Genomic DNA, 53,564 nt, shown 5'->3' on the forward strand with positions numbered 1-53,564 from the left:
TGCCGAACACAGAAGTTAAGCTCTTTAGCGCCGATGGTAGTTGGGGGTTTCCCCCTGCGAGAGTAGGACGTTGCTAGGCACACCGAAGTACTGACAGAAGTCAGTACTTTTTTTATGCTTTAAAATGGCATATGAAGTGAATTTTCATGCTAAGTTACTTACAATAGAAGTAAGAGAGTAGGTGCAGAATATGAAAAAAACGACTTTTGTAAAATTAGTTGCTGCAACGACTGTAGCTACGATTACTTTATTAACAAAACCTAAAAAAGCAAAATAGTATTTATTGATTGAAAGAGGTAAGAGTTCAATGGGAAAAACAGTGTTTATTACATTTGAAGGTCCAGAAGGTGCAGGTAAGACAACTGTGTTAAAAAAAATTGAGGAACGTCTAGCTGAGCGTGGTGTAGATGTTGTTGCAACACGTGAACCAGGTGGTAGTGTGATTGCCGAAAAAATTCGTCATATTATTTTAGATAAAAATCATACTGAAATGGATCCTCGTACAGAAGCTTTATTATATGCGGCTGCACGTAGTCAACATTTTGCAGAAACTGTAGAACCAGCACTAAAAGAGGGTAAAGTAGTATTGTGTGACCGCTTTATTGACTCTTCATTAACGTACCAAGGTGTTGGTCGTAATTTAGGAATCGATGCAGTGAAAGCGATTAATGAATTTGCAATTGGCGACAGAATGCCGGATGTGACGGTGTTATTTGATTTAGAACCAGAAGTAGGTTTAGCACGTATCAATGCGAATGCGGGTCGTGAAGTGAATCGTTTGGATAAAGAAGATTTAGCTTTTCACCAATCTGTACATGAGGCGTATTTACATTTAGCAGAACGTTTCCCAGAGCGCATTCAAGTAATTGATGCGAGCAAATCTTTAGAAGAAGTAGTAGAATCAGCATGGCAATGTATTGCACCACTTGTTTAGCCATGATGAAAAATTTGACTTTATGATATAATAGTTGAAAAGAATCAGGAGTGAATGCCGATGAAATTAGTAGTTGCAGTAGTACAAGATCAGGATAGTAACCGTCTTTCAAATGCTTTAACGAAAAATAATTTTCGAGCAACGAAATTAGCCAGTACAGGTGGTTTCTTAAAATCAGGAAATACCACTTTCTTAATTGGTACGGAGGATTCACTCGTTCCTAAAGCGCTAGATGTCATTCGTGACAACTGCCGTTCACGTGAACAAATGGTAGCGCCAATTTCACCTATGGGAGGCAATGCGGACTCATATATTCCTTATCCTGTAGAAGTAGAAGTAGGCGGCGCAACGGTATTTGTATTACCAATTGAACAATTCCATCATTTCTAGAGTGGAGGCGACCGTATAAATGAAAATTAACCAAGACATACACGTTGGGAGAAACCAGGCACAGACTCGACAAGTGCAGCAACAGGCGACGAATAATTTTGGTAGTCTTGTTGTAAAACAGGGCCAAAAAATGCAGACGGAACAGCTAACACGTTTGTTAGGTGATATTTCGACTGCGGGTGAACGTATTACGAAGTCGCGTAATTTACGTGATCTTGCAAAATTTAAAATGTTGATTAAACGCTTTTTGAAAGAGTCTGTATCGTTTGGTATGGAGTTGAAACAGTCTCATACGTGGAATCGTTTTGGTGAGGGCCGTCGTTTAAAGATTGTTGATACAATTGATGAAAAGCTAATTGAATTAACGGAAGATATTTTGAATGAGGAAAAGGACTCTGTAGATCTTCTAGCGAAAATCGGAGAGATTAAAGGGTTACTCATTAATCTGTACACATAACGGAGCTGTGGCATTAGGGAAAACATCTGATGATGAACATTCGTGCTTAGGCATGAAGCGCATCGGTTGTACTTGTGTCACAGCTTCATTTTTTAAAGGTGATGGAAATGGAAAAAACAACAGAACAACTGAAACAATTGCAACCGGTCGTTATGAAGCAGTTACAAATCATTGAACGTAAAAATCGAATCGGTCAAGCCTACATATTTGAAGGTAAAAAAGGGACGGCAACGGAAGAAGTCGCACATTTTTTTGTGAAGTTATTATTATGTGAGCAACCAATCGATGGCGAGCCATGTAACATATGTCGTAGCTGTCAGCGCCTTGAAACGGGGAACCATATTAATTTTCATCAAGTGTATCCAGATGGGCAATTTATTAAAGTAGCGGCAATTGAGGAGCTACTGATAGAAATGAGTAAGCGTGGTATGGAAGCAGGACGCAAGGTATATATTGTACATGATGCGGAACGCTTAAATGCAAAATCTGCGAATAAATTGCTAAAATTCTTAGAAGAACCGATTGGTGAAGTAACGGCGATTTTCACAACACAAAATATTAATGCGATTTTGCCGACGATTCGGTCACGCTGTCAGCATATTGCGTTTCAACCAATTCCAAAGCATTTATTATTAGATGAACTGCGTAATCAAGGCATTAGTGCATCTCTTGCGGCGACGGTTAGTATGGTAACGAGCGACGTAGATGAAGCAATTGCTTTAACAAAAGATGACGAGTTTGCACAGGCGAGAAAAACAGTGTTAAAATTAATAGAAGCGACGCTATCGAAAAATGTGCATAAGGCATTATTAATTGTGCATGAGGATTGGTTGCCAACTTTTAAAGAAAGAGACCAAATGGAGTTAGCATTGGATTTACTGCTATATGCGTATCGCGATATTGTAGCAGTAAAGGCAAATCCAACAGCAGCGTTAACGTATCCTGACATGAAGGACTTCTTTGTGACCACAGGATTACGTTTAACATACGAGCAACTTTCAAAAATGTTGCAAGCAGTATTACATGCACGAAAAACATTGCATAGTAATATGAATCGTACATTGCTGATGGAACAATTAATGCTAAACCTGCAGGAGGGAAAGTCCTTTGTATAAAGTAGTAGGAGTCCGTTTTAAGAAAGCGGGTAAAATATATTATTTTGATCCTAATGAAAATGCACTTGAAAATGGCGAATATGTCATTGTCGAAACCGCACGTGGGATTGAATATGGTAAAGTAGTTGTTCCGCCAAAAGAAGTGGAAGATGATGATGTCATCTTGCCATTAAAGCAAGTTGTTCGCCAAGCAAATGAGCACGATAGTATTCAAGTATCTGAAAATCTTGAAGACTCGAAGCGTGCATTTGAGCTTGCTACTGAAAAAATTTCAACGCATAAGCTAGAGATGAAATTAGTAGATGTCGAATATACCTTTGATCGCAATAAAATTATCTTTTATTTTACCGCAGAAGGTCGTGTTGACTTCCGTGAGCTAGTAAAGGATTTAGCTTCTGTATTCCGTACACGAATTGAATTACGTCAAATTGGCGTACGTGATGAAGCAAAAATGTTAGGTGGCATTGGCCCATGTGGTCGTATGTTATGTTGTTCAACGTTTTTAGGTGATTTTGAGCCCGTGTCAATTAAAATGGCGAAGGACCAAAATCTATCGTTAAATCCATCAAAAATTTCAGGTTTATGTGGCCGCTTAATGTGCTGCTTAAAATATGAAAATGATGAATATGAAGACGCTCGTTCAAAAATGCCAGACATCGGTCGCACAATTTCAACGCCTGACGGTAAAGGGAAGGTCGTTGGTTTGAATATTTTAGAACGTTTATTGCAAGTAGAACTGTTTGAAGAGAATCGTGTGTTAGAATATACATTAGATGAAATTGTAGAATTTGAAAAAAGTTCAGTACAATAGGGGAATATGAGGTGGCTTGCGTGAAGGACCATAATTTCTTAGACACTGTTATGGAATTCGAACAACAGCTTGAGTCGATGCAAACTCAATTTGAGGCATTAAAAAAGTTTGTAGCTTTAATGATGGAGGAACATCAGACACTACAAATGGAAAATCATCATTTGCGTACGCGTTTGGAAGAAGTACTATCACAACAACCAGAGCAGTTGCCTGAGATTGCGGTAGAAAAACGTGATGTGCTAGATGTTGGTGAAGGATACGATAATTTAGCACGTCTTTACCACGAGGGCTACCATGTATGTAATGTACATTTTGGCTCATCGCGTAAAGGTGAAGATTGCTTGTTCTGTCTTTCATTTTTAAATAAACAAAATGACTAAAAAGGGGCTTCTTCTATAAGCCTCTTTTAGTTTGTTGGAGGGTAAGTTCATGGAACAATGGTTAAAGGATGATGAACGATTGGACTATTTGCTAGCGGAGGAGCTACGCATTATACAAAGTCCATCGGTATTTTCATTTTCTCTTGATGCCGTATTATTGTCTCGCTTCGTAAATGTTCCACATCATAAAGGACAAATTGTTGATTTATGTGCAGGGAATGGAGCGATTCCGTTATTTTTAAGCGCGCGTACAAAAGCGCATATTACAGCGATAGAATTACAGGATCGTCTTGTTGATATGGCGAGCCGTAGCGTAAAATACAATGAGCTTGAAGAACAAATTACAATCATGCAAGGAGATGTGCGTACGGTTTCGACAGATTTAGGTATTGAAAAATACGATGTCGTGACATGCAATCCTCCTTATTTCTTGGCACATGAGGCGAGCGATAAAAACTTGAAAGAGCATGTGAAAATCGCGCGTCATGAAATTTATTTGAAGCTTGATGAAATGATTTATACGTCAGGACGCTTATTAAAGCAAGGTGGGAAAGCAGCGTATGTACATCGCCCAGAGCGTCTGCTCGACATCGTCATGGCAATGCGTGCAAATCGTATTGAACCAAAACGAATTCAGCTTGTGTACCCAAAAATGGGCAAAGAGGCAAATGCGTTGTTGATTGAAGGTATTAAGGACGGGAAGCCAGGCTTAAAAGTTTTGCCACCACTTTATGTGTACGGAGATGACAATGAATATACAGACGAAGTGCGTGGGATGCTTTATGGCGACGCCGAATAAAGAAGTCATGTATGTCGTTAGTTGTAGCGACGGGACTTTATATACTGGGTATACGAATAACCTAGAGAAGCGACTTGCGACACATAACGCCGGGAAGGGTGCCAAGTATACGCGCGCACGTCTACCGGTAAGCTGTATTTATTATGAAGAGTTTGAAACGAAGCATGAGGCGATGAGCGCTGAATATCATTTCAAGCGCTTGACGCGTCAACAAAAGTTAAATTATATAGAAGAAAGAGGTCGTACGGATGATTCAATCACAAATGAGCGCTGAGCACGAACGCGGTGCTTTGTATTTAGTCCCGACGCCGATTGGCAATTTAGAAGATATGACAATGCGCGCCTTGCGTATTTTAAAGGAAGCGGATGTGATTGCGGCAGAAGATACGCGCAACACAAAACGCTTATGTAACTATTTTGAAATTGAAACGCCACTAACAAGCTATCATGACTTCAATCAGGAGCAGGGCGGCGAGAAGTTGCTGCATATGCTACGTGAGGGAAAAACAGTGGCACTTGTAAGTGATGCGGGAATGCCTTGTATTTCAGATCCAGGGAAAGATATTTCAATGAAGGCGATGGCAGAGGGTTTTGCTGTTGTGCCATTACCAGGAGCCAATGCGGCATTAACGGCATTAGTCGGCTCTGGGTTACCCGCACAGCCATTTTTATTTTACGGTTTTTTAAGTCGTCAAAAGAAAGAGCGTAAAGAATCGCTTGAAGGCTTAGCAAAACGTCATGAAACGATTATCTTTTATGAGGCACCGCATCGTATGAAGGATACATTAAAAGATATGCATGCCATCTTAGGTGACCGTAAAATCGTTTTAGCGCGGGAATTAACGAAGAAATTTGAAGAGTTTTTACGTGGTACGATTGAAGAGGCACTTGAATGGGCAAACAGCAGCGAAATTCGAGGGGAATTTGTTGTCATTGTTGAAGGTGCAGATGAAAGTGTCATTGAAGAAGAGGTAACATGGTGGTCAGCGCTTAGTGTTGTGGAACATATTGAAAAACTTATTGAAAATGGCCAAAGCTCGAAAGAAGCCATCAAGGAAGTGTCTAAAGAACGTAAATTACCAAAACGTGACGTCTACCAAGCATATCATGTAGAAGACTAAAAAAGAGCCGCAATCATTAGTTGATTGTGGCTCTTTTTTTATAACTAAGGCGGTATAAAACCTGAAAAGTCTATTCCCATATATTATAGAAGAAACTCCAAATAAAAACGTAGCCCCGATGAATCGGCGAAAATTCATCGGGGCCTCTATTTATATAATTTTCACATACAAAAACAAGGGTTTAACTATTTTAAGGGATTGAAAAATGGGATGTTACACTACTAAATTATTTGTTTAATTTAGATTGGATTTCTTTTACTAAGATTTGTGCGCCTTCTGGGCTTAAGATTAAGTTACCACCAGCAAGACGGAAGTTATCGTCTGATACTTCACCTGTTACAGCACAAGTCATGTTAGGCATATATTTTTTTAAGATGATTTTATCGTCATCCACATAAATTTCTAAAGCGTCTTTCTCTGCAATGCTTAATGTGCGGCGTAATTCGATAGGAATAACCACGCGACCTAATTCGTCAACTTTACGTACAATACCTGTAGATTTCATGATGAATCTCCTCCTAATTAATTGTTTGATCTATTTTTTGTTTCGTCAAAATTCGACATCATTTCTTTGTCTGGAACTAATCATACCAACTAATACCATAATAGTCAATTATTTTTTCTCCTAGTTTCGAAACTTTTTTTCAAATATATGGTTTATATGGAGGTAGGATTGCGTAAAAAAACGATTTAATTAGCCAAAAACTGCTTTTTCGACGATTTTCACGCTTATAATAGTGTTTTTAATTCGAGATATTAATTCGACAAATTTCTACACAAAATCGACAAAATAAACTATCGTTGCTTCAATTTGTCTACTTAGATAGAATAGTAGGTATACTGTATAACACTGGAGGAAGCTTTCGTGAACAAAGAAAAAGAAACATTTTATATCACAACACCGATTTATTATCCAAGCGGCAAGTTCCATATTGGCACGGCCTACACAACAGTAGCTGCTGATACGATGGCACGCTACAAACGCTTACGAGGATTTGACGTACGATTCCAAACAGGGATGGATGAACACGGTCAAAAAATTCAAGAGAAATCAGAAGAAGCGGGCAAGGCTCCTAAAGTCTATGTCGATGAAATTGCAGATGCTGCGAAAAAATTATGGGCTCAAATGGATATTTCATATGATGACTTTATCCAAACAACAGAAGAACGTCACACAAAAGCTGTACAAAAAATCTTCAAACGCTTCCTAGACAATGGTGATATTTACAAAGGTGAATATGAAGGCTGGTACTGTACACCATGTGAGTCATTCTTTACAGAAACACAATTAGTAGATGGCAATTGTCCTGACTGCGGTCGTCCTGTGCATAAAGTAAAAGAAGAGTCTTACTTCTTTAATATGAAGAAATACGCGGATCGTTTACTTCAATATTATGAAGAAAACCCAGGTTTCATCGAGCCAGAGTCTCGTAAAAATGAAATGGTGAATAACTTCATTAAACCAGGTCTTGAAGATTTATCTGTATCTCGTACATCATTTGATTGGGGTATCCGCGTCCCTGGCGACGAGAAGCATGTTATTTACGTATGGGTAGATGCTTTAACAAACTATTTAACAACATTAGGCTATGATACAGACAATGATGTAGACTTCAAAAAATATTGGCCTGCAAATGTTCATGTAGTAGGGAAGGATATCGTACGTTTCCATACAATCTACTGGCCAATCTTCTTAATGGCATTAGATTTACCATTACCGAAGAAAGTATTCGCACATGGCTTCATTATGATGAAAGACGGCAAAATGTCGAAATCAAAAGGCAATGTTGTGTATCCGGAAATGCTAATCGAGCGCTACGGCCTTGATGCAACACGTTACTTCCTATTACGTGAACTACCATTTGGTTCAGATGGTGTATTCTCACCAGAATCATTCGTTGAACGTACAAACTTTGATCTTGCCAATGACCTTGGTAACTTATTAAACCGTACTGTTTCAATGATGAATAAATACTTTGGTGGTGTCATTCCAACTGAAGGCTTAGAAAACACAGATTTTGATGCAGCGCTTGAAGCAACTGCAAAAGAATCATTAACAAAATTCGAGAATAATATGGAGAAAATGCAATTTAGCGTTGCGTTAGCTGATATTTGGACATTAGTGTCTCGTACAAACAAATATATCGATGAAACTGAACCATGGGTACTAGCGAAAGACGAAGCATTAAAACCGAAGCTAGGTACAGTTATGTATAACTTAGCTGAAAATCTTCGCCGTGTAGCGGTTATGATTCAACCATTTATGACAAAATCGCCAAAAGAGATTTTACGTCAATTAGGGCTATCAGAAGAGTTATTAGCATGGGATACATTAACGGCTACAAACGTGATTCCAACTGGTACAACGGTTATCTCAAAAGGTGAACCTATCTTCCCTCGTTTAGACAATGAAGTAGAAGTAGCGTACATCCGTGAGCAAATGCGTGGTTCTGTAAAAACAGTTCAGGAAGAACCTAAAAAAGAAGAAGCGGTAGCGGAAGATATCGAACACGAAGAAGAAATTACAATTGATGATTTCATGAAAGTAGAGCTTCGTGTCGGTACAGTATTAGCTGCTGAAAAAATGAAAAAAGCAGACAAGTTATTAAAAATTCAAGTGGACCTTGGTTATGAAAAACGTCAGGTTGTATCAGGGATTGCTGCTTACTACACACCAGAAGAATTAGTCGGTCAAAAAGTAATCGTTGTGGCGAACTTAAAACCAGTAAAACTTCGCGGCGAATTATCTCAAGGGATGATTTTAGCTGGCGGTGTAGGAGATACATTAAAACTTGCACAAGTGGATTCAACACTAGAAAACGGCGCTCGCGTACGTTAATTATTGGATGATTTTAACAAAAGGATCGTGCTGTTAGCGCGGTCCTTTTCTGTTACGTTTGCCAAAAAATAGTAAAAATATGTTTAGAATTAATAATTATATAGTATAAATAAGTGACTTTATATGTCAAATTACACTTTCTTTTTACGTAAAAAGGTGAAGATTTTTTAGCTATTTATAATATTTGTAATATAAATGTAATATAGAAGTTATTTATGAAATGGTTTTAATGAGTACAATAAATCTCAGAAAAGGAGCATGTCATATGTTTATCGATACGCATGTCCATTTAAACAACGAGCAATACAACGAAGATTTAGATCAGGTGATTGAGCGCGCCTTTGAAAACAACGTCAAAGAGATGGTTGTGATTGGTTTTGACCGACCAACGATTGAGCGAGCGCTTGAACTTGCTGAGCAATACGATTTTATTTACGCAGCGATCGGCTGGCATCCAGTTGATGCAATCGATTGTACAGACGAAGATCTAGCATGGGTTGAAAAATTAGCAACTGAACATAACAAAGTCGTCGCCATTGGAGAAACAGGATTGGATTATCATTGGGATAAGTCACCCAAAGATGTGCAAGAAGAAATCTTCCGCAAACAAATTCAGCTTGCGAAACGCGTAAAACTCCCAATTATTATTCATAATCGCGAGGCAACTGGTGATTGTGTACGCATGTTAATGGAAGAACATGCGGAAGAGGTGGGGGGCGTCATGCACTCCTTCAGCGCAAGCGTCGAAATCGCAGAAGTGATTATCGAAAAGTTAAATTTCTACGTCGGATTAGGTGGACCTGTAACATTCAAAAATGCAAAAACACCTAAAAAAGTCGCCGCAGAAATACCGCTTGAACGAATTATTTTAGAAACGGACGCACCTTTCCTTGCGCCACATCCAAATCGGGGTAAAAGGAACGAGCCGTCATACATCCCTCTAATCGCCGCAGAAATCGCGCAACTACGCGGAATAGAGGTCGAAGAGGTAGAGCGTGTGACGACCGAAAATGCACATCGTTTCTATAACATAAAATGAAACTTTGGAACTAATTCCTCCAAACTCACGAAAACGTTGGTACAATAAGGTTTTCCTTTTTATGTAAAATTCATCCGCTGTTGACAGGGACTAAAGACACTCTATATAATCCAACGAGTGAATAAGGAGGTATTTTTCATGTCAAACAATTCCATGAAAAAACTGTTCCCGGAATCATTAAAAAACTCTAAAACCGTAATGCTGTTAACAGCACTTACACTTATGATTGCGTTTGTAGTAGCTACAGTATTTAGTACTGCAACTAATGAACAGGCAACAAAAGAAGTTAAAACAACAGAACAACAAGATAAAGCAGCAACAGATTACGCGAATCGCTTCGCTGGTGAAAAAATTTCAACTGTCGCAAATAAAACAGTGAAAACAACAGCATACTTAAATGCTCGTGCTGGTGCAGGTGTAAGCTACCGCATTAAGTACAAAATTCCAAAAGGTAAAAAAGTTACATACGTTGGTGGCCGTAAAGGAAACTGGGTAAAAGTTTCTTACAAAGGCAAAAAAGGTTATGTAAACTCTAAATATTTATCAGGTATTACGAAAACGGGTTCTAGCGCTCGTACATTTACCGTGTCATCAACAGCATACACTGCATACTGTGCAGGCTGTTCAGGACGCACAGCAACAGGTATCAACTTACATGCGAATCCAAACAAAAAAGTAATCGCAGTTGATCCTCGTGTCATCCCATTAGGCTCTAAAGTGTACGTTGAAGGTTACGGCTTAGCTGTAGCAGGCGATACAGGTGGCGCAATTAAAGGGAATAAAATTGATGTATTTATGTCATCAAAATCAAAAGCTTTAAACTGGGGCCGTCGTTCAGTAACGGTAACTGTTTATAAATAATCGTAGGCAGCTTCACAAAAGTGAGGCTGCTTTTTTTATGCCAAAAACGCGACACTTTTTATTTTGCGTCGAACATATTATAATAAGCATATTGTTTATTTTTAGAACGTAGTAATTAACGAAAAGAGGATTCACACAAGTGGACATAAAAGAAATTATTGTTGTTGAGGGTAAGGATGATACGACAGCGATTAAGCGTTCGGTAAATGCCGATACGATTGAAACGAATGGTTCAGCGATTTCTGCAGAGTGCTTACAACGCATTCAGCATGCACAAGATGTGAGAGGGGTCATCGTCTTTACGGACCCTGATTATCCTGGCCGCCGCATTCGTGCAATTATTGAGGAGCATGTGAAGGGAATCAAGCATGCGTTTTTACCGAAGAAGAAAACCATTGCTAAAAATGGCAAGAGCTTAGGTATTGAACATGCGAAGTCAGAAGATATTCGCTATGCCCTTGAAAATGTCTATACCGTACAAGAGGATGCTCCGGCGTGTACGATTACGCGAGAAGATATATTAATGGCTCATCTAATTGGTCACCCGTCTGCAAAAAAACGTCGTGATCGTCTAGGGGAAATTTTAAATATTGGTTCTACAAACGGCAAACAGCTCGTAAAACGTTTGGAAATGTTCCAAATTACCGAGCAACAATTTGGCGCAGCAATTGCGCAAATTAATCAGGAGGAAGAGAATGCATAAAGATATCGCAACACCGATTCGTACGCAGGAAATTTTAAAGAAATATGGTTTTTCATTTAAAAAGAGCTTAGGTCAAAACTTTTTAATCGACCCAAATATTTTACGTAATATTGTAGGTCACGCAGATTTAACAAAGGATAGTGCAGCAATCGAAGTAGGGCCTGGTATTGGCGCTTTAACAGAGCATTTAGCACGCGAAGCAGGCAAGGTCATGTCATTTGAGATTGACCAACGTCTATTACCAGTATTAGAAGATACATTAAGTCCGTATGATAACGTTAAAATCGTTCATTCAGACGTTTTAAAGGCGGATGTGAAGGGTTTAATCGATTCAGAGCTTGCGGGCTTTAAAGACATCATGGTGGTCGCAAACTTACCGTATTACGTGACGACACCGATTTTAATGAAATTATTAACAGAAAATCTGCCGTTACGTGGCTTTGTTGTGATGATGCAAAAAGAAGTAGCAGATCGTATTTCAGCGAAACCAGGAACGAAAGCATATGGTTCACTATCAATTGCGGTTCAATATTACTGTACAGCGGAAGTGGCAATGATTGTGCCAAAAACGGTATTTATGCCACAACCAAATGTTGATTCAGCTGTTTTAAAATTAATCCGTCATGAAGAGCCACCAGTTACTGTAATCGATGAGGAGTTCTTCTTTAGCGTAACGCGTGCAGCCTTTGCACAACGTCGCAAAACGTTACTAAACAATCTTCAATCACAGCTACCAAATGGTAAAGCGAAGAAAGAAGATATTTTACGTGCGCTTAAGCAAGCTGGCGTAGAGCCATCACGCCGCGGTGAAACATTATCAATCGCAGAATTTGGCGCATTAGCGGATGCATTGCACCCATATTTTAACTAATAGCGTCTATGCAAAAAAATCATAGAAAAAATGCTATAAAATAATTGACATAGAAAATGTAGATTGATAAAATAAAAATTTGTGCTTGACTTTTAAAGGGTACCTTGTTATACTAGGTTATAGTGAGGTGTAAGCATAATGCCAAAAACATTAGCCGACATTAAAAAGTCGTTAGACAGTCATTTAGGCCAACGCATGCAATTGAAAGCAAATGGTGGCCGTAAGAAAACAATCGAGCGAGCAGGTGTACTTCGCGAAACATATCGTGCAGTATTCGTTGTAGACCTTGATCAAGATGAAAACGCATTTGAACGCGTTTCTTACAGTTACACAGATATCTTAACAGAAGCAGTAGAGATTACATTCGAAGGCGAGTCGAAACTGGCTATCGCCGAATAGTAAGCATTTATATTTTTTCGGGCACTTATAAAACATTCCTTCTTGTTTGAAGGGCCGTTTTATAAGTGTTTTATTTTCGGAGCCACGCAGAACTTTTGGCGTGGCTTTTTTCATGTCTGAAACCGTCATGTAAAAGTCTTGATGTGTTAAAATAATACACAGTAACAAAGGGCGATGATGGCCAGATAGGAAAGTGAGGTAAGCATATGCTTTACGTAAAAGCACCTGCGAAAATAAATTTAACATTGGATGTATTACATAAACGTCCAGATGGGTACCATGAAGTAGAGATGATTATGACGACGGTTGATTTAGCAGACCGTGTTGGTTTGGAGTTACGTCAAGACGGCGAAATCTTCATTCATTCAAGTAATAACTTTGTTCCAGATGACCAACGTAATTTGGCGTATCAAGCAGCGAAGCTATTGAAGGATCGCTTCAATGTAAATTCAGGCGTTTCAATTTCAATCGATAAGCAAATTCCAGTAGCAGCTGGACTTGCGGGCGGTAGTAGTGATGCAGCAGCAACTTTAAAAGGTTTAAATGAATTATGGAGCCTTGGGTTATCACTTGATGAGCTAGCTGAATTAGGTGCAGAGATTGGCTCAGACGTATCATTTTGTGTATATGGCGGTACCGCAATTGCGCGCGGACGCGGCGAAAAGATCGAACATATCGCAGCACCACCAAGCAGTTGGGTTATTTTAGCGAAGCCAACAATTGGTGTATCGACTGCGGCAGTTTATGGTGGCTTGAATCTAGATGATGTGAAGCACCCGGATACAGCTCGTATGGTCGAAGCAATTAAGACGAATGATTACGCTAAGATGTGTGGTACACTAGGCAATGTATTAGAGAGCGTTACGCTTGATATGCATCCTGAAGTATCTAGTATTAAAGAACAAATGAAACGCTTTGGTGCGGACGGTGTGCTTATGAGCGGTAGCGGCCCGACAGTGTTTGCGCTCGTGCAGACAGAGGCGCGTACAACTCGTATTGTAAATGGACTCAAAGGTTTTTGTGATGAAGTATATGCAGTGCGCCTACTCGGCGACCGATAGTGCTTGCATAAACACGTATAATTATGGTATTTTTTGTATAAAACATTCGTATTTAGGAGAGGGTTTCATGAAATGGAAGCGTAGTGAGCGTCTTGTAGACATGACGCATTATTTATTGGAGCATCCACAACAATTAATCCCCCTTACATTTTTCGCTGAATCATATCAGTCGGCAAAGTCCTCCATTAGCGAAGACTTATCGATTGTGAAAGATACATTTGAAGAAAGAGGGATTGGCCATTTAATTACAGTCCCAGGTGCGGCTGGTGGTGTAAAATACATCCCTAAAGTTCCTGAAGAATCAGCTAAGAAAGTTATTACAGAGCTAATTAAAGAATTAAGTCATTCCGATCGCCTGCTGCCTGGTGGCTATTTATTTATGACCGACTTACTTGGTAACCCCGAGTTAATCAACAAAGTTGGTAAAGTATTTGCCTCAGCATTTTGTGATCAAGAAATAGATGTTATTATGACCGTAGCAACGAAAGGGATTTCAATTGCACATGCGATTGCACGTCATTTGAATGTTCCGGTTGTGGTTGTACGTCGCGATAATAAAGTGACAGAAGGTTCTACTGTAAGTATTAATTATGTATCAGGCTCTTCACGTCGTATTCAAACGATGGTGCTATCAAAACGTAGTATGAAGAGTGGTCAGCGCGTGCTTATCACCGACGACTTTATGAAAGTTGGCGGTACGATGAACGGGATGAAGAATTTATTAGAAGAGTTCGACTGTACACTAGCGGGCATTGCTGTGCTAGTTGAGGCCGAACATCCCGATGAACGCTTAGTCGATGATTATTATTCATTAGTGAAATTAAGAGAAGTCAATGAGAAGGATCGTACGATTGAGTTAACGGAGGGTAATTATTTTTCGAAGGGTGGAAACTAAGTAATGAAAGTAGTAGCAACAAATAATGCACCTGCGGCAATCGGTCCGTACGTGCAAGGTGTTATTGTGAACAACATGTTCTATAGCTCAGGTCAAATCCCATTAACTGCGGATGGTAGCCTTGTAGAAGGAACAATTACGGAACAAACAAACCAAGTTTTCGAAAATTTAAAAGCGGTATTAGCTGAAGCGGGCTCTTCATTAGACAAAGTCGTGAAAACGATGGTATTCATTTCAGATATGAATGAATTCGGTGAGTTAAATGAAGAATACGCACGTCATTTCGGCGACCACAAACCAGCACGTAGCTGTGTGGAAGTAGCGCGTTTACCTAAAGATGTTAAAGTAGAAATCGAAGTTATCGCACTCGTATAATTTCAATAGAGAGAAGAGAATCTGCATAAGTAGGTTCTCTTTTTTTCTTTTTAAAGTAAGTTGTTTGAAATTTCCAAAAAATATTTTTATGAAAAGAAGGAAAAAAATGTTTTTTTGCCGAATATAATAGTAGGAAAGAGTTAATTTTTGCATCTAAGATGAGAGGTGGTGAAAAGAATGGAAGTAACTGATGTACGATTACGCCGTGTTCAAACGGATGGTCGCATGCGTGCGATCGCTTCCATCACACTAGACAACGAGTTTGTTGTGCATGATATTCGCGTGATTGACGGGAATACAGGACTGTTTGTCGCTATGCCGAGCAAACGTACGCCTGATGGTGAGTTCCGAGATATTGCACATCCGATTAACTCAGATATGCGTACAAAGATTCAACAATCTGTCTTAATCGCGTATGAAAATGCGGAAGAAACGAATGAGGAAGAGAGCATTGTTGAACAAGTATAAAATAAAAGGTCATAAAAAAAGAGGTCTCCTTTTGACGGGAGGCCTCTTTTTTTATTTCGCAAATTGTAACATGCGCTCTAATGCGTGAATTGATTGCGCTGTTGTGTCGGCGTCAACGGTGATGACATTGCCGCGACCGCCTTCTACAATCGTCTCAAGCGCCCATAATAGATGTGGTAAGTCGATGCGATTCATCGTTAGGCAAGGACACATATTCGTATTGAGTGAAATGATGTGTTTATCAGGGTGCTCCGTAATCAGGCGCTTCACGAGATTCATCTCGGTGCCAATCGCCCAGCGAGAACCTGTAGGAGCGCTTTCAATCGTGTCGATAATATACTTTGTCGACCCGTTATCATCGGCCGCCTGTATGACGTCATGACTACATTCAGGATGGACGATAACGCGCATGTCCGGGTCATTTTTACGAATGTCGTCAATATGCCATTTATTAAAACCTTCATGGACCGAACAATGGCCTTTCCATAAAATCACTTGTACGTCTTCAAGCTCACCATCATATTCGAGCTTTTCACGAATCGGGTCCCAGACAGCCATATGTTCAAGTGGCACACCGAGCGCAAATGCGGTATTACGTCCAAGATGCTGGTCTGGTAAAAATAATAGGCGAGACTTTTGCTGAAAGGCCCATTCGACCATCGTTTTTGCATTTGATGACGTGACACATGCCCCGCCGTGACGACCGACAAAAGCTTTGATGCTCGCAGTCGAATTGACGTATGTCAGCGGCACAATCGTATCGCCGAATAACTGCTGAAGTTGTTGCCAAGCGCTTTCTGTTTGCTCGATATTTGCCATATCGGCCATCGAGCAACCAGCACGCATGTCTGGTAGGTAAACTATTTGGTCATCTTTTGTTAGCATATCGGCTGTTTCTGCCATAAAATGCACGCCGCAAAAAACAATATGTTTTGCGCGCGTGTTGCTCGCGCAAATTTGTGCGAGCTGCAGAGAATCACCTGCCGCGTCGGCAAATTGGATGACTTCATCGCGCTGATAGTGATGACCTGGGATGAAAAGCTCCTCACCAAGCTGTTGTTTAATCGCTCGAACGCGCGCCTCCATTTCCGTTGTAGACATCGTTTTATAACGTTCAGGTAATTTTGATAATTGATCGAATAATGTTGGATTCATCATGCGTTTAATGCTCCTTTCAGTTCAACAAGTGCAGAAATATCGAAAGCTTTCACCGAATGTGTCAGGAAGCCAAGTGAAATATAGTGAACGCCACTTTGTGCGTAGCTAGCAATCGTGTCGAGTGTAATACCGCCTGATGCCTCGGTGACAATCGTCTCTGGTACGAGCTGTTGCCACTCACGAATCGTTTCAGGTGTTTGATTATCAAACATAATAATGTCCGCGTGCGCCTCGATCGCTTCTTGAAGTTGCGCGCGCGTTTCGATTTCGACCTCGATTTTGACGGTGTGCCCAATCGCTTGGCGTGCGCGCGTCACTGCTTCAGTAATCGAACCGCAAAACGCGATATGGTTGTCCTTTAACATAATGCAGTCATATAAGCCGCTGCGATGATTGTAGCCACCGCCGATACGTACGGCATACTTTTCGAGCATTCGTAGCCCCGGTGTCGTTTTACGCGTATCGCAAATTTTTGTCGTTGTGCCGGCTGTTTGCGAAGTGGCAGCGTGTGTCATCGTAGCAATTGCACAAAGGCGCTGTACGAGATTTAGTACGACACGTTCGCCTGACAATAAGAGTTGAATCGGCCCTGCAATCGTTGCAAGTTTGTCGCCGTATGCAATGCGCGCACCTTCTGCTACGTGCATTGTGACGCGAATAGATGGATGCAATAGCGCAAAGCCCGTTTCGATAATAGGCGTGCCGCAAAAAATACCGTCTTCTTTTGCATAAAAAGAAAATTGTCCGGCTTCATCTGCTGGGAAAATCGTCGTACTCGATAAATCATTGTCGCCAATATCTTCAATAAAAAATTCTTTCAGCATGTGCTGTAGTTTGAATAAATTCATGCCATGTCCTCCTAACGATGGTGTGCTGTTGTTGTATCAATAAGCGGTTTGATAGCGCGTCATTTTGTTGAGGGTAATCTTCGCGTATATGCGCCCCGCGTGTTTCTTGGCGTGCAAGTGCTCCGCTGACAATCAATCGTGCAGTCACATGTGCAAGTGCGAGCTCGGCCTGGTCCGGCGCAATCTGGTGGATAATCGGGAGCTTATTTTTAAGCTGTTGTAACGTAAGTCCGCTTCGCATAATACCGGCGTGCTGCATCATAAGTTGTTGAAGTTGTTCAAGCGGCAATAGCGCCGTATTTGGTGCGACAGGTGCATGCCGCAAGTGCCAATTTGTTTGTGCTGGCGCTTGTGCTAAATGCTCTGCAAGGCGCATACCAAACGCCAGTCCTTCTAATAATGAATTGCTCGCGAGGCGATTCGCCCCGTGGACGCCACTACATGCCGCTTCGCCGACCGCATATAAGCCTCGCAGTGACGTTTGCCCAACATCATCGGTTAAAATGCCGCCCATTAAAAAGTGGCTACCCGGTGCAATCGGAATACGCTGCGTGGATAGTGGAACGTCTGCGCGCTGACAAATGGCACTAACAGTCGGAAAATGTTGTTCAAAATTTGCAATCGCTGAAATGTCTAAATAGACGTCATGACCGGCTGCACGACGCTCATAGACGGCGCGTGCTGTGATGTGACGAGGTGCAAGGTCTTGTCCATTCATAAAGTAATCGCCGGTATCGTCTACAAAACGTGCACCGGCCCCGCGCACCGCTTCAGATACAAGTCCAAAGCAACGTTCATCTTTATACAATAAGCTTGGGTGAAATTGCATAAATTCCATATCGGCAACAGCTGCCCCGGCGAGTGCGGCCATTGCGATACCATCACCGAAACTTTTAGGTTGATTAGATGTGTACGTGTAGAGCGCGCCAGCCCCGCCCGTTGCGATAATCGTCTGCGCTGCAAAATAACATTGCGTTGTTGTCCGAACACCGATAATGTCACCTGCTGTATTGTGCAATAGCGCATAGGCAAGTTCATGTGTATGGATGTGTACATTGCTAGGAAGCTGGTTGATTAAATGCTCGGTTAAATGTCGCCCGGTCGCATCACCGCCAGCATGAACGATGCGGTGATGACTATGTGCGCCCTCTAAACCAACGTGCGCATCGATAGCAAAGCCTTGCGTGATGAGCGCATCAAGCGCCGTCTTGCCATCCGTAACAAGGTTGTTAACATGTGGCTCGTAATTATGCGCGACACCAGCAGCAAGTGTGTCTGCGATATGGCTCGCAAATGAATCCTTTGGCTGTGTGACAGACGCAATGCCACCTTGCGCAATATAGGAGCTACTCGTGCGCAAATCACCTTTCGTAATAACTAAGACGTGCTTGTGTTTTGGTAGCAGGCGTGCCGTTTGAAGTGCCGCAATGCCGCTACCGAGGATGATAATGTCTACATGCATGTGTACATACCTTCTTTTACAGTTGTCTTGTCACATATATTTACATAAAATATTCAATAAGACAAGAGCTAGAAAAGGGGATTGCGATGGTTTATTTAGATTATGCGGCCACATCACCGATGAGTGAGGCGGCGCTTGAAACGTATGAAAAAATTGCACGACAATATTATGGTAATGCATCTAGCTTGCATGAGGATGGCTGGATGGCAAAGCAAGTACTCGACAATGCACGGGCGATGATTGCGCGTATTGCAGGCGTTGAAGCAAGAGGAATTTATTTTACCGGCAGTGGCACCGAGGCTAATTTAATTGGCATTATGTCGCTCGCACTCGCATCAAAGAAGCGGCACATTATTACGTCAATGGCCGAGCATACGTCGGTACATGCGGCGATGAATGCGCTTGAACGCATGGGCTATCGTGTGACGCGTTTGCCGCTACAGCAAAATGGCTTGATTGATTGTGCATTAGTTGAACGCACGATTGATGACGATACGTGCTTATTAGCATTGCAGCATATTAATCCGGAAATCGGCAGTATTCAGCCAATTGCGCAACTTGCAGAAATCGCGCGGCGTCATGAGGTATTACTACATGTAGATTGTGTACAGTCTTTTGCGAAAGTGCCACTCGATTTTGTTCGGCATATTGATTCTTTTTCTTGTTCGGCTCATAAAATAGGCGGGCCTAAAAGCTGTGGAGCGGTTTATATTAAGCCGGGAAGCAGGATAGTCCCTCTTTTTCCAGGATTAACACATGAGAAGGGCTTACGAGGTGGCACAGTGGATGTGGCTGCAAATGGCGCTTTTGCAGTTGCAGCTGAGGCATGTAGTAACCAAATAAACCATCGACATTTTACAACGCTTCGAAACGTGTTAAAGAAGCGTTTAGCGGGTAATAAATACACGTTACTAGAAGCGTCTGTTCAGTATCCTGGTATTTGTGGCTTACTCGTGCATGGCTATGAGGGGCAATATGTCATGTTACGGCTAAGCGAACGAGGGGTGATGGTCTCGACTGGGAGTGCTTGTGATAGTTCGCATGAAGCGGGAACAAAAGCCATTATGGCGATGGGCGCGTCAGTTGATGAGGCGCGCCAATTTTTCCGTATTTCGTTTGGCGCCCGGACAACGATAAAGGAAATTGAAATTCTTTGTGAAATTTTAAATGATTTTTAAGACGTAAATTGTAGTGACAAGTTGTCAAATCATTCCTTGAAAGATTGATTTCACAAGAGTTTCGAGAGATTTTTGCTTATATAAAAAAACAAAAGGCTTTAATTTTAAGTTGTATGACATCTTTTTGTCAAGTCTTAAAGCCTTGAAAAGTAACGAAATTTGCTATATAGTCATAATAGAAAATCAGCTAATTGGAGGACTTACTGACATGAAAAATATTTATGCCGTTATTTTGGCTGCTGGCCAAGGCACACGTATGAAGTCTAAATTATATAAAGTTCTTCATTCTGTATGTGGAAAACCAATGGTAGAACATGTGGTAGACCATATTCAAACGCTTGATGTAGCACGTACAGTATCAATTGTTGGTCATGGTGCAGAAAAAGTAAAAGAACAACTTGGCGATAAGAGTGAATATGTACTACAAGCCGAACAGCTTGGTACAGGTCACGCCGTTCAACAAGCAGAATCATTACTAGGCGACCTTGAAGGGACAACAATCGTTATTTGTGGTGATACGCCATTGATTCGTCCAGAAACAATGAAAGCGCTTATCGAACATCATGAATCTGAAAACGCAAAAGCAACAATTTTAACTGCAGTAGCGGAGGATCCAACTGGTTACGGTCGTGTCCTACGCGCTGCTGACGGTCAAGTTGAAGCGATTGTCGAACATAAAGATGCAACAGAAGAACAACGTTTAGTAACTGAAATCAATACAGGCACATATTGCTTTGACAACAAAGCATTATTTACTGCATTGAAATCAGTAAACAATGACAACGTTCAAGGTGAGTACTACTTACCGGACGTTATTAGCATTCTAAAAGAGCAAGGTGAAATCGTTGCAGCTTCAATCTGCGATGACTTCTCTGAAACGCTTGGTGTGAATGACCGCTTTGCTTTAGCACAAGCGGAAACACTTATGCGCGCTCGCATCAATGAGAAACATATGCGTAACGGTGTCACAATCATTAATCCAGATAATACGTATATCGGTACCGACGTTGAAATCGGCCGCGATACGATTTTACTGCCAGGCACAATGCTTGAAGGGAAAGTAGTTATCGGGGAAGATTGTGTTATCGGACCGAATACGCACGTTAAAGATAGCCAAATCGGCGATCGTACAAACGTGAAAAATTCGGTTGTAGAAGAAAGTGTTATTGGAGAAGACGTAGCCGTTGGACCTTTCGCACATCTTCGTCCAGCATCGAATGTGGGCAACCACGCAAAAGTTGGGAACTTCGTTGAATTGAAGAAAACAACACTAGGTGAGGGAAGTAAAGCTTCTCACTTAACTTACTTAGGCGATGCTGAGATTGGTGCTGACGTCAACATTGGTTGTGGTACAATTACTGTGAACTATGATGGCGTTAATAAGTTCAAAACAATCATCAAGGACAAAGCGTTCGTTGGTTGTAATGCAAACTTAATGGCACCAGTCACTTTAGGTGAAAAATCGCTAATTGCAGCGGGCACGACGGTCTCAAAAGATGTACCGGACAACGCGCTTGCAATTGGTCGCTCTCGTCAAGAGAACAAAGAAAACTACGTGAAGTAATTAAATTTAAAATAATTTATAATCAAACAGGAGGCCATCATGCCGTATCAATATGCTAACTCAAATTTAAAAATCTTTTCACTAAATTCAAATGAACCCCTTGCTTCTGCAATCGCCGAGGAAATGGGCGTAGAGCTAGGTAAAAGTTCTGTAAAACACTTCAGTGATGGAGAAATTCAAATCAGTATTGAGGAAAGTATTCGTGGTTGTGACGTATTTATCGTGCAGTCAACTTCAGCTCCAGTAAACGAAAACTTAATGGAGTTATTAATCATGGTCGACGCTGTGAAACGTGCTTCTGCACGCACAGTAAACGTAGTAATGCCTTATTACGGCTATGCTCGTCAAGATCGTAAAGCACGTTCACGTGAACCAATTACGGCAAAACTTGTAGCAAACCTTCTAGAAACAGCTGGCGCAACTCGCGTAGTATTACTAGATTTACATGCTCCACAAATCCAAGGTTTCTTCGATATCTTAATCGACCACTTAGTAGGTGTTCCATTATTATCTGATCACTTCAAATCAAAAGGTTTCGAAGGTAATGATTTAGTAATCGTATCACCTGACCACGGTGGCGTAACTCGTGCGCGTAAAATGGCTGAACGTCTTAAAGCACCAATCGCTATCATCGATAAACGTCGTCCAAAACCAAACGTTGCTGAAGTAATGAACATCGTTGGTAATGTTGAAGGCAAAACATGTATCTTAATCGATGACATCATCGATACTGCTGGTACAATCACTATCGGTGCTGCAGCTCTTAAAGAGTCTGGCGCGAAAGAAGTTTACGCTTGCTGTACTCACCCAGTTCTTTCTGGTCCAGCAATCGAACGTATCGAAAACTCTGTAATTAAAGAATTAGTTGTAACTGACTCAATCCAATTATCAGAAGAGAAAAAATCACCAAAGATTCACCAACTTTCTGTTGCAAAATTATTAGCTGATGCGATCGTACGCATTTACGAAAACAAATCAGTAAGTAAATTATTTGATTAATATTTAACGTATTTGATAAGGGAACTCGGTAAAATTATCGAGTTCCCTTTTTTTATATTAAAATGTTGCCAAAGCCTGTTACGATGCATGTTAGGGACTTGTTTTAATCACTCGAAAAGTAGTGCTTTTTACTCGTAAATGTTTTAATTCCATTCAGACTGGGAAGAGATTATATGTGACACAAACAAATATAAATTTTTTCGATAGATGAGAAAGGGGAAATTTTTTTATGAGTACATCAATCAAAGCAAAAGCTCGAGAAGCGCATAAGCGTTCAGTAAAAACAGAATTGCGTAAGACGGGGTACGTGCCAGCAATCGTGTACGGCTTTAAAACAGAGTCTACCCCAATCGCAGTAAACGAAAAAGAATTGGAAAAAACAATTCGTACGGAGGGCCGTAATGCAATCTTATCGTTAGATGTAGATGGCAAAAAGGTGAATGCCGTATTAAAAGAAGTACAAAAAGAGCCACTTAAAGGTAAATTAATTCACTTAGACTTCTTAGCAGTAAGCATGCGTCAAGAACTTGAGGTTGAGGTGCCAGTTGTTGCAACAGGTACATCTGTCGGCGTTAAAGAAGGCGGCGTATTACAACAACCAAATCGTGAGCTGAAATTAACGGTGAAACCATCTGATATTCCTGAAAATATCGAAGTCGATATTACAGAATTAGCAATTGGTGATACGTTAACAGTTGGCGACATCCGCGACAAAGTAGACTTTACAATTGTCGATGAGGATGACGTTGTATTAGTAACAGTATCAGCACCAGTATCTGAGGCTGAGCTTGAGGCAGATCTTGAAACAACTGAACCAGTTGCAGATAACGGTACGGTTGATGAAGAGGCTAAAGAAGAATAAGCTAGAATTGAAAAGCTTATAAATAAAAAAGGCGGGGATTGCGCAGTTGGCGTGATGCCCGCCTTTATTTTTGCGATAGTGAGTCTCCTCGGCTATTTCATACAACATATGTTAAAATAAAGGATGATTAGCAACTGAAAAGGAAGAGGTTTCACATATGAAATTATTTATTGGCCTTGGAAATCCAGGGAAGCAATATGAACATACACATCACAATGTTGGGTTCGATACAATCGATGTATTAGCAGATAAATGGGGCATCGATATGAACCAAACGAAATTTAACGCTGTTTTTGGAATGGCTCACCGCCCAGAAGGTAAGGTTGTGTTAATGAAACCATTAACGTATATGAACTTATCTGGTGAAGCAGTGCGCCCATTAATGGATTATTATGATATCGATATCGAAGACATTGTCGTTATTTACGATGATATGGATATTGATAAAGGCACCCTTCGCTTACGCCAAAAAGGTAGTGCTGGTGGCCATAATGGTATTAAATCATTGATTCAGCATTTAGGTACACAAAACTTCAACCGTGTGCGCATCGGCATTAGTCGTCCGCCACAAGGCATGAAAGTACCAGATTACGTATTATCGCGTTTTTCTAAAGAAGAATGGCCTGATATGGAAAAAGCATTCGACAAGGCGGCGGATGCCTGTGCTTTCTTCACAGAAAAACCATTTGCAGAAGTAATGAACAAGTTTAATCAAAAATAATGGATTCAGCGAATAAGGAATGAGCTTTGGCCGAATGTGAGGTCAAAGCCTTTTATATATAGCAAAAACGGGAGGAACACGAATGGAAGCTTTACGCAAGCTACTTATGCAGGATCAGCATGTTAGCCATTTTATCGAGCAGCTTGAGCAAGGTTTAAGCAATGTGCTCGTAACAGGGTTATCAGGAAGTGCAAGACCTGCCTTTATCGACACAATTTTTAAAGCATTAAATAAACCGATTTATATTATGGCACCAAACTTATTACAAGGACAAAAAATGTATGACGACCTCGCAAAATTATTAGGGGATGACGTTGTGCATTATTATCCTGCGGATGAATTTATCGCTGCAGATATGACCGTAGCGAGTCCGGAGTTACGTGCGGCTCGTATCGAAACACTCGATCATTTAATTCATGATGCACGTGGTGTGTACATTATTCCAATCGCTGGTATGCGTAAGATGATGCAACCTAAAGAGGAATGGAAAAAACTACGTGTGCCATTAGTTGTTGGTGAGGACGTCGATATAAATGCGGTGCTCGAACAGCTCGTTGTGATGGGCTACAGCCGCGGTGAAATGGTGACATCTCCTGGCGAATTTGCGCTGCGTGGTGGCATTTTAGACGTGTATCCTCCGTATATGGAAACGCCAATACGTGTGGAGTTTTTCGATACAGAAATTGATTCGATTCGTACGTTTTCAGCAGATGACCAGCGCTCGATTGATAAGCTAGAACACATGATGATATTACCTGCTACGGAGTTTGTGTTAACAAAAGTACAACGTCAGCAATTGGCAGCACGACTTGAGAAGGCGCTAGCGGATAGCTTGAAGCAGGTGCAGTCGGATGACATTAAAACATTACTCTACGAAAACATTCAAGCGGATATTGATTTATTACAGCAAGCAGAGCTGCCGGATTACACGAATCGTTTTGGCTCATTACTTTATGATAAACCGGCATTTTTAGGTGACTATTTTGCGAAAGATGGCGTTGTCATTTATGACGAGCTTGGTCGCGTGCAAGAAGTAATGGAGGCATGGGAAAATGAGGAGCAGGAATGGTTCTTATCATTAATTGAAGCTGGTAAAATGGTTCACGCGGTAAAGCCATCGTTTAATTTAAAAGAGATTATGGCAAATCTATCGCAACAATCCGTTTACTTTGCGTTATTTGCACGTAGTTTTGCGGGCGTTCGATTCCAACAAACCGAGGCCTTTTCATGTAAACCGATGCAACATTTCCACGGTCAAATGGCGATGTTACAAAATGAAATGGAGCGCTGGTTAAATAGTGCCTTTACGGTGCTATTTATGACTGAAGACGAGGAACGTTTGCCAGTTATTCAATCGATGTTTGATGAATATAATATTCATGTGCAGCTAGGGGCGCCCCAAGGACCTGGTGTTTATGCGATGGCTGGCAATTTATCGGCGGGGTTTGAGCTACCGTTACAGCGTATTGCGGTCGTAACGGAAGAAGAGCTATTTAAGCAGAAGCCGAAGAAAAAAACACGCCCTCAAAAAATGACCAATGCCGAGCGTATTAAAAGTTATAGTGAAATTAAGCCGGGTGACTATATTGTCCACGTGCATCACGGGATTGGTAAATACATCGGTATTGAAACGCTTGAGGTAGGCGGCAAACATAAGGATTATTTGAATATTATGTACCGCGGTGATGATAAATTATTCGTACCGGTTGACCAAATTGATTTAATTCAAAAATATGTGGCTTCAGAGGATAAAACCCCGAAAGTGCATAAATTAGGCGGCGCAGAGTGGCAAAAAACGAAGCGAAAAGTATCTTCTGCGGTGCAGGACATTGCGGATGATTTAATTAAGCTCTATGCCAAACGTGAGGCGGAGCGCGGCTATGCTTTCTCTCCTGATGGCGATGAAATCCGTTCATTCGAAATGAATTTCCCGTATGAGGAAACGGACGATCAACTGCGGACGATTCGTGAAGTGAAGGCGGATATGGAACGTGAACGCCCAATGGACCGACTTGTGTGCGGTGATGTTGGTTACGGTAAAACGGAGGTAGCAATCCGTGCAGCATATAAGGCGATTTTAGATGGCAAGCAAGTGGCCTTCCTTGTGCCAACGACGATTTTAGCACAGCAACATTTTGAGACGCTTCAGGAGCGATTCCAAGAAGAGGCCGTTAATGTCGGTATGCTAAGTCGTTTCCGTACGCGTAAGCAGCAAAATGAAACGATTAAAGGCTTAAAAGACGGCACGATTGATATTGTGGTCGGCACACATCGTTTATTATCGAAGGATGTTATTTACAATGACTTAGGCTTACTGATTGTCGATGAAGAACAGCGCTTTGGTGTGACACATAAGGAAAAAATTAAAACATTACGTGCGAATGTGGATGTGCTGACATTAACGGCGACACCGATTCCACGGACACTGCATATGTCGATGGTTGGGGTACGTGATTTATCGGTTATTGAAACACCGCCCGCAAACCGCTTCCCAGTACAAACATATGTCATGGAATATAACGGAGCGCTTGTGCGCGAGGCAATTGAGCGTGAAATGTCACGTGGTGGTCAGGTATTCTACTTACACAATCGTGTCGAGGATATGGCACGTGAGGTAGAAAAAATCCAGCTGCTTGTACCAGAAGCACGCATTGGGCATGCGCATGGTAAGATGACTGAATCTGAACTTGAATCAATGATTTACGGTTTCCTTGAGGGTGAATATGATGTTCTTGTGACGACAACGATTATTGAAACCGGTGTCGATATGCCAAACGCCAATACGTTAATCGTCAACAATGCTGACCATATGGGCCTCTCACAACTGTATCAGTTGCGTGGACGTGTAGGGCGTTCAAATCGTGTCGCCTATGCGTACTTTATGTACCAACGAGACAAAGTGTTAACCGAAGTATCAGAACAACGTCTACAAGCGATTAAAGAGTTTACAGAGCTTGGCTCAGGCTTTAAAATTGCGATGCGTGATTTATCGATTCGTGGTGCGGGTAACCTACTCGGTGCACAGCAACATGGCTTTATTGATTCTGTCGGCTTCGACTTGTATTCACAAATGCTTGAAGAAGCGGTGAATGAGCGTCGTGCCGCAAAAGGAGAAGATACTAAACCGCGTCTACCAGACCCAGAAATCATGCTGCCATATGATGCGTATATTCCAGATGAATATATCCCGGATGGCTTCCAAAAAATCCAGATGTATAAGCGCATTAAAGCGATTGATGGACAGGAAATGTATGACGAATTGATCGATGAAATGACGGACCGATTCGGTGATATGCCAGCTGAAACTGAACGTCTAATGCATATCGCGTTAATTCGTGCGTCTGCGATGAAGGTGGGCGTTGAGTCGATTAAAGAGAAAAACAAAATCGTACGCATCCAGTTTTCAGAAATGGGCTCTGGTATGGTTGACGGTGCTAAAATCGTTTCAGACTCGATGCAGTTTGGCCGCGCAGTCGGCTTCTCATTTGAAGAAAATAAATTGGCGCTCACAATTGATGAGCGTAAAGTAAGTGGTGAGCTGCCATTTGATGTACTTGAAAAATTAGTACTTAGCTTACCAGATGCATTAAAAGAAGCATAAAAAAAGAGGTCGGGTGCATCCGACCTCTTTTTTTAACGTCTAGTATTTAATTGCTTTATTAAATCACTCGTTGCGATATCGATTTCTTCACTTAGTAATTCACGTGTGCCATCTGGATGAAGAAGATACAGGCGAATCCAGCCCCCCTTCTTCTCGGTAATGATTCGTGCCTTGGACGCCGTCTTCAAATTCGCCGCAAAAACATTTGATGACTGGCGATTTGACGCTGTTTGGTTGTACGAAGCTGTATTGTGAAAGGAATTAATTTTCGATAAACGCATATCATCACCCCCTTTTTCTTACCTATCGGCCACAAGCCTAGAACATTGATTATATGCTATACTGACGTAGAAATTTTAAACGAAAAGAGGTTGCCGAATGTCTAAGAGCAATGGAATGAAGGACTATGCGAAGGGCGTCATGGTACTGACGCTTGCGATGCTGTTTGTGAAAGTACTCAGCATGGTATATCGCATCCCTTTCCAAAACTTAGTAGGAGACGAAGGATTTTATATTTATCAGCAAGTATATCCGTTCGTCGCCGTATTTATGACATGGACGGCAAGTGGACTCGCGATTGCGATTTCTCGTGTGCTAACGGAGTCGAACGAATCCTGGGATGAATTGATGCGTGTTATGCTACGCTATTTAGTAGCACTCGCGCTCGTATTATTTATTGGTTTATATAGTCTGTCATCATTTTTCGCATCGATGATGGGTGATAGCGGTCTTGCACCACTACTTAAAGTTGGTAGTTACATTGCGCTCACCATTCCATTTTTAGCGCTTTATAAAGGTCATGCGCAGGCAACAGGGGATTTACATGTTGTCGCTAAGTCACAGGTCGCTGAGCAGATTGTACGCGTCGCGATTATTTTAGTTGGTACATGGCTTGTCATGCGTGCCGGCGCATCCCTTTATATCGCAGGCGAGGTTGCAACGATTGGGACGGTAGTTGGTGAGGTTGCAGGGGTTTTAGTGCTGTACGTATTGCTACGTAAAAAAGCGCATATTTCATGGAAGCGTACGACCATTTCACGCGCGCGCCAGTGGCATCTAATGAAACGCTTAACGATTTATAGTATCGGCATTAGCTTGAGTAGCTTATTGCTTATTTTATTTCAGCTTGTCGATTCCTTTACGATTTTTGAGACATTAGTAGATAAAGGAATGGCCATCAACGAAGCGATGGCGGAGAAGGGGATATACGACCGCGGGCAGCCGCTTGTACAAGTTGGTCTTGTGCTTGCCTCATCCCTATCGATGGCAATTGTGCCACTGATTACGACGGCGATGAAGCGTCATCAAAAGGCGGAGGCGGCGAATTATATGCGTCTTACCTTTAGTGTGTCGATGCTCGTTGGTGTTGCAGCAACGGCTGGATTAATGCTTGTTATGCCTTATATGAATGCAATGATGTTTAAAACAAATGCGCTATCAGGGGTGTTGTCGTTATTCGTGTTACAAATTATTTGGCTGTCGATTATTATGCCGATGATGGCGGTTTTACAAGGACTTGGCTATACAAAACACCCTTCGCTATTGCTCATTGGCGGTTTAATCGTTAAACTTTTATGTAATGATGTCTTTATCCAATGGTTTGGTATTGCAGGCGCTGCACTTGCAAGTAATGCCGGTCTAGCTTTCACTGCACTACTACTTATTCGCTTTATCAAAATAGTGTATCCTATCTCGCTCGTTTCACCCACATTTACACGTGGCGTGCTGTTGGCTACATTGGCGATGGCGTTTGCAGTTGAAATTTGGATTTTCGGCATCACATTCATGTGCGCCACTTATAATGTGTCATTTAGAATGACCGCCACGATTACGGCACTTACAGCAGTCTGTGTAGGAGCAATCGCATTTCTTACCGTTTGTGCAAAACGAGAGGTGCTGTCAGTCGAGGATTGGTCGGTTCTTCCATTAGGACGACGAGTGGCCGCATTCCAGCTTTATGTAAATCGCGTTAAAAAATAAAGAAACAGGTGAACTTATTATGCATCAAATTACAGTAATTGGGCTTGGCGCAGGTGATTTTGAACAACTGCCAATGGGTGTTTATAAAACGTTAAAAAACGCTCCGAAAATTTATGTTCGTACGGAAGACCATCCCGTGTTGGACGAATTAAAAGAGGAGGGCGTAACGTTCGAAAGTTTTGACCTTATTTATGAAAAACATGGCGAGTTTTTACCCGTCTATCAAGAAATCGTCGACACATTAAAAGGCTATGCGGAACATGATGATGTAATCTATGCAGTGCCAGGACACCCACTTGTAGCTGAAATGACTGTGGAGCTATTAATTGAAGAAGAAAAACAAGGCAATGTGAAGTTGAAAATCGAAGGCGGTCAAAGCTTTTTAGATGCCGTATTTGCAACATTGAAAATTGACCCAATCGATGGCTTCCAGCTTGTTGATGGTGCAACATTCTCGATTCACCATGTCAATATGAACAATCATTTACTAATCGCGCAAGTGTACGATCAATTTAGCGCCTCAGAAGTGAAATTAACATTAATGGATAAATACCATGCAGAATATCCCGTAACGATTGTGACAGCGGCTGGTTCAAAACAGGAGTCAGTTATTACTGTACCTCTTTACGAGCTAGACCACGTCGCAGAAATTAGTAATCTAACGACTGTATATGTGCCGCCTGTAACGAAGCGTGAGGATGCGCTACGCGAATGGTCAACATTCCGTGACATTATGTCAACGATGCGCGGTCCAAATGGTTGTGAGTGGGATAAAGCACAAACGCATGAGACGATGAAACGCTATATGCTTGAAGAAATGCATGAAGCACTTCAAGCGATTGATGAGCAAGATGATGAGCATATGATTGAGGAATTTGGTGATATGCTGATGCTTGTCTTCATGCAAGCGCAAATCGGTGAAGATGCCGGTTTCTTCAACTTAGAGGACCTATTAGCAGGGGCCGCTGAAAAAATGATGCGTCGCCACCCACATGTCTTTGGTGATACGGTTGTAAATAGTGTTGAGGACATTAATGCAAACTGGGAAAAAATCAAAAAAGAAGAGCATGAAGCAGCAGGAGCAGATGATGCACCAATTATGGACGGTGAATACCGTGCGATGTCTTCATTACAAACCGCTTACAATTACCAACGTCGCGCTGCTAAATTAGGCTTTGAATGGCCTGAAGATGAACAATACTGGTGGAACTTTGAAGAAGAGTTATCTGATTTCAAAGATGCTGCTTTAGCGAATAACGAAAACAAAATGGATCAATACAGTAACGCCTTAATTGCCTTTGTAAACTTAGGACGTCATTATAAAATTTCTGCAGAAGAAGCTATGCTACATGCCAATGTGAAATATGCGAAACGCTTCGGTAAAATGGAAGCACGCGTAAAAGAGAGCGGCAAAGAGTGGAAAGATTTTTCAGTCGATGAGTTACTGCAATTTTGGGCGGAAGCGAAAGGATAGATACGATGCGTTTAGATAAATTTTTAAAAGTATCACGTTTAATTAAACGTCGTACATTAGCGAAAGAGGTTTCAGAGCAAGGACGTATTACCATCAATGACAAAGTAGCGAAACCAAGTACGAAAGTAAAAGCTGGCGATGTGCTCGCTATTCGTTTTGGTCAAAAAATCGTTACAGCTCGCATTGAAATGTTAAAAGATGTCGTACGTAAAGATGAAGCTCATTTGATGTATACAGTTTTAAGTGAAGAGAAGCTAGAAAAAGTGGAACTTCAATTTATTGATGACGAAGATTAATTATAAGCCTGGTTGCCATTTTAGGTAACCGGGTTTATTTTTTTAGAAATCGGGAAAAATTACAATGATGCAGAAAAACATTTTTTCTGGAAAATTTACTATTTTTTTATAAGAAACAGGTCTAATGTTTGCCATTCGACTAAGTGTTATTTCCTGAATATAGAAATTTTAAGGATGCTACTTAAAAATCGTTTAAAATTCCGATATAATGAGTGCGAAAGAGAGGGAGTACATATGGCGAAAAGCAATCCTCAAAACAAAACGACACAATTGCACCCGGAGTTTAACCAGCAACAACAGCGCAAAATTAATTATAAAAAAAGACAGCGTAAAGTTGCCCGCAATCGCCTTATGCTTATGTTTGGTGTCTTTTTCCTTATCATTGGTGGATTGGCGTTTACGTATCATGAACAACGCCAAGTACTAGAAGAAAAACAAAAACAAAGTCAGGCTTTAACTCAGGAGTTAAAAGACCAAAAAGAATTAAAAAAAGACCTTGAAGTAGAAATTAAACAACTGAACGATGATGACTATATTGCCCAGCTAGCAAGGGAAAAGCTATTTTTATCTGAAAAAGGTGAGGTTCTATTCACTCTTCCAAAGAAAGATGAAAAGAAACAAAAAAATGATGAGTCGTCAAATTAGTGTTGTTGACACTGTTCTTTTGTTAGTTATAATAAGTAGGTAGTAGCGCGAAAAAATACGCGCAATCGATTTTATTGACTGACTTACGAGTCGCTTAAATTTTAAGGAGGAGCATTTTTTTTATGTCAATCGAAGTAGGAAGCAAAGTACAAGGTAAAGTAACAGGTATTACAAATTTCGGAGCGTTCGTAGAACTTCCGGACAAATCAACAGGTCTTGTGCATATTAGTGAAGTTGCTGATAACTATGTAAAAGATATCAACGATCACTTAAAAGTTGGTGACGTAGTTGAAGTGAAAGTAATGAACGTAGAAGCTGACGGTAAAATTGGTCTTTCTATTCGTAAAGCCAAACCAGAATCAGAACGTCAAGATCGTCCACAACGTCAAGATCGTCCGCATCGCCCACGTAACAACAATCGTGGAGGCGGTCGTCACGAAACTCGTCAACCACAAGAGAACTTTGAACAAAAAATGGCGCGCTTCATTAAAGATAGTGACGAACGTTTAGCAACATTAAAACGTGCAACTGAATCAAAACGCGGAGGTCGCGGCGCTCGCCGAGGCTAATACGTTGGAATACAGCTCAGCTATTGCATGAGTTGAGCAAGAGACTAGCATTTTTGCTAGTCTCTTTTTTATGAGCCATTTCAAATAATCTAGATGAAATCGCTTATGACCTCAAGAAGCGGGTTTTGGCTACGACATAATTAAAAATAAGTGTCATCTAAAGACTATTTCTTCATGAAAAAATAAGGTATTTTTAATTTTTTTGCATATCTTGTCAATGAAAATTTTTATTTACTAATTTTTTATCAAATCATTATGATTTTTAAGAACTACACTTAGTGTAATAGAGACAGAAATCAAAAAAACGGGGCTATTTTCGCGCTCTAACGGGTGTTTTTTATGTAAAAAATCTTTGATGAACAGAATACATGTCATTTATTTAAAAAGGTACAAAATGCGTCAAGTCAACGTCGCTTAAAAAATAATTGCTGCAAAAATAGTCCGTCAGAGAATCAAAATAGGCTCAAAAATACGAAAAAGGGGATTGTATAATCCCGTTATTGTTTCAAGTTTGTATAAATTCATCGTAATTATCGCCAAAAAATGCGTAATTATTTATGATGCTGTTCATTTCAAGCAAATGATTAGCCAATAACTAGACGTATTCGACTATAGATGACACATATTTAATTATATGTCGTATCTAAAAGACGCTTTCTAAGGTCATTGACTATTTTTTGGTATCTGTTAGTCGTTATGTTGATTGCTGCCGTAGAGATTAAAATTTTAAAATCATATCGTGAAAACAGCATAAAAAAAGAAGCACTTATCAAGTAAGTGCTTCTTTAGTATGACCCCTACGGGATTCGAACCCGTGTTACCGCCGTGAAAGGGCGGTGTCTTAACCGCTTGACCAAGGGGCCGTTATTGGTGGCGGCCGAGGGGATCGAACCCCCGACCTCCCGGGTATGAACCGGACGCTCTAGCCAGCTGAGCTAGGCCGCCATTTGCAACAACAAAATTAATATTACAAGACAACGCTTGAGACGTCAACATTTTTTTCGAAGAAATAATAAATTTTTTTCATCGGGTGCTTGTTCTTACAAATATTAGGGTAATACGAAAGTAACGAGCGACTTTAGAACCTATTGCAGCGTTTAATTAAAGGGAAGTAGCGAATGAATTTCTAATCGATGCTAAACTAATAGCGAGGTGAAATCATTTGGAACTTGAAAAACAAGCGTATGACTTTATTAAACAATGTCAATTATATAAAGCACAAACGAATGTCCTCGTTGCTTGTTCAGGTGGTATTGATTCAATGGTATTACTTGATTATCTTGTAGCACAAAAACAGCGCTTAAATTTAACTTCTGTTGCAGCAGTTCATGTGAATCATATGCTACGTGGCAAAGAATCAGATGAGGATGCAGCTTTTGTCGAAGCTTACTGTGAGGCGCGAGGTATTCAGCTTTTTCTAAAAGCGATTCCGATTCCGGCATTAGTAGCAAAAGAGCAAGGAAATGTTGAAGCGATTGCACGACGCGAGCGCTATCGCTTTTTTGAAGAAGTGATGCACAAAGAGCATTTTGCGACACTATCGCTCGCTCACCATGCAGATGATCAAATTGAAAATGTCATCATGGCGTTAGCAAAAGGGCTGCAACAAGGTACGCAAGGGATGCCGGTTCGACGTGCGTTAGGAAACGCAGAACTTGTGCGTCCATTTCTATCCTCAACGCGTCAGCAAATCGAGAACTATGCAGCGAAGCATCAGCTCGTCTACCGGGAAGATTCTACAAATAATAGTGATGAGTATGTACGCAATCGTCTACGTCATCATGTCGTACCATTATTACGTGCTGAAAATCCTAATATTGCAGAGGCAGTGCGCGTATTTACAGAGCAGCGTCAGCAAGATGAGGCTTATTTTCAAATGATGGCGCAGCAAGTTTACGATGAGATTGTCATACTACGTGAAAATAATTTAATAGATGTTGATGTAAAACGATTTCAACTACAGCCAGTAGCTTTACAAAGGAGAATCATTCAACTACTATTAAAATATCTTTACAAAGATAGGACGATTATACAAAGTTATACGCTTTTGAATCGTGTACTCGACATCGCTAAGTCTAATGTAGGAAATGAATTACTTACATTACCAGAAGGGTATCAGATACGTCGCAATTACGATAAGTTTGTTATCGAAATGGCGGTCAAAACGCAAGCTGAAGCCTTTTCGGCAAATATACAGCTAAACGAATGGCTGACAGTTCCCAACCAAATGCGCGTGTGTGTACGACTTATTTCAAATGATTTGTTTGTCGAAAATGCACAGACCTATTATGCGAATCGTTCGGATTTGGGGCAATTACTCCAAATTCGTACGAAAAAGGACGGGGACCGAATGCGGCCTCTTGGCATGAGCGGCACAAAAAAGGTATCGCGCATCTTTATTGATGCCAAAATACCAGATACCGCAAGAGAAACATGGCCACTACTCGTGAACGAGCATGGAGACATACTCGCTGTCATTGGCTTACGAATGAGTGCATCGTTTTCAAAAACGCGACGTGCGACGGATGATGTCGCTGTTATGATTGCGCCGACAACTTATAATGTCTAGAAGGACAATCAAGGAGGAACTTACAATGCTTCAAAAAGATATTGAAGAAGTACTACTTTCAGAGGAACAACTTCAGGAGAAAATTGGTCAACTAGGTGCTCAATTAACAGAAGAATACCAAGATAAATTCCCGTTATTAATTGGTGTTTTAAAAGGTGCAATGCCTTTCATGACAGATTTAATGAAACGTATTGACACATATGTAGAAATCGATTTTATGGATGTTTCTAGCTACGGTAACGCAACGGTATCTTCAGGTGAAGTAAAAATCTTAAAAGATTTAAACACAAGCGTTGAAGGTCGCGACATCGTTATTATCGAAGATATCATCGATAGTGGGTTAACACTTAGCTACTTAGTAGAGCTATTTAAACACCGTAAAGCGAAATCAATCAAAATCGTTACTTTATTAGATAAACCAACAGGCCGTAAAGTAGATTTAAAAGCAGATTACGTTGGATTTGACGTTCCAGATGCATTCGTAGTTGGCTATGGTTTAGACTATGCAGAACGTTATCGTAATCTTCCTTACATCGGTGTATTAAAAAAATCTGTTTACTCATTTTAAGTCTTAATTGCTTGTGAGAAATTTATGGCGAACAATCATTTGAAAGTTCGTCATTTTTAGTGCTTTTTATTGTACGCCGAAAATTGCATATGATAAGATTTATTGTAAAGTTGAAAGTATTCCCAACTTTAGTTGTATAGGAGAATCGGGATTATCTGTATTGAAAAAAACCGATTGGACTTACAGCTGAGTATACCAACAACCGTTTGAGCTACGGGGATTGTCTACTAATAGAAATGATAGCGTAATTTATACAGGTAGGATTACGTAGGCATTGTTCGTAGGAAAAAGGTTCAATAAAGTTTTTCTGTTTACCTTGTGAGGAGGCTAGGGATGAATCGAATATTTCGATACACCATACTTTATTTATTAATTTTCCTTGTTATTGTTGGGATTTTTGGCACATTCAATAGTGCAAACAAACCAACGAAAGAATTATCATATCACGATTTTGTGACAGCATTAGAGAACGGTAAAATTACCGAAGCTGATATTCAGCCCGATAATCTAGTGTATGTCGTTAAAGGTAAGTTAGAAGGATATGATAAAGGCGAAAGCTTCGTAGCAAACATCCCTCGTGATGACCAAGAGCTTATGAATGATATTCGAGCTGCTGCGAAAGATAACGCGTTTGACTTCAAACAAGCCCCAGAAACGAACGGCTTCGTTCAATTCTTTACGGGCATTATCCCATTCGTGATCATTTTAATTCTGTTCTTCTTCTTAATGAACCAATCTCAAGGCGGCGGTAATCGCATGATGAGCTTTGGTAAAAGCAAAGCAAAACTGTATGACGATCAGAAGAAAAAGGTTCGTTTCACAGATGTTGCTGGTGCGGATGAAGAAAAACAAGAGCTTGTTGAAGTGGTTGATTTCTTAAAAGACCATACGAAATTCGAGAAAATCGGAGCTCGTATCCCGAAAGGTATCCTATTAGTAGGGCCTCCGGGTACTGGTAAAACATTACTTGCTCGTGCAGTTGCGGGTGAGGCTGGCGTACCATTCTTCTCGATCTCAGGTTCTGATTTCGTAGAGATGTTCGTCGGTGTTGGTGCAAGTCGTGTTCGTGATTTATTCGAGAACGCGAAAAAGAATGCACCATGTATCATCTTCATTGATGAAATTGATGCAGTTGGTCGCCAACGTGGTGCAGGTGTTGGTGGTGGTCACGATGAACGTGAGCAAACATTAAACCAATTACTTGTTGAAATGGATGGTTTCGGTGCAAACGAAGGTATTATTATCGTCGCTGCAACAAACCGCCCAGACATTTTAGACCCTGCATTACTTCGTCCAGGACGTTTTGACCGTCAAATTACTGTCGGTCGCCCAGACGTTAAAGGTCGTGAAGCAGTACTTAAAGTACATGCTCGCAAAAAACCTTTAGATGAAACTGTAGATTTAAAGGCTATCGCTCAACGTACACCAGGGTTCTCTGGTGCAGATTTAGAAAACTTATTAAACGAAGCAGCGCTTGTTGCGGCACGCAGTAATAAGGAAAAAATCGACATGGGCGATATCGATGAAGCAACAGACCGCGTAATCGCGGGTGTTGCGAAAAAAGGTCGCGTTATTTCTGAAAAAGAACGTAACATTGTAGCGTACCATGAAGCAGGACACGTTGTTGTCGGCTTAACGCTAGATGAAGCGGAAAAAGTTCATAAAGTAACAATCGTACCTCGTGGCCAAGCGGGCGGTTATGCAGTAATGCTTCCAAAAGAAGATCGTTACTTCATGACAAAACCAGAGTTACTTGATAAAGTAGCGGGCTTATTAGGTGGTCGTGCTGCAGAAGATATCACATTTGGTGAAGTTTCTACAGGCGCTCATAATGACTTTGAACGCGTAACGGGCATTATTCGCTCGATGGTGACAGAGTACGGTATGAGTGATCGTATTGGTCAATTACAATATACGAGCAAACAAGGCGGCGGCGGGAACATGTTCCTTGGCGGCGAATCAAGTGCAGCATTCTCAGACGCAATTTCAAAAGAAATTGATGAAGAAATGCAACGTATGGTAAAAGAACAATACGCACGTACGAAAGAAATCTTAACTGAACGACGCGAACTGCTAGAACTAATCGCTCAAACACTATTAGTGGAAGAAACATTAGATGCAGAACAAATCGAACACCTTGAAAAATACGGTAAATTACCAGAACGTACGTATAGTAGTACACATACAGTCAACTCTGAAGGCCTTTCTGCTAAAGAAAAGGAAGAAGCATTAGAGGGTGATGTACGCGGTGGAGAAGTAGTATCTGAAGATAAAGTATCTTTAGGGAAAAATACAGACCCAACGAAAAAAGATCTACCTGATGAAAATGTTACTGGAAAAAATAATGACGGTATTCAAGAAGAACGAGATTAATTAATCTAAACAGGCGGCTGAGGCATTGACTTTAGCCGCTTTTTTGTTGCTTCAAACAGTTTCTTTTGTAACCAAAACAAATTATGTTATGATTCTTTCAGAACTTACGCAAGTCATTTATAGAAAAGAGGAATTTTAGCATGTCAGATTATTTAGTTCGAGCTTTAGGCTTTGGTGGTAGCGTGCGTGCATTTGCCGTTCGTACAACAGACACAGTAGGTGAAGCTCAACGTCGCCATGATACATGGCCAACAGCTTCAGCAGCACTAGGTCGTACGATGACAGCTGCTGCCATGATGGGCGCAATGCAAAAAGGTGATGACCTTTTAACAATTAAAGTACAAGGTGATGGCGATATTAGAGGAATTATCGTTGATGCTAATGCAAAAGGTGAAGTACGCGGTTATGCTGTGAATCCTCATGTACACTTTGATTTAAATGCACAAGGAAAATTAGATGTGCGTCGCGCAGTAGGAACAACAGGTTCTCTATCTGTCGTAAAAGATACAGGCTTACGTGATTATTTCACAGGCCAAGTAGAATTAATTTCAGGTGAACTAGGCGAAGATTTCGCATATTACTTCACAAAATCAGAGCAAACACCATCAGCAGTAGGCTTAGGTGTACTTGTAAATCCAGACGATTCGATTCTTGCAGCGGGCGGCTTTATCGTTCAAGTAATGCCAGGTGTGGATGACGAAACGATTACACAAATCGAACAAGCATTATCAAATATCGAACCCGTTTCTAAAATGATTGAAAAAGGCTATACGCCAGAACAAATTTTAGAAGCAGTACTAGGTAAAGATAACGTTGAATTTTTAGATACAAAACCAGTTGCATTCGCATGTAATTGTTCAAAAGAACGTTTCTCAAACGCTTTAATCGGTGTTGGTGAAGTGGAACTACAAGCGATGATTGATGAAGATCATGGTGCTGAAGCACAATGCCACTTCTGTATGGAAAAATATCAATATTCAGAAGAAGAGCTTGCAGGTATGATCGAAGAAATTCGCGTACAAAAAGCATCTCGCTAATTGACACGTAAAAGAGGTCAGGAGTTGATTCCTGACCTCTTTTCTTATGCCGTTAAAACAGTCTTTAGTTTTTGTACCGCTTTTGGTATTTCATTCATTTGTAGATTCGCAAACCCAATAATAAACGAACGATTGGCTGTAGGTAGCATCGTTAATAGAAATCGCTCGAGTGTGAAAAGCTCCACATTTTCCTCCTGAGCTCTTGCGATAATCTCCTCGTATGACGTAGTGGTGTCATAATGAATGATGAAATGTAGCCCTGCTGGTATATCAACAATTGTTAATTTTTCATCGAATACATGTCGCAACTCTTGAATTAGTTTTTTACGAATGCTCTCAAAATGTTGGGCCATCGTCGCTAGATGCTTTTGGTAGTAACCGTCCTTCATAAAATAGTGCAGTGTATATAAATTGAGCGTATTACAAGAAGGAAGTAGGTGAGAAAAGTGTTCCTTATAGCGTTTTAATAATGCTGGAGGTAGCACCATATAACTAATACGAATGCCAGGAAACAATGTTTTTGAAAAGGTGCCCATATAAATCGTGCGCTGGCTTTTATCAAGGCTTTGCAGTGACGGAATATGCGCAGTTTCATACTTGTATTCACTATCATAGTCATCCTCGATAATGTAACGCTCCTGTGGAACATTAAGCCAGTTCAGTAGCTCAAAGCGTCGTGAAATCGGCATGATGACGCCCATTGGAAATTGATGCGCAGGCGTCGTATACAGCAGCTTTACATCACTTTTTACATGCGCTACATTAAAGCCCTGCTCATCAATGGGTACAGGGTGGACGTGCCACTGCTCTTGTTCAATCAATGTGCGGTAGCGTGCATAGCCAGGATTTTCGAGCGCAATCGTACCAGGCTCAAATAGCGCCAGTACTTGACTCATTAAACCTTGGCTAGAGGAATGAAAGATGATTTGTTCGGGCTCACAGCGTACGCCGCGTTTGAAATTTAAATGTTTCGCAAGTGTTTGACGTACTGTATAAGGACCTTGCTGATGAGAAAGATGAGAGAGCTCATCGCGAAATTCGTGGAATGCTTTATGTTCACATTTGGACCATTCGTTATAAGGAAATTGCTGAAGATTCGTCGCCATATGCGAAAACGATGTGACATGGCGATGTTTATAAGGCTTCTCTTTTAACTCTTCAGGTAGTTTCGGCCACTTTTGCGTATCCTGACTATAATGCGTAATGTCCTCAACAAAATACCCTTTACGTTCTAAGCTATAGAGATAGCCCTCAACGATTAGTTGGTCGAGTGCGACAATGACGGAATTAATACTGACATTAAATTGCTCGGAAATTTTACGTTTTGATAATAGTTTTTCGTGAGGCTGATAGTTTCCTGATAAAATTTGTTCTTTGATGCGTTCGTACACAACTTGGTATTTATATTTTTTATCTTGAAGAATCATGCGGCACAACTCCCTTTAAGAAAACTGGTTCTTATTTTTTTTCAAAAGTGGTTCTTTTCTTTTGCTGAATAAATCGGCATAATTTCAGTAATGTTAGAAAAATAAGATTATTTACAGCGTAAAAATGTTCGAACGAGAAATAGTGTGATGTAAAAAGAAAACTCAATTTTTTTTGCACTAAAAATGACTCGGAGTCATTATACCATATTCTTATTTTTCTGAAAAATAATCAGGACATACCAAAAAGGAGGCGTCATGCACATAGCCAGTTAAACGGATCATCATAATCAGAATAAACAGGAGCTTGAAGGAGGGGACTTCGCTTGGGAATGCGAGAGAAAAGAGTGCCAACAGTGGGTATTGCTCTAATACCCATTATCACCATGGTCATCGTGTTATTTGTAGGGATTTTCATTTATGGAGCTGACCCGCACATACCGATCATGATCAGCGCTGTCGTTGCGAGTTTAGTTGCATTGTACTTAGGATTTTCTTGGAAGGAATTAGAGCAAGGTATTATCAAGGGAATTACCCTTTCCTTACAAGCATTGCTTATTCTAATTATTTTAGGAACATTGATTTCGACATGGTTAGCAGCTGGAATTGTACCGACGATGATTTATTACGGGGTCGAGTTTTTATCACAAAGTTTATTTTTACCGCTTGCCATTATCATTTGTAGTCTTGTTGCTGTTTCCTCTGGGAATGCTTGGACCGCAGCGGGCACGATTGGGATTGCGGTAATGGGCATTGGAACGGTTTTTGGTTACAACCCAGCGATGGTTGCGGGAGCTGTTATCTCGGGCTGTTACTTTGGTGATAAAATGTCCCCTCTATCTGAAACGACGAATATGTCGCCTGGGATTACAGGTGTTGAGTTGTTCGACCATATTCGCAATATGATGTTTACAACGATGCCCGCTTGGGTGATTTCGGTGATTCTGTTCTTCTTTTTAGGTTGGACACAGCATAGTAAAGGTGGAAGCGCCGATACGATTACAACATTACAAAACGATTTAGATGCATTATTCACCATTTCACCATGGCTATTGCTTGTACCGATCGTTGTGCTCGTATTGATTGGCTTAAAAATGCCAGCGATACCGGGGTTATTAATCGGTTCCATTTTAGGACTTGTGATGGCAGTGGTTGTGCAGGGTGTTTCGATAAAGGAAATGCTCGCGATGATGGTATCAGGATACACACAACAATCAGACAATGAAATCATCAGCAATTTACTGAACAATGGCGGTATCGAAGCCATGATGTACACGATTAGTCTCGTGATGCTCGCGATGAGTTTAGGCGGGATTTTAGAAAGCACAGGCATTTTGGAAACGCTCGTGACGAGCTTACTAAAGTTCGCGAAGTCGACAGGTAGTTTGATTGCTACGACGGTAGTGACATGTATTTCAGCAAATGTCATTGCTTGCGACCAATATCTTTCAATCCTTCTACCAGGTCGCATGTATCTTTCAGCGTATAAGAAACGCGGGTTACACCCAAAGGCATTGTCCCGAACAATCGAGGATGCTGGAACGATGACCTCCCCGCTCGTACCTTGGAATACATGCGGTGCTTTTATGGCGGCTACACTTGGCGTTGCCACCGTCCAATATGCCCCGTACGCTTTTCTTTGTATCATCAGCCCAATCATCGCCGTCATCTTTGGCTACTTCGATATTAAAATTGCGAAGCTTGATACGTATGATGAAATTCATGCACACGACGATGAGGAACCACCTGAAGAACAACAACAACGTCCATACATTTTAAATAATAAAGTTGATTTCGACTAAAAAGGAGAGAATAATCATGACAAAAAACCAACAAGTAGCAAATTATATTAACCAAGTTTTAAGCTTAGTAGAAAAGAAAGAGTTAACGCCAGAGGATGCAAAATGGATTACAGAAGAAACAGTTGAAGGCTTCCGCGAAAATATTAATCCTGGCTTCTTAGAGTATCGTAAAACGGTAACAGTTGATAACCAATTTGCCGCAGTAGAATGGTCAGATGAGGGCTCTCATTTTAAAGATGTTAATGGTAAAGAATACATCGATTGCTTAGGCGGCTTCGGTATTTACAATGTCGGTCACCGTAACCCGAAAGTATTAAAGGCGGTAACAGATCAATTACAACACCAAGCGCTTCACTCACAAGATTTATTAGATCCACTACGAGGTATGCTTGGCAAAGTATTAGCAGAAATTACGCCAGGGGATTTAAAATATTCATTTTTCACAAATAGTGGGACGGAATCTGTAGAATGTGCGCTGAAAATTGCGAAAATGTACAATACAGAGCGCTCAACTTTTATCGCAGCAACAAAAGCCTTTCATGGTAAAAGTTTAGGTGCATTATCAAGCACAGCAAAAGGCATTTTCCGTAAGCCATTCCAACCGTTAATTCCAGGATTCCGCCATGTACCATACGGTGATTTAGATTATATGCGTAAAACATTTGAAGCATGTCAGGCAACAGGTGATGACGTAGCAGCGGTTATTTTAGAGCCAATCCAAGGTGAGGGCGGTATTATCATCCCAACGCGTGAATACTTACAAGGTGTCCGCGATTTATGTGACGAGTTCGGCGCATTATTAATCTTTGATGAAGTACAAACAGGGATGGGGCGTACAGGTGCGATGTTCGCATCCGAGTTATTCGGCGTAACACCAGATATTTTAGCGCTAGCAAAAGCATTCGGCGGTGGTATTATGCCAGCAGGTGCGGTTGTTGGGAATGAAAAAGTATTCTCGGTATTATTCGAAAATCCATTCATGCATACGACTACATTTGGTGGGAACCCACTTGCTTGTGCAGCAGCACTTGCGACAATTAGCGTTTTAATCGAGGACGAGCTACCACAACGTGCGGCAGAAGTCGGTGAATATATGCTAAAAGGTCTTCGCGAGGCAGCGGAAGCACACGGTGATAAAGTGTTAGAAATTCGTGGTATCGGCTTAATGATCGGTATCGAATTCCACACAGATGAAATCGGCTATGAGGTATCAAAAGGAATGTTCGATGAGGGCGTGCTTGTAGCAGGTACATTAATCAACTCGAAAACAATTCGTATTGAGCCACCACTAACCATTTCATATGAAGAGGCAGACCAAGTAATTGGGACATTTAAAAAAGTATTAGCAGAGAAGTTTGACGAAGCGTTAGTAAAATAACAAATCATATGAAAAGGGGATGACAAAAATGGAAGCAACGCAAGCAGTGAAAACATTAAAAAACTATATTAATGGTGAATGGCAGGCGCCTTCATCAGACCGCGTGGAAGATGTTATTAATCCAGCGACAGGTGAAGTGATTGGGAAAATTGCCTTTTCAACAAAAGAGGATACGGAGCGTGCAATTGATGCCGCACGTCAGGCATTTGATAGTGGTGTATGGGCTGACGCAACAACGCATGAGCGCGCAGCTGTCCTGTTGAAAATTGCTGATTTAATCGAAGCTGAAGCAGAAGAACTCGCAAAAGCAGAGACAATCGATAATGGTAAAATCTTAACCGAAGCCGAATTTGATGTAGCTGATGCGGCGACATGCTTCCGTTATTACGCGGGCATTATTATGCACCCAGATGGCGAAACCTATCACGTGCCGGACAACGTACAAGCGATGGTCGTGAAGGAGCCAGTTGGCGTGACAGGTTTAATCGTACCGTGGAATTTCCCAATTTTAATGTCTGTATGGAAACTTGCACCAGCGTTAGCGGCAGGAAACGCCATTGTATACAAGCCTTCAGAGGTAACACCAATGAATGCACAGCGTTTATTTGAGATTTTTGAAGAAGCGGGTGTCCCACATGGTGTGGTAAATATGGTTGTCGGCGACGGTCCAACGGTCGGTCAGACAATTTCAGAAAGCCATGAGGTGGACATGGTGTCATTCACAGGAAGTACAGCAGTTGGCCGTGAAATTATGAAAGCCGCTGCTGGTAATTTGAAAAAGATTTCGCTTGAACTAGGTGGTAAATCGCCAAATATCGTTTTTGCGGATGCCGATTTAGAAACGGCGGTTGATTATGGTTTATTTGGTATTTTCTTTGGCTCAGGACAAGTGTGCTCAGCAGGGAGCCGCATCCTAGTAGAGGAAAGTATCTATGACCGCTATGTAGAGCGCTTTGCAGAGCGTGCGCAGTTGATCAAAGTAGGACCAGGGTTAGATCCTACATCGAATATGGGTGCAATCGTTAGTGAGAAACAGTTGAATCGTATTTTAGACTATATTGAGATTGGTAAATCAGAGGGCGCGCGTCTTGTTGCAGGCGGGAAGCGTGTTGTCGATAATAATCTTGATAAAGGATTCTTTATAGAGCCAACGGTGTTTGCAGATTGTACGCCAGAGATGCGTATTGTACGAGAGGAGATTTTTGGACCGGTCGTGACGATTCAAAAATTCTCAACAGAGGAAGAAGCAATTCGTCTCGCAAATGATACCGATTATGGCCTTGCAGGGGGCGTGTTCTCGGGTGACGGTGCGAAGGCGCTGCGCGTCATTAAAAAAGTACGCGCTGGGATTACATGGGTGAATGATTACCATCCAACATATGTAGAAGCTCCTTGGGGTGGCTACAAGCAATCTGGGATTGGTCGTAGCTTAGGCAAGTACAGCCTTGAAGAATTCCAAGAAGTGAAGCAAATTAATATCCGTTTATCTGTCGAACCAAACGGCTGGTTCCCGGCAGAGTAATACACAAAAAGTGAATTATGTAAAAACACACAATATTCTAAAAAATATTGTGTGTTTTTTCGTTGACATTCAGAAACCGGGAGAGTAAACTTAAAACATATAAAATTACTAGGAATTAGGAGTGGAAAACATTATGACATACCAAATCGCAAATTCTGTTGCTGACTTAGTTGGTAACACACCATTAGTAAAATTAAATCACGCTACAGGCCCGAACGATGCAAACGTATACGTGAAATTAGAGTATATGAACCCAGGTTCTTCTGTAAAAGACCGTTTAGCATTAGCAATGGTAGAAAAAGCAGAAAAAGATGGCATCCTAAAAGAAGGTAGCACATTAATCGAACCAACATCAGGTAACACAGGTATCGGTCTTGCGATGATCGCTGCAGCAAAAGGATATAAATCAGTCATCGTAATGCCTGATACAATGTCTCTAGAACGTCGTAACCTATTACGCGCTTACGGTGCTGAATTAATTTTAACTCCAGGTGCGGATGGTATGAAAGGTGCAATCGCGAAAGCGGAAGAACTATCTAAAGAAAACGGTTGGTTCTTACCACAACAATTCGAAAACCCAGTGAACGCAGTAATGCACTACGAAACAACTGGTCAAGAAATCGTAAAAGCATTCAAAGAAGCTGATCTTCAAGTAGATGCATTCATCGCAGGTGTAGGTACTGGTGGTACAGTATCAGGCGTTGGTAAAGCGTTAAAAGAAAACTTCTCTGACGTTGAAATCATCGCTGTTGAACCAAAAGATTCGCCAGTTCTTGAAGGCGGTAAACCAGGTCCTCACAAAATCCAAGGTATCGGTGCAGGTTTCGTACCAGCTACGCTAGATACAGAAGTATATGATGTAGTAATCGGTGTAGAAAATGACGATGCATTCGAAACATCTCGTAAAGTAGCAAAAGAAGAAGGTATCTTAGGTGGTATTTCTTCAGGTGCTGCGATTTGGGCTGCTGTTGAAACAGCTAAAAAATTAGGTAAAGGCAAAAACGTTGTAGCAGTACTTGCTTCTAACGGTGAACGTTACCTATCAACTCCTTTATATCACTTCGACGATTAATTCGTTTGAAGCAAGAGGAATCGCGTTTTTACGCGGTTCCTTTTTTTAATGGAAAAAAGTGTCCCAGAGTACAATTTATGTTATATGATGCACGTAGGTAAGAAAAAAGACAGAGAACATGTTGGAGGTAGCGAGACGTGAATATTGTACAGTCAAACACTTTTTCATTAACACCAGATGCCTTTTTTTACGGCTATAAGCAGCAAACAGCGCATCTAGCACATCATCTTTTTTTAGAGAGCGGCCGAGGTGGAAAGCAATCCATTGCCGCATGGAATCCACTCGCTATTGTGGAAGCAATTGAAGGTGGTATCAAAATTACGTGGCGTGATGGTCGCGTAGAGCAGCAATACGGTGAGGCACTACAGCTTGCGGAAGATTTTGTTATGCAGTATCGCACTGATTGCCCGCATGATTATTTTTATGGCGGGGCAATTGGGTTTATTACGTATGATTATGTACGTCAAATCGAAAAAATACCGACGATTGCTGAAGATGACTTACAGGTACCGGATATTTTCTTTTATGTTGTTGATCACTGGGCAGTATTAGATGTCGCAACAAACACCGCCCGTATGATGAAGCTAGAAAGTAGCTCTATCGATGTCGAGCAGGCGGCAAGAGACTACGAAGCGGCAGCGACTGTAGGGCTTACTATGCGAAAATTCAATCAAACAGATGCCTTACCGGTAGCGATGGATGTACGTCGTTTAAAATCAATGTCAGGCGCGCAGTTTGAAGCAGCTGTGACAAAAATTCAGGACTATATCGCGGCAGGTGACGTTTTTCAGGTCAATTTATCAGTGCGCCAGGAGGAAACCCTTGATGTCCCACCAATTGATGTATACGAGGCGCTACGTACATTTAATCCATCACCGTATATGTCCTATATCGCGGCACCTACGTTTGCGGTAGCATCTGGCTCTCCGGAACTCTTGATTGAGAAAAAGGGCGACGCTTTATCGACGCGTCCGATTGCTGGCACACGTCCACGCGGTGCAAATGATGCCGAGGATTTAGCCTTAGCAAAGGAATTAATCGACAATGAAAAAGAACGTGCAGAACATGTGATGCTTGTAGATTTAGAGCGCAATGATTTAGGGCGTGTAGCAGCATATGGTTCCGTCCATGTCGATGAATTTATGGTTATCGAAAAATATTCCCATGTGCAGCATATTGTATCGAATGTACGAGGTACAGCACGCAAAGACCAAACGAATGCAGATATGATTCGAGCCGTATTCCCAGGAGGAACGATTACGGGTGCACCGAAAATTCGTACGATGGAAATTATTGAAGAACTGGAGCCCGTACGCCGTGGTCTGTATACCGGCTCGATTGGCTGGCTTGGCTTCAATGGCGATTTTGATTTAAATATCGTTATTCGCACTGCGTATATTCAGCATAATACGGCATATATTCAAGCAGGTGCAGGCATTGTCATTGACTCGGTACCAGAGCGTGAATATGTCGAATCACTTAATAAGGCGAAGGCAATGTGGCAGGCAAAACAGATGGCGGAGGCGTAGCACGATGATTTTAATGATTGATAATTATGATTCATTTACGTATAACTTAGTACAGTATTTTGGCGAGCTTGATCAGGAGCTTCGTGTTGTACGCAATGACCAACTGACGCTTCAAGACATTGAGGCGCTAGCGCCAAAAATGATTGTTATTTCACCAGGACCACGTACACCAGATGATGCGGGCATTAGCCTCGAGGCGATTCGTCACTTTGCGGGACGGATTCCGATTTTTGGTGTGTGCTTGGGGCATCAAGCCATTGCGCAAGTATTTGGCGGCGATGTCGTGCGCGCAACGCGTTTAATGCACGGTAAAACTTCACCAATTCTTCATAACAATACCGGCGTCCATCAGCAACTCGCAAATCCATATTTGGCGACGCGCTATCATTCGCTAATTGTAGACCGCAAGACCCTACCAGATTGTCTAGAAATTACAGCATGGACAGCAGAGGGGGAAATCATGGGGCTACGACATAAGGAGCTTGCAATCGAAGGGGTGCAGTTCCACCCCGAGTCGATCATGACCGAAAGTGGCAAGCAACTGCTCCAAAACTTTATTGATGCATATGTGGAGGTCGGATAAATGTGGTGTTTTCATAATGGTATGTATGTAAAGGCAGAGGATTTACGCATTTCACCGTTTGATCATGGCTATTTGTATGGTCTAGGTGTTTTTGAAACGCTGCGAACTTATGACGGCAAGCCTTTTTTATGGCATGAACATTTTACACGAATGCAAGAGGCGCTTAGTGTCTATCATATTCAATTGCCATATACAGAGCAGGAGCTACACGATGTTATAATGGAATTAAATGTGCGTAATGGCGGTGATGATGGTTATTTTCGTGTGAATGTATCAGCAGGGGAAGCGGGCATTGGTCTTGCGAAGACGACTTACGACGAGCCAACTGTTATCATTTTTCGCAAACCGCTTGAGCTACCGCCTTGTGGTACGGAAAAAAATGCGGTGTGGCTAGATACGGTGCGTAATTCGCCGGAGCAACATACCCGTTTTAAGTCACATCATTATGCGAATAATATCGTAGCTCGCTTTGAAATACCTTCATTAGCATCGCTTGAAGGCTTCTTTTTAAATGACCAGGGCTATGTGGCAGAGGGCATTACGTCGAATATCTTTTGGGTAACGGATGGTATCATTTATACACCGGCACTATCAACAGGTATTTTACCAGGAATTACGCGTGCACATGTCATGACACTTGCCCCGGTGATAGAAGGTACATTTACAAAAGAGGATATGCTACGAGCAGATGAATGCTTTATTACGACGTCGATTCAGGAATTGATTCCGATTCGTGCAGTAGGTGATAAGCAATTTGCGGGAAGTGACGGCTCGGTCTATCAAGCACTGCATGCACGTTATATTGAAACGATAAAGGAGTCTTAACGGTGAATTTAGAGCATTATAAGCCAGTCGAGATAGCTGGACATACATTAGATTTTCAACATGAAACCTTTGTGATGGGTATTTTAAACGTGACCCCAGATTCATTTTCTGACGGTGGTCAATTTAATACGGTCGAAACAGCCGTTGCCCATGCGAAGCAAATGGTCGCAGATGGCGCAAAAATTATCGATATTGGTGGCGAGTCTACACGCCCAGGGCATACACCAATTTCTGCTGAAGAGGAAATGGCACGAATTTTACCGGTCATCCGTGCGATTCGTAGTGAAGTTGATGTGTTATTATCCGTCGATACATTCAAATCTGAGGTAGCACGCGCAGCAGTTGAAGCGGGTGTTCATATTATTAATGATATTTGGGGTGCACAGCATGACCCGAAAATCGCGGATGTGGCAGCAGAACTGCATGTCCCAATTATTTTAATGCATAATCGTGTTAATACCGATTACGGCGATAACTTCTGGGCGTCTGCAAAAGCTGATATCGAGCGGAGCATTACGATTGCGAAAAATGCTGGTGTTCCTGATGAGCATATTTGGCTCGACCCAGGTGTAGGCTTTGCGAAAACACGCGCGCAGGATTTAGAAATCATGCGCTGTCTACCAGAGCTAAGTGATATGGGCTATCCCGTTCTATTGGCGACATCGCGTAAGCGCGTCATTGGTGATGTACTTGATTTACCGAAGGACGAGCGAATGGAAGGAACAGCTGCTACATGCTGTTATGGCGTAGACAAGGGCTGTCATATGGTACGTGTGCATGATGTGAAGCCGATTGCACGCATGATGAAAATGATGGATGCACTGAAATAGGAGGAAAACAAATGGATTATATTCATATTAAGGATATGGAATTTTACGGCTACCACGGTGTGCTTGAGCAGGAGACTGTACTTGGTCAGCGCTTTCGTGTGACACTTGCGATTGCGGTTGATTTACAGCATGCAGGGGAAACGGATGATTTAACCGATACGGTAAGCTATGCGGAGGTATTTGAGATTTGCCAAAAAATCGTTGAAGGCAAGCCGTATCAATTAATTGAAGCGGTAGCAGAGCACATCGCAAAAGCGGTTCGTGAGGCGTATCCAGTAGCAGTGAAAGGCATTCGTGTTGAAGTCATTAAGCCCGATCCACCGATTCGTGGACATTACCGCGAGGTCGCTGTGGAAATTACACGAGGTGACTTTTAATGAATGAAGCTTATATTTCACTAGGGTCCAATATGGGCGATAAAGAGGAAGCACTACGCCATGCCGTTGCGCTTTTAAATGAACATGAAGGCATCCATGTGTTAGCAGTTTCTTCTATATATGATACGGACCCCGTTGGCTACGAGGAGCAGGATGTGTTTTTGAATATTGTCGTAAAAATTGAAACGACACTCGCCGCACAGCCCTTACTCGAAGTGTGCCAGAAAATTGAGCAGGAATTAAAGCGTGTGCGTATCATTCGCTGGGGGCCACGTACGATTGATTTAGATATTTTATTATTTAATGATGAAGTAATTGAAACCGATACATTAAGCGTACCGCATCCACGTATGCATGAGCGTGCGTTTGTGCTCGTACCATTAATGGAATTAGACAAAGCCATCGCATTGCCAACAACAAAACGTACGGTTCGTGAACATCTACAAGAAATTGGCGATGGTGGCGTACGTATTTATCGCTCATTCTAAAAAAATTCAGAGCGTGTACTTTTGCATAAGAGCGCCTTTAAACACAGTGGAATGGACGTAAGCTGTAGAGGAATTAGTGGCGACTTCGTTCATTTCTGCTATTATAGAAGGGTAGATTTTCAAATAATTTAAGCAGAAGTAGTGAATTAGCACGCATTTTTGTGTACAATTAATCCATTATGGACTGTTTTTGTAACAATACTAAGGAGTGAAATAATCGTGGCAGAAGAAATTAATGACCAACAACAGGTTCGACGCGACAAAATGGATGAAATCCGTTCACAAGGCATCGATCCTTTCGGTCACCGTTTTGACCGTACGCACTTAACAAGTGACTTACGCGCTCAATACGCTGACACAACGCAAGAAGAATTCGAAGAAAACCCTGTAGAAGTAGTACTAGCAGGTCGTATCATGACGAAACGTCGTAAAGGTAAAGTAACTTTCGCAAACATCAAAGACTTCGGTGGACAAATTCAAATTTACGTACGTAAAGATGCAATCGGTGAAGATCCTTATGAAATCGTGAAAAAAGCCGATCTTGGCGATATCGTCGGTGTAAAAGGGAACCTATTCAAAACACATGTAGGTGAATTAACAGTTAAAGTTACTGAATTTACGTTCCTTTCTAAAGGTTTACGCCCATTACCAGAGAAATTCCACGGTTTACAAGATGTTGAGCAACGTTACCGTCAACGCTACTTAGATTTAATTACAAGTGATGATAGCATGAAAACATTTGTGACTCGTACACAAATTATTAGCGCAATTCGTTCGTTCTTAAATACAAAAGGTTTCTTAGAAGTAGAAACACCGATGCTAAATGCAGTAGCAGGTGGTGCAGCAGCACGTCCATTCGTGACACACCACAATGCCTTAGATGCACAAATGTATATGCGTATCGCAATCGAACTATACTTAAAACGTTTAATCGTTGGTGGTATGGAAAAAGTATATGAAATCGGCCGTGTATTCCGTAACGAAGGTGTATCAACTCGTCACAACCCAGAGTTTACACTTCTTGAGTTATATGAAGCATATGCAGACTACAACGATATCATGGACTTAACAGAAGATTTATTCGTACACGTAGCACAAGAAGTAATTGGTACAACTCAATTACAATACGGCGACGACGTAATCGATTTATCTAAAGGCTGGAAACGTCTACACATGGTAGATGCAGTTAAAGAAGCTACAGGCGTTGACTTCTTCCAAGAAATGACGAAAGAAGAAGCACAAGCTCTTGCGAAAGAACACCACATTGATATCAAAGATACAATGGAAGTTGGTCACATTATTAATGAATTCTTCGAACAAAAAGTAGAAGAAACATTAGTACAACCTACATTTGTCTATGGTCACCCAGTGGAAATCTCTCCATTAGCTAAGAAAAACCCTGAAGATCCTCGTTTCACTGACCGTTTCGAATTATTCATCGTACGTCGTGAACATGCAAATGCATTCACAGAACTTAATGATCCAATCGACCAACGCGAACGCTTCGAAGCGCAAATGGTAGAAAAAGAACAAGGTAATGATGAAGCGCATGATATGGATGAAGACTTCTTAGAAGCTTTAGAGTATGGTATGCCGCCAACAGGTGGTCTAGGTATTGGTATTGACCGTATGATCATGTTATTAACAAATGCACAATCAATTCGTGACGTATTATTATTCCCATTAATGCGCCAACGCTAATTAATAATAGTAGAAAAAGGAGCTAGATTTACGCTAGCTCCTTTTCTTTTTGTTTAAAAACAGTGATTTTATAAGGATGTTTAAAATGAGAGAACTTGAAATAGCGAAAGACGTTCTTATGAGAGTAATAATAGTTCAATTTAAGTCTTGTAATAACTACAAAATTACATTAGAATAGTATTTGTCATCAACGAGGTATTCACACTTGAAAAACTTCGTTAGCAGCTGTATACTAATAAAGTTGCTGAAATAAAGCATTTAAATATTTTTAAAAAAGTTGTTGACATTAAGTTCTCTACTTGATATAATATTTAAGTCGCTAAGAGGTGACGCTAACAAAACGATAAAAAATTCGAAAAAAGAATTTGAAAAAAGTTCTTGACATCGAAAATGAGTTATGTTAGAATAATTAAGTCGCTAAGGAAACTTACTGACAACGAAATGAACCTTGAAAACTGAACAAGCAAGATGTAATCACAATAAATTCGGTTCAATTGAATCGAAACAAAATGTTATCAAGCAAGATAACGCTAGCAAAGCAAATGAGCTTTCAAACACTTTTTATGGAGAGTTTGATCCTGGCTCAGGACGAACGCTGGCGGCGTGCCTAA

At 41.2% G+C, this 53,564-nt stretch carries 51 protein-coding genes, 2 tRNA genes and 1 rRNA gene; 46 read left to right on the top strand and 8 right to left on the bottom strand.

The genetic code is table 11. The features are described 5' to 3' along the window. The 10 genes from rrf to rsmI form a co-directional block, all read left to right on the top strand. Positions 1-79, top strand: a 5S ribosomal RNA gene (gene rrf / locus ACFSY7_RS20340); the annotation flags it as partial. Positions 80-307: 228 nt separating this feature from the next. Next, on the top strand, positions 308-934 hold the full coding sequence (tmk, locus tag ACFSY7_RS16460) for a dTMP kinase (protein ID WP_139996251.1): 627 nt from the start codon (positions 308-310) through the stop codon (positions 932-934). Positions 935-994: 60 nt separating this feature from the next. Next, the gene (locus tag ACFSY7_RS16465; protein ID WP_029501099.1) at positions 995-1,324 is read left to right on the top strand and encodes a cyclic-di-AMP receptor; all 330 of its coding nucleotides are present in this window, start codon (positions 995-997) and stop codon (positions 1,322-1,324) included. A 19-nt stretch (positions 1,325-1,343) separates the two neighbouring features. Then, on the top strand, positions 1,344-1,781 hold the full coding sequence (locus ACFSY7_RS16470) for a YaaR family protein (RefSeq protein WP_126988924.1): 438 nt from the start codon (positions 1,344-1,346) through the stop codon (positions 1,779-1,781). A 107-nt stretch (positions 1,782-1,888) separates the two neighbouring features. Further along, the gene (locus ACFSY7_RS16475; RefSeq protein WP_380148733.1) at positions 1,889-2,896 is read left to right on the top strand and encodes a DNA polymerase III subunit delta' C-terminal domain-containing protein; all 1,008 of its coding nucleotides are present in this window, start codon (positions 1,889-1,891) and stop codon (positions 2,894-2,896) included. Further along, positions 2,889-3,707 (top strand): PSP1 domain-containing protein, encoded by an 819-nt coding sequence (locus ACFSY7_RS16480; protein ID WP_126988926.1) that lies wholly within the window; start codon positions 2,889-2,891, stop codon positions 3,705-3,707. Before ACFSY7_RS16475 ends, ACFSY7_RS16480 begins: the two co-directional genes overlap by 8 nt. Positions 3,708-3,727: 20 nt before the next feature. Then, positions 3,728-4,087: a DNA replication initiation control protein YabA gene (gene yabA, locus ACFSY7_RS16485; RefSeq protein ID WP_126988927.1), complete on the top strand. Its 360-nt coding sequence runs from the start codon at positions 3,728-3,730 to the stop codon at positions 4,085-4,087. Positions 4,088-4,136: 49 nt separating this feature from the next. Further along, complete coding sequence (locus tag ACFSY7_RS16490) at positions 4,137-4,886, top strand: tRNA1(Val) (adenine(37)-N6)-methyltransferase (protein WP_380148735.1); 750 nt, start codon at positions 4,137-4,139, stop codon at positions 4,884-4,886. Continuing rightward, on the top strand, positions 4,870-5,160 hold the full coding sequence (locus ACFSY7_RS16495; RefSeq protein ID WP_126988929.1) for a GIY-YIG nuclease family protein: 291 nt from the start codon (positions 4,870-4,872) through the stop codon (positions 5,158-5,160). The genes ACFSY7_RS16490 and ACFSY7_RS16495 overlap by 17 nt, the downstream gene beginning before the upstream one ends. Further along, the gene (gene rsmI, locus ACFSY7_RS16500; protein ID WP_380148760.1) at positions 5,138-6,007 is read left to right on the top strand and encodes a 16S rRNA (cytidine(1402)-2'-O)-methyltransferase; all 870 of its coding nucleotides are present in this window, start codon (positions 5,138-5,140) and stop codon (positions 6,005-6,007) included. Before ACFSY7_RS16495 ends, rsmI begins: the two co-directional genes overlap by 23 nt. 226 nt (positions 6,008-6,233) lie before the next feature. On the opposite strand, the gene ACFSY7_RS16505 is transcribed toward rsmI, so the two are convergent. Continuing rightward, positions 6,234-6,512: an AbrB/MazE/SpoVT family DNA-binding domain-containing protein gene (locus tag ACFSY7_RS16505; RefSeq protein WP_126988930.1), complete on the bottom strand. Its 279-nt coding sequence runs from the start codon at positions 6,510-6,512 to the stop codon at positions 6,234-6,236. 360 nt (positions 6,513-6,872) lie between these two features. Here ACFSY7_RS16505 and metG point away from each other — a divergent pair, with 360 nt between their 5' ends. From metG to spoVG, 10 genes are all read left to right on the top strand, one after another. Continuing rightward, on the top strand, positions 6,873-8,846 hold the full coding sequence (metG, locus tag ACFSY7_RS16510) for a methionine--tRNA ligase (RefSeq protein ID WP_380148736.1): 1,974 nt from the start codon (positions 6,873-6,875) through the stop codon (positions 8,844-8,846). A 265-nt stretch (positions 8,847-9,111) separates the two neighbouring features. Then, positions 9,112-9,885, top strand: coding sequence for a TatD family hydrolase (locus ACFSY7_RS16515; RefSeq protein WP_380148737.1), 774 nt, complete (start codon positions 9,112-9,114; stop codon positions 9,883-9,885). Positions 9,886-10,023: 138 nt separating this feature from the next. After that, positions 10,024-10,746: a 3D domain-containing protein gene (locus ACFSY7_RS16520; RefSeq protein WP_380148738.1), complete on the top strand. Its 723-nt coding sequence runs from the start codon at positions 10,024-10,026 to the stop codon at positions 10,744-10,746. A gap of 139 nt (positions 10,747-10,885) precedes the next feature. Further along, the gene (rnmV, locus tag ACFSY7_RS16525; protein ID WP_380148739.1) at positions 10,886-11,449 is read left to right on the top strand and encodes a ribonuclease M5; all 564 of its coding nucleotides are present in this window, start codon (positions 10,886-10,888) and stop codon (positions 11,447-11,449) included. Beyond that, positions 11,442-12,320, top strand: a complete 879-nt coding sequence (rsmA, locus tag ACFSY7_RS16530) for a 16S rRNA (adenine(1518)-N(6)/adenine(1519)-N(6))-dimethyltransferase RsmA (protein WP_139996241.1) — start codon at positions 11,442-11,444, stop codon at positions 12,318-12,320. Before rnmV ends, rsmA begins: the two co-directional genes overlap by 8 nt. A gap of 138 nt (positions 12,321-12,458) precedes the next feature. After that, complete coding sequence (gene veg, locus ACFSY7_RS16535; protein WP_029501085.1) at positions 12,459-12,719, top strand: biofilm formation stimulator Veg; 261 nt, start codon at positions 12,459-12,461, stop codon at positions 12,717-12,719. A 206-nt stretch (positions 12,720-12,925) separates the two neighbouring features. Then, positions 12,926-13,780 carry a 4-(cytidine 5'-diphospho)-2-C-methyl-D-erythritol kinase gene (gene ispE / locus ACFSY7_RS16540; protein ID WP_139996239.1) on the top strand — a complete coding sequence of 285 codons (855 nt, stop codon included), beginning with the start codon at positions 12,926-12,928 and terminating at the stop codon, positions 13,778-13,780. A 67-nt stretch (positions 13,781-13,847) separates the two neighbouring features. Continuing rightward, positions 13,848-14,675 carry a pur operon repressor gene (purR, locus tag ACFSY7_RS16545; protein ID WP_126988937.1) on the top strand — a complete coding sequence of 276 codons (828 nt, stop codon included), beginning with the start codon at positions 13,848-13,850 and terminating at the stop codon, positions 14,673-14,675. 3 nt (positions 14,676-14,678) lie between these two features. After that, the gene (locus tag ACFSY7_RS16550; RefSeq protein WP_126988938.1) at positions 14,679-15,050 is read left to right on the top strand and encodes a RidA family protein; all 372 of its coding nucleotides are present in this window, start codon (positions 14,679-14,681) and stop codon (positions 15,048-15,050) included. A 177-nt stretch (positions 15,051-15,227) separates the two neighbouring features. Then, positions 15,228-15,518, top strand: a complete 291-nt coding sequence (gene spoVG, locus ACFSY7_RS16555; RefSeq protein WP_126988939.1) for a septation regulator SpoVG — start codon at positions 15,228-15,230, stop codon at positions 15,516-15,518. A gap of 51 nt (positions 15,519-15,569) precedes the next feature. Here spoVG and nadA read toward each other — a convergent pair whose 3' ends face one another. Genes nadA through nadB form a run of 3 tightly spaced genes read right to left on the bottom strand, consistent with a single transcriptional unit; the run spans position 15,570 to position 18,986 of the window. Next, a complete protein-coding gene (gene nadA / locus ACFSY7_RS16560) occupies positions 15,570-16,673 on the bottom strand; it encodes a quinolinate synthase NadA (RefSeq protein WP_380148762.1) in 1,104 nt (367 codons plus the stop codon). Further along, a complete protein-coding gene (gene nadC, locus ACFSY7_RS16565) occupies positions 16,673-17,524 on the bottom strand; it encodes a carboxylating nicotinate-nucleotide diphosphorylase (protein ID WP_139996235.1) in 852 nt (283 codons plus the stop codon). Before nadC ends, nadA begins: the two co-directional genes overlap by 1 nt. Beyond that, positions 17,478-18,986: an L-aspartate oxidase gene (gene nadB / locus ACFSY7_RS16570; RefSeq protein ID WP_126988942.1), complete on the bottom strand. Its 1,509-nt coding sequence runs from the start codon at positions 18,984-18,986 to the stop codon at positions 17,478-17,480. Before nadB ends, nadC begins: the two co-directional genes overlap by 47 nt. 86 nt (positions 18,987-19,072) lie before the next feature. On the opposite strand from nadB, the gene ACFSY7_RS16575 reads away from it, so the two are divergent. The 6 genes from ACFSY7_RS16575 to mfd all read left to right on the top strand — a co-directional run bounded on the left by ACFSY7_RS16575 (position 19,073) and on the right by mfd (position 27,911). Next, on the top strand, positions 19,073-20,164 hold the full coding sequence (locus ACFSY7_RS16575; RefSeq protein ID WP_380148741.1) for an IscS subfamily cysteine desulfurase: 1,092 nt from the start codon (positions 19,073-19,075) through the stop codon (positions 20,162-20,164). Between the two features lie 208 nt (positions 20,165-20,372). Further along, a complete protein-coding gene (glmU, locus tag ACFSY7_RS16580) occupies positions 20,373-21,728 on the top strand; it encodes a bifunctional UDP-N-acetylglucosamine diphosphorylase/glucosamine-1-phosphate N-acetyltransferase GlmU (RefSeq protein WP_126988944.1) in 1,356 nt (451 codons plus the stop codon). Positions 21,729-21,767: 39 nt separating this feature from the next. Then, positions 21,768-22,727: a ribose-phosphate diphosphokinase gene (locus ACFSY7_RS16585; protein ID WP_126988945.1), complete on the top strand. Its 960-nt coding sequence runs from the start codon at positions 21,768-21,770 to the stop codon at positions 22,725-22,727. 229 nt (positions 22,728-22,956) lie between these two features. Beyond that, positions 22,957-23,589: a 50S ribosomal protein L25/general stress protein Ctc gene (locus ACFSY7_RS16590; protein ID WP_126988946.1), complete on the top strand. Its 633-nt coding sequence runs from the start codon at positions 22,957-22,959 to the stop codon at positions 23,587-23,589. A gap of 157 nt (positions 23,590-23,746) precedes the next feature. Beyond that, positions 23,747-24,310: an aminoacyl-tRNA hydrolase gene (pth, locus tag ACFSY7_RS16595; protein WP_126988947.1), complete on the top strand. Its 564-nt coding sequence runs from the start codon at positions 23,747-23,749 to the stop codon at positions 24,308-24,310. 82 nt (positions 24,311-24,392) lie between these two features. Next, entirely contained in the window at positions 24,393-27,911 is a 3,519-nt protein-coding gene (gene mfd / locus ACFSY7_RS16600; protein ID WP_380148744.1) for a transcription-repair coupling factor, read from the top strand. Positions 27,912-27,943: 32 nt separating this feature from the next. Here mfd and ACFSY7_RS16605 read toward each other — a convergent pair whose 3' ends face one another. Continuing rightward, positions 27,944-28,192 carry a hypothetical protein gene (locus ACFSY7_RS16605; RefSeq protein WP_380148746.1) on the bottom strand — a complete coding sequence of 83 codons (249 nt, stop codon included), beginning with the start codon at positions 28,190-28,192 and terminating at the stop codon, positions 27,944-27,946. A 97-nt stretch (positions 28,193-28,289) separates the two neighbouring features. On the opposite strand from ACFSY7_RS16605, the gene ACFSY7_RS16610 reads away from it, so the two are divergent. From ACFSY7_RS16610 to ACFSY7_RS16630, 5 genes are all read left to right on the top strand, one after another. After that, positions 28,290-29,891 carry a putative polysaccharide biosynthesis protein gene (locus ACFSY7_RS16610; RefSeq protein ID WP_380148747.1) on the top strand — a complete coding sequence of 534 codons (1,602 nt, stop codon included), beginning with the start codon at positions 28,290-28,292 and terminating at the stop codon, positions 29,889-29,891. Between the two features lie 19 nt (positions 29,892-29,910). Continuing rightward, positions 29,911-31,365 (top strand): bifunctional methyltransferase/pyrophosphohydrolase YabN, encoded by a 1,455-nt coding sequence (locus tag ACFSY7_RS16615; RefSeq protein ID WP_126988950.1) that lies wholly within the window; start codon positions 29,911-29,913, stop codon positions 31,363-31,365. Positions 31,366-31,370: 5 nt separating this feature from the next. After that, on the top strand, positions 31,371-31,661 hold the full coding sequence (locus ACFSY7_RS16620; RefSeq protein WP_126988951.1) for an RNA-binding S4 domain-containing protein: 291 nt from the start codon (positions 31,371-31,373) through the stop codon (positions 31,659-31,661). A gap of 234 nt (positions 31,662-31,895) precedes the next feature. Continuing rightward, on the top strand, positions 31,896-32,306 hold the full coding sequence (locus ACFSY7_RS16625; protein ID WP_126988952.1) for an FtsB family cell division protein: 411 nt from the start codon (positions 31,896-31,898) through the stop codon (positions 32,304-32,306). Between the two features lie 122 nt (positions 32,307-32,428). Continuing rightward, entirely contained in the window at positions 32,429-32,875 is a 447-nt protein-coding gene (locus ACFSY7_RS16630) for a S1 domain-containing RNA-binding protein (protein WP_126988953.1), read from the top strand. Positions 32,876-33,666: 791 nt separating this feature from the next. Here ACFSY7_RS16630 and ACFSY7_RS16635 read toward each other — a convergent pair. Beyond that, positions 33,667-33,738: transfer RNA gene (locus tag ACFSY7_RS16635), tRNA-Glu, on the bottom strand. Positions 33,739-33,743: 5 nt separating this feature from the next. After that, a tRNA-Met gene (locus ACFSY7_RS16640) sits at positions 33,744-33,820 on the bottom strand. Between the two features lie 217 nt (positions 33,821-34,037). Here ACFSY7_RS16640 and tilS point away from each other — a divergent pair. The 4 genes from tilS (at position 34,038) to hslO (ending at position 39,422) form a co-directional block, all read left to right on the top strand. Further along, positions 34,038-35,444 carry a tRNA lysidine(34) synthetase TilS gene (gene tilS / locus ACFSY7_RS16645; protein ID WP_139996214.1) on the top strand — a complete coding sequence of 469 codons (1,407 nt, stop codon included), beginning with the start codon at positions 34,038-34,040 and terminating at the stop codon, positions 35,442-35,444. A 25-nt stretch (positions 35,445-35,469) separates the two neighbouring features. Then, positions 35,470-36,012: a hypoxanthine phosphoribosyltransferase gene (gene hpt, locus ACFSY7_RS16650; protein ID WP_126988955.1), complete on the top strand. Its 543-nt coding sequence runs from the start codon at positions 35,470-35,472 to the stop codon at positions 36,010-36,012. A 333-nt stretch (positions 36,013-36,345) separates the two neighbouring features. After that, positions 36,346-38,385, top strand: a complete 2,040-nt coding sequence (gene ftsH, locus ACFSY7_RS16655; RefSeq protein WP_139996212.1) for an ATP-dependent zinc metalloprotease FtsH — start codon at positions 36,346-36,348, stop codon at positions 38,383-38,385. Between the two features lie 140 nt (positions 38,386-38,525). Further along, positions 38,526-39,422, top strand: a complete 897-nt coding sequence (gene hslO / locus ACFSY7_RS16660) for an Hsp33 family molecular chaperone HslO (RefSeq protein WP_126988957.1) — start codon at positions 38,526-38,528, stop codon at positions 39,420-39,422. 44 nt (positions 39,423-39,466) lie between these two features. Here the strand turns inward: hslO and gabR are convergent, their stop codons facing one another. After that, complete coding sequence (gabR, locus tag ACFSY7_RS16665) at positions 39,467-40,849, bottom strand: MocR-like transcriptional regulator GabR (RefSeq protein ID WP_380148749.1); 1,383 nt, start codon at positions 40,847-40,849, stop codon at positions 39,467-39,469. A 329-nt stretch (positions 40,850-41,178) separates the two neighbouring features. On the opposite strand from gabR, the gene nhaC reads away from it, so the two are divergent. From nhaC to lysS, 11 genes are all read left to right on the top strand, one after another. Beyond that, positions 41,179-42,648, top strand: a complete 1,470-nt coding sequence (gene nhaC, locus ACFSY7_RS16670; RefSeq protein ID WP_380148764.1) for a Na+/H+ antiporter NhaC — start codon at positions 41,179-41,181, stop codon at positions 42,646-42,648. Between the two features lie 16 nt (positions 42,649-42,664). Next, positions 42,665-44,026, top strand: a complete 1,362-nt coding sequence (locus ACFSY7_RS16675) for a putrescine aminotransferase (RefSeq protein WP_126988959.1) — start codon at positions 42,665-42,667, stop codon at positions 44,024-44,026. A 46-nt stretch (positions 44,027-44,072) separates the two neighbouring features. After that, on the top strand, positions 44,073-45,548 hold the full coding sequence (locus tag ACFSY7_RS16680; protein ID WP_380148766.1) for an aldehyde dehydrogenase family protein: 1,476 nt from the start codon (positions 44,073-44,075) through the stop codon (positions 45,546-45,548). A gap of 133 nt (positions 45,549-45,681) precedes the next feature. Next, positions 45,682-46,620, top strand: coding sequence for a cysteine synthase A (gene cysK / locus ACFSY7_RS16685; RefSeq protein WP_126988960.1), 939 nt, complete (start codon positions 45,682-45,684; stop codon positions 46,618-46,620). Positions 46,621-46,757: 137 nt separating this feature from the next. Continuing rightward, entirely contained in the window at positions 46,758-48,149 is a 1,392-nt protein-coding gene (locus tag ACFSY7_RS16690; RefSeq protein WP_380148751.1) for an anthranilate synthase component I family protein, read from the top strand. A gap of 4 nt (positions 48,150-48,153) precedes the next feature. Further along, entirely contained in the window at positions 48,154-48,732 is a 579-nt protein-coding gene (gene pabA / locus ACFSY7_RS16695) for an aminodeoxychorismate/anthranilate synthase component II (protein ID WP_380148752.1), read from the top strand. After that, entirely contained in the window at positions 48,733-49,557 is an 825-nt protein-coding gene (gene pabC / locus ACFSY7_RS16700) for an aminodeoxychorismate lyase (protein WP_380148754.1), read from the top strand. 2 nt (positions 49,558-49,559) lie between these two features. Beyond that, complete coding sequence (folP, locus tag ACFSY7_RS16705) at positions 49,560-50,387, top strand: dihydropteroate synthase (protein ID WP_126988964.1); 828 nt, start codon at positions 49,560-49,562, stop codon at positions 50,385-50,387. 11 nt (positions 50,388-50,398) lie between these two features. After that, positions 50,399-50,764: a dihydroneopterin aldolase gene (gene folB, locus ACFSY7_RS16710; protein ID WP_380148756.1), complete on the top strand. Its 366-nt coding sequence runs from the start codon at positions 50,399-50,401 to the stop codon at positions 50,762-50,764. Beyond that, positions 50,764-51,252, top strand: coding sequence for a 2-amino-4-hydroxy-6-hydroxymethyldihydropteridine diphosphokinase (gene folK, locus ACFSY7_RS16715; RefSeq protein WP_380148757.1), 489 nt, complete (start codon positions 50,764-50,766; stop codon positions 51,250-51,252). The genes folB and folK overlap by 1 nt, the downstream gene beginning before the upstream one ends. A gap of 219 nt (positions 51,253-51,471) precedes the next feature. Beyond that, positions 51,472-52,953 (top strand): lysine--tRNA ligase, encoded by a 1,482-nt coding sequence (lysS, locus tag ACFSY7_RS16720; RefSeq protein WP_370323565.1) that lies wholly within the window; start codon positions 51,472-51,474, stop codon positions 52,951-52,953. Positions 52,954-53,564 lie beyond the last annotated feature (611 nt).

Source organism: Kurthia populi, from assembly GCF_042686175.1.
Taxonomy (GTDB): Bacteria; Bacillota; Bacilli; order Bacillales_A; family Planococcaceae; genus Kurthia; species Kurthia populi.

Coding starts and splice junctions, on each gene's coding strand:
- tmk (WP_139996251.1), top strand. CDS start 308: ATGGGAAAAACAGTGTTTATTACATTTGAAGGTCCAGAAGGTGCAGGT.
- ACFSY7_RS16465 (WP_029501099.1), top strand. CDS start 995: ATGAAATTAGTAGTTGCAGTAGTACAAGATCAGGATAGTAACCGTCTT.
- ACFSY7_RS16470 (WP_126988924.1), top strand. CDS start 1,344: ATGAAAATTAACCAAGACATACACGTTGGGAGAAACCAGGCACAGACT.
- ACFSY7_RS16475 (WP_380148733.1), top strand. CDS start 1,889: ATGGAAAAAACAACAGAACAACTGAAACAATTGCAACCGGTCGTTATG.
- ACFSY7_RS16490 (WP_380148735.1), top strand. CDS start 4,137: ATGGAACAATGGTTAAAGGATGATGAACGATTGGACTATTTGCTAGCG.
- ACFSY7_RS16495 (WP_126988929.1), top strand. CDS start 4,870: ATGGCGACGCCGAATAAAGAAGTCATGTATGTCGTTAGTTGTAGCGAC.
- ACFSY7_RS16505 (WP_126988930.1), bottom strand. CDS start 6,512: ATGAAATCTACAGGTATTGTACGTAAAGTTGACGAATTAGGTCGCGTG.
- ACFSY7_RS16515 (WP_380148737.1), top strand. CDS start 9,112: ATGTTTATCGATACGCATGTCCATTTAAACAACGAGCAATACAACGAA.
- ACFSY7_RS16520 (WP_380148738.1), top strand. CDS start 10,024: ATGTCAAACAATTCCATGAAAAAACTGTTCCCGGAATCATTAAAAAAC.
- rsmA (WP_139996241.1), top strand. CDS start 11,442: ATGCATAAAGATATCGCAACACCGATTCGTACGCAGGAAATTTTAAAG.
- veg (WP_029501085.1), top strand. CDS start 12,459: ATGCCAAAAACATTAGCCGACATTAAAAAGTCGTTAGACAGTCATTTA.
- ispE (WP_139996239.1), top strand. CDS start 12,926: ATGCTTTACGTAAAAGCACCTGCGAAAATAAATTTAACATTGGATGTA.
- purR (WP_126988937.1), top strand. CDS start 13,848: ATGAAATGGAAGCGTAGTGAGCGTCTTGTAGACATGACGCATTATTTA.
- ACFSY7_RS16550 (WP_126988938.1), top strand. CDS start 14,679: ATGAAAGTAGTAGCAACAAATAATGCACCTGCGGCAATCGGTCCGTAC.
- spoVG (WP_126988939.1), top strand. CDS start 15,228: ATGGAAGTAACTGATGTACGATTACGCCGTGTTCAAACGGATGGTCGC.
- nadA (WP_380148762.1), bottom strand. CDS start 16,673: ATGAATCCAACATTATTCGATCAATTATCAAAATTACCTGAACGTTAT.
- nadC (WP_139996235.1), bottom strand. CDS start 17,524: ATGAATTTATTCAAACTACAGCACATGCTGAAAGAATTTTTTATTGAA.
- nadB (WP_126988942.1), bottom strand. CDS start 18,986: ATGCATGTAGACATTATCATCCTCGGTAGCGGCATTGCGGCACTTCAA.
- ACFSY7_RS16575 (WP_380148741.1), top strand. CDS start 19,073: ATGGTTTATTTAGATTATGCGGCCACATCACCGATGAGTGAGGCGGCG.
- glmU (WP_126988944.1), top strand. CDS start 20,373: ATGAAAAATATTTATGCCGTTATTTTGGCTGCTGGCCAAGGCACACGT.
- ACFSY7_RS16585 (WP_126988945.1), top strand. CDS start 21,768: ATGCCGTATCAATATGCTAACTCAAATTTAAAAATCTTTTCACTAAAT.
- ACFSY7_RS16590 (WP_126988946.1), top strand. CDS start 22,957: ATGAGTACATCAATCAAAGCAAAAGCTCGAGAAGCGCATAAGCGTTCA.
- pth (WP_126988947.1), top strand. CDS start 23,747: ATGAAATTATTTATTGGCCTTGGAAATCCAGGGAAGCAATATGAACAT.
- mfd (WP_380148744.1), top strand. CDS start 24,393: ATGGAAGCTTTACGCAAGCTACTTATGCAGGATCAGCATGTTAGCCAT.
- ACFSY7_RS16605 (WP_380148746.1), bottom strand. CDS start 28,192: ATGCGTTTATCGAAAATTAATTCCTTTCACAATACAGCTTCGTACAAC.
- ACFSY7_RS16610 (WP_380148747.1), top strand. CDS start 28,290: ATGTCTAAGAGCAATGGAATGAAGGACTATGCGAAGGGCGTCATGGTA.
- ACFSY7_RS16615 (WP_126988950.1), top strand. CDS start 29,911: ATGCATCAAATTACAGTAATTGGGCTTGGCGCAGGTGATTTTGAACAA.
- ACFSY7_RS16620 (WP_126988951.1), top strand. CDS start 31,371: ATGCGTTTAGATAAATTTTTAAAAGTATCACGTTTAATTAAACGTCGT.
- ACFSY7_RS16625 (WP_126988952.1), top strand. CDS start 31,896: ATGGCGAAAAGCAATCCTCAAAACAAAACGACACAATTGCACCCGGAG.
- ACFSY7_RS16630 (WP_126988953.1), top strand. CDS start 32,429: ATGTCAATCGAAGTAGGAAGCAAAGTACAAGGTAAAGTAACAGGTATT.
- hpt (WP_126988955.1), top strand. CDS start 35,470: ATGCTTCAAAAAGATATTGAAGAAGTACTACTTTCAGAGGAACAACTT.
- ftsH (WP_139996212.1), top strand. CDS start 36,346: ATGAATCGAATATTTCGATACACCATACTTTATTTATTAATTTTCCTT.
- hslO (WP_126988957.1), top strand. CDS start 38,526: ATGTCAGATTATTTAGTTCGAGCTTTAGGCTTTGGTGGTAGCGTGCGT.
- gabR (WP_380148749.1), bottom strand. CDS start 40,849: ATGATTCTTCAAGATAAAAAATATAAATACCAAGTTGTGTACGAACGC.
- nhaC (WP_380148764.1), top strand. CDS start 41,179: ATGCGAGAGAAAAGAGTGCCAACAGTGGGTATTGCTCTAATACCCATT.
- ACFSY7_RS16675 (WP_126988959.1), top strand. CDS start 42,665: ATGACAAAAAACCAACAAGTAGCAAATTATATTAACCAAGTTTTAAGC.
- cysK (WP_126988960.1), top strand. CDS start 45,682: ATGACATACCAAATCGCAAATTCTGTTGCTGACTTAGTTGGTAACACA.
- pabA (WP_380148752.1), top strand. CDS start 48,154: ATGATTTTAATGATTGATAATTATGATTCATTTACGTATAACTTAGTA.
- pabC (WP_380148754.1), top strand. CDS start 48,733: ATGTGGTGTTTTCATAATGGTATGTATGTAAAGGCAGAGGATTTACGC.
- folB (WP_380148756.1), top strand. CDS start 50,399: ATGGATTATATTCATATTAAGGATATGGAATTTTACGGCTACCACGGT.
- folK (WP_380148757.1), top strand. CDS start 50,764: ATGAATGAAGCTTATATTTCACTAGGGTCCAATATGGGCGATAAAGAG.